At 61.2% G+C, this 56,208-nt stretch carries 54 protein-coding genes, 1 tRNA gene, 2 rRNA genes and 1 pseudogene (2 of these 58 cut by a window edge); 37 read left to right on the forward strand and 21 right to left on the reverse strand.

From position 1 onward, the window contains the following. From PYH37_RS11325 to PYH37_RS32730, 4 genes are all read left to right on the forward strand, one after another. Window positions 1-2,788, forward strand: a 23S ribosomal RNA gene (locus PYH37_RS11325) (it extends 7 nt beyond the left edge of the window). 369 nt (window positions 2,789-3,157) lie between these two features. Continuing rightward, window positions 3,158-3,272: ribosomal RNA gene (rrf, locus tag PYH37_RS11330) — 5S ribosomal RNA — on the forward strand. A 91-nt stretch (window positions 3,273-3,363) separates the two neighbouring features. Further along, a tRNA-Met gene (locus PYH37_RS11335) sits at window positions 3,364-3,440 on the forward strand. 63 nt (window positions 3,441-3,503) lie between these two features. Next, window positions 3,504-3,878, forward strand: a complete 375-nt coding sequence (locus tag PYH37_RS32730; RefSeq protein WP_483414597.1) for a hypothetical protein — start codon at window positions 3,504-3,506, stop codon at window positions 3,876-3,878. 216 nt (window positions 3,879-4,094) lie between these two features. Here the strand turns inward: PYH37_RS32730 and PYH37_RS11345 are convergent, their stop codons facing one another. The 5 genes from PYH37_RS11345 to PYH37_RS32230 all read right to left on the reverse strand — a co-directional run bounded on the left by PYH37_RS11345 (window position 4,095) and on the right by PYH37_RS32230 (window position 6,719). Next, window positions 4,095-5,324 (reverse strand): HlyD family secretion protein, encoded by a 1,230-nt coding sequence (locus PYH37_RS11345; protein WP_280735033.1) that lies wholly within the window; start codon window positions 5,322-5,324, stop codon window positions 4,095-4,097. A 3-nt stretch (window positions 5,325-5,327) separates the two neighbouring features. Beyond that, complete coding sequence (locus PYH37_RS11350; RefSeq protein ID WP_280735034.1) at window positions 5,328-5,810, reverse strand: hypothetical protein; 483 nt, start codon at window positions 5,808-5,810, stop codon at window positions 5,328-5,330. A gap of 68 nt (window positions 5,811-5,878) precedes the next feature. Beyond that, window positions 5,879-6,070: a hypothetical protein gene (locus PYH37_RS11355; RefSeq protein ID WP_280735035.1), complete on the reverse strand. Its 192-nt coding sequence runs from the start codon at window positions 6,068-6,070 to the stop codon at window positions 5,879-5,881. A 60-nt stretch (window positions 6,071-6,130) separates the two neighbouring features. After that, a complete protein-coding gene (locus PYH37_RS11360) occupies window positions 6,131-6,427 on the reverse strand; it encodes a hypothetical protein (protein WP_425336132.1) in 297 nt (98 codons plus the stop codon). A 112-nt stretch (window positions 6,428-6,539) separates the two neighbouring features. Next, entirely contained in the window at window positions 6,540-6,719 is a 180-nt protein-coding gene (locus PYH37_RS32230; protein WP_342394663.1) for a hypothetical protein, read from the reverse strand. Window positions 6,720-6,979: 260 nt separating this feature from the next. Between PYH37_RS32230 and PYH37_RS11370 the strand changes: the two genes are divergently transcribed. The 7 genes from PYH37_RS11370 (at window position 6,980) to PYH37_RS11400 (ending at window position 14,611) form a co-directional block, all read left to right on the forward strand. Continuing rightward, the gene (locus PYH37_RS11370) at window positions 6,980-8,752 is read left to right on the forward strand and encodes a hypothetical protein (RefSeq protein ID WP_280735037.1); all 1,773 of its coding nucleotides are present in this window, start codon (window positions 6,980-6,982) and stop codon (window positions 8,750-8,752) included. Between the two features lie 219 nt (window positions 8,753-8,971). Next, window positions 8,972-9,766, forward strand: a complete 795-nt coding sequence (locus PYH37_RS11375) for a DUF2092 domain-containing protein (protein WP_280735038.1) — start codon at window positions 8,972-8,974, stop codon at window positions 9,764-9,766. A 4-nt stretch (window positions 9,767-9,770) separates the two neighbouring features. Continuing rightward, the gene (locus PYH37_RS11380) at window positions 9,771-10,052 is read left to right on the forward strand and encodes a hypothetical protein (protein ID WP_280735039.1); all 282 of its coding nucleotides are present in this window, start codon (window positions 9,771-9,773) and stop codon (window positions 10,050-10,052) included. A 196-nt stretch (window positions 10,053-10,248) separates the two neighbouring features. Next, the gene (locus PYH37_RS11385; protein WP_425336149.1) at window positions 10,249-11,730 is read left to right on the forward strand and encodes a DUF1254 domain-containing protein; all 1,482 of its coding nucleotides are present in this window, start codon (window positions 10,249-10,251) and stop codon (window positions 11,728-11,730) included. Window positions 11,731-11,924: 194 nt separating this feature from the next. Continuing rightward, the gene (locus tag PYH37_RS11390; protein WP_280736011.1) at window positions 11,925-13,199 is read left to right on the forward strand and encodes an alpha/beta hydrolase; all 1,275 of its coding nucleotides are present in this window, start codon (window positions 11,925-11,927) and stop codon (window positions 13,197-13,199) included. Between the two features lie 116 nt (window positions 13,200-13,315). Further along, window positions 13,316-14,107 (forward strand): hypothetical protein, encoded by a 792-nt coding sequence (locus tag PYH37_RS11395; RefSeq protein WP_280735042.1) that lies wholly within the window; start codon window positions 13,316-13,318, stop codon window positions 14,105-14,107. Between the two features lie 51 nt (window positions 14,108-14,158). Continuing rightward, window positions 14,159-14,611, forward strand: coding sequence for a DUF2721 domain-containing protein (locus PYH37_RS11400; RefSeq protein WP_342394664.1), 453 nt, complete (start codon window positions 14,159-14,161; stop codon window positions 14,609-14,611). A 184-nt stretch (window positions 14,612-14,795) separates the two neighbouring features. On the opposite strand, the pseudogene PYH37_RS32420 reads toward PYH37_RS11400, so the two are convergent. Beyond that, window positions 14,796-15,051: pseudogene (locus tag PYH37_RS32420) on the reverse strand (transcriptional regulator); the annotation flags it as partial. Here PYH37_RS32420 and PYH37_RS32425 point away from each other — a divergent pair. From PYH37_RS32425 to PYH37_RS11420, 3 genes are all read left to right on the forward strand, one after another. Then, window positions 14,963-15,571: a hypothetical protein gene (locus PYH37_RS32425; RefSeq protein ID WP_425336133.1), complete on the forward strand. Its 609-nt coding sequence runs from the start codon at window positions 14,963-14,965 to the stop codon at window positions 15,569-15,571. The pseudogene PYH37_RS32420 and the gene PYH37_RS32425 overlap by 89 nt on opposite strands. 252 nt (window positions 15,572-15,823) lie before the next feature. Beyond that, window positions 15,824-16,888 carry a polysaccharide pyruvyl transferase family protein gene (locus PYH37_RS11415; RefSeq protein ID WP_280735044.1) on the forward strand — a complete coding sequence of 355 codons (1,065 nt, stop codon included), beginning with the start codon at window positions 15,824-15,826 and terminating at the stop codon, window positions 16,886-16,888. Beyond that, window positions 16,875-18,293: a Coenzyme F420 hydrogenase/dehydrogenase, beta subunit C-terminal domain gene (locus PYH37_RS11420; RefSeq protein WP_280735045.1), complete on the forward strand. Its 1,419-nt coding sequence runs from the start codon at window positions 16,875-16,877 to the stop codon at window positions 18,291-18,293. Before PYH37_RS11415 ends, PYH37_RS11420 begins: the two co-directional genes overlap by 14 nt. Here the strand turns inward: PYH37_RS11420 and PYH37_RS11425 are convergent. From PYH37_RS11425 to PYH37_RS11435, 3 genes are all read right to left on the reverse strand, one after another. Next, entirely contained in the window at window positions 18,227-19,213 is a 987-nt protein-coding gene (locus tag PYH37_RS11425; RefSeq protein WP_280735046.1) for a glycoside hydrolase 5 family protein, read from the reverse strand. The genes PYH37_RS11420 and PYH37_RS11425 overlap by 67 nt on opposite strands. Before the next feature lie 75 nt (window positions 19,214-19,288). Further along, window positions 19,289-19,888 carry a histidine phosphatase family protein gene (locus tag PYH37_RS11430; protein ID WP_280735047.1) on the reverse strand — a complete coding sequence of 200 codons (600 nt, stop codon included), beginning with the start codon at window positions 19,886-19,888 and terminating at the stop codon, window positions 19,289-19,291. Beyond that, a complete protein-coding gene (locus PYH37_RS11435) occupies window positions 19,885-20,988 on the reverse strand; it encodes an inositol-3-phosphate synthase (RefSeq protein WP_280735048.1) in 1,104 nt (367 codons plus the stop codon). Before PYH37_RS11435 ends, PYH37_RS11430 begins: the two co-directional genes overlap by 4 nt. Before the next feature lie 145 nt (window positions 20,989-21,133). On the opposite strand from PYH37_RS11435, the gene PYH37_RS11440 reads away from it, so the two are divergent. After that, window positions 21,134-22,891, forward strand: a complete 1,758-nt coding sequence (locus PYH37_RS11440) for a hypothetical protein (RefSeq protein ID WP_280735049.1) — start codon at window positions 21,134-21,136, stop codon at window positions 22,889-22,891. A 72-nt stretch (window positions 22,892-22,963) separates the two neighbouring features. Here the strand turns inward: PYH37_RS11440 and PYH37_RS11445 are convergent, their stop codons facing one another. Further along, window positions 22,964-23,989 carry a Gfo/Idh/MocA family protein gene (locus PYH37_RS11445; protein WP_280735050.1) on the reverse strand — a complete coding sequence of 342 codons (1,026 nt, stop codon included), beginning with the start codon at window positions 23,987-23,989 and terminating at the stop codon, window positions 22,964-22,966. Further along, window positions 23,982-24,974 (reverse strand): MDR/zinc-dependent alcohol dehydrogenase-like family protein, encoded by a 993-nt coding sequence (locus PYH37_RS11450; protein ID WP_280735052.1) that lies wholly within the window; start codon window positions 24,972-24,974, stop codon window positions 23,982-23,984. The genes PYH37_RS11445 and PYH37_RS11450 overlap by 8 nt, the downstream gene beginning before the upstream one ends. Window positions 24,975-25,312: 338 nt before the next feature. Here PYH37_RS11450 and PYH37_RS11455 point away from each other — a divergent pair, with 338 nt between their 5' ends. The 8 genes from PYH37_RS11455 (at window position 25,313) to PYH37_RS11490 (ending at window position 33,861) form a co-directional block, all read left to right on the forward strand. Then, a complete protein-coding gene (locus PYH37_RS11455; protein ID WP_280735054.1) occupies window positions 25,313-26,419 on the forward strand; it encodes an NAD-dependent epimerase/dehydratase family protein in 1,107 nt (368 codons plus the stop codon). Further along, window positions 26,416-27,537, forward strand: coding sequence for an NAD-dependent epimerase/dehydratase family protein (locus PYH37_RS11460; RefSeq protein ID WP_280735055.1), 1,122 nt, complete (start codon window positions 26,416-26,418; stop codon window positions 27,535-27,537). The genes PYH37_RS11455 and PYH37_RS11460 overlap by 4 nt, the downstream gene beginning before the upstream one ends. 80 nt (window positions 27,538-27,617) lie before the next feature. Then, window positions 27,618-28,691 (forward strand): glycosyltransferase family 4 protein, encoded by a 1,074-nt coding sequence (locus PYH37_RS11465; RefSeq protein WP_280736013.1) that lies wholly within the window; start codon window positions 27,618-27,620, stop codon window positions 28,689-28,691. Window positions 28,692-28,694: 3 nt separating this feature from the next. Beyond that, window positions 28,695-29,828, forward strand: a complete 1,134-nt coding sequence (locus tag PYH37_RS11470; protein WP_280735056.1) for a CgeB family protein — start codon at window positions 28,695-28,697, stop codon at window positions 29,826-29,828. After that, window positions 29,825-30,910: a CgeB family protein gene (locus PYH37_RS11475; RefSeq protein ID WP_280735057.1), complete on the forward strand. Its 1,086-nt coding sequence runs from the start codon at window positions 29,825-29,827 to the stop codon at window positions 30,908-30,910. The genes PYH37_RS11470 and PYH37_RS11475 overlap by 4 nt, the downstream gene beginning before the upstream one ends. Continuing rightward, window positions 30,907-32,022, forward strand: a complete 1,116-nt coding sequence (locus PYH37_RS11480) for a CgeB family protein (protein WP_280735059.1) — start codon at window positions 30,907-30,909, stop codon at window positions 32,020-32,022. Before PYH37_RS11475 ends, PYH37_RS11480 begins: the two co-directional genes overlap by 4 nt. A gap of 22 nt (window positions 32,023-32,044) precedes the next feature. Further along, window positions 32,045-33,085 (forward strand): UDP-glucuronic acid decarboxylase family protein, encoded by a 1,041-nt coding sequence (locus PYH37_RS11485; protein WP_280735060.1) that lies wholly within the window; start codon window positions 32,045-32,047, stop codon window positions 33,083-33,085. Between the two features lie 2 nt (window positions 33,086-33,087). Next, the gene (locus PYH37_RS11490; RefSeq protein WP_280735061.1) at window positions 33,088-33,861 is read left to right on the forward strand and encodes a TIGR04290 family methyltransferase; all 774 of its coding nucleotides are present in this window, start codon (window positions 33,088-33,090) and stop codon (window positions 33,859-33,861) included. A gap of 27 nt (window positions 33,862-33,888) precedes the next feature. On the opposite strand, the gene PYH37_RS11495 is transcribed toward PYH37_RS11490, so the two are convergent. Together PYH37_RS11495 and PYH37_RS11500 are read right to left on the reverse strand one after the other, a co-directional pair. After that, window positions 33,889-34,080: a hypothetical protein gene (locus PYH37_RS11495; RefSeq protein ID WP_280735062.1), complete on the reverse strand. Its 192-nt coding sequence runs from the start codon at window positions 34,078-34,080 to the stop codon at window positions 33,889-33,891. A gap of 119 nt (window positions 34,081-34,199) precedes the next feature. Next, window positions 34,200-34,544, reverse strand: a complete 345-nt coding sequence (locus PYH37_RS11500; RefSeq protein WP_280735063.1) for a hypothetical protein — start codon at window positions 34,542-34,544, stop codon at window positions 34,200-34,202. Window positions 34,545-34,804: 260 nt separating this feature from the next. On the opposite strand from PYH37_RS11500, the gene PYH37_RS11505 reads away from it, so the two are divergent. Continuing rightward, window positions 34,805-35,977: a cytochrome P450 gene (locus PYH37_RS11505; RefSeq protein ID WP_280735064.1), complete on the forward strand. Its 1,173-nt coding sequence runs from the start codon at window positions 34,805-34,807 to the stop codon at window positions 35,975-35,977. A 455-nt stretch (window positions 35,978-36,432) separates the two neighbouring features. Here PYH37_RS11505 and PYH37_RS11510 read toward each other — a convergent pair whose 3' ends face one another. Beyond that, a complete protein-coding gene (locus tag PYH37_RS11510) occupies window positions 36,433-36,606 on the reverse strand; it encodes a hypothetical protein (RefSeq protein WP_280735066.1) in 174 nt (57 codons plus the stop codon). A gap of 27 nt (window positions 36,607-36,633) precedes the next feature. Continuing rightward, window positions 36,634-37,140 carry a ferritin-like domain-containing protein gene (locus PYH37_RS11515; RefSeq protein WP_280735067.1) on the reverse strand — a complete coding sequence of 169 codons (507 nt, stop codon included), beginning with the start codon at window positions 37,138-37,140 and terminating at the stop codon, window positions 36,634-36,636. Between the two features lie 332 nt (window positions 37,141-37,472). Here PYH37_RS11515 and PYH37_RS11520 point away from each other — a divergent pair, with 332 nt between their 5' ends. Continuing rightward, entirely contained in the window at window positions 37,473-37,604 is a 132-nt protein-coding gene (locus tag PYH37_RS11520) for a hypothetical protein (protein ID WP_280735068.1), read from the forward strand. A 21-nt stretch (window positions 37,605-37,625) separates the two neighbouring features. Next, on the forward strand, window positions 37,626-37,949 hold the full coding sequence (locus tag PYH37_RS11525; protein ID WP_280735069.1) for a hypothetical protein: 324 nt from the start codon (window positions 37,626-37,628) through the stop codon (window positions 37,947-37,949). Between the two features lie 33 nt (window positions 37,950-37,982). On the opposite strand, the gene PYH37_RS11530 is transcribed toward PYH37_RS11525, so the two are convergent. Then, entirely contained in the window at window positions 37,983-38,546 is a 564-nt protein-coding gene (locus PYH37_RS11530; protein ID WP_280735070.1) for a hypothetical protein, read from the reverse strand. Between the two features lie 387 nt (window positions 38,547-38,933). Here PYH37_RS11530 and ku (PYH37_RS11535) point away from each other — a divergent pair, with 387 nt between their 5' ends. Together ku (PYH37_RS11535) and ligD are read left to right on the forward strand one after the other, a co-directional pair. Continuing rightward, a complete protein-coding gene (gene ku / locus PYH37_RS11535; protein WP_280735071.1) occupies window positions 38,934-39,794 on the forward strand; it encodes a non-homologous end joining protein Ku in 861 nt (286 codons plus the stop codon). Between the two features lie 3 nt (window positions 39,795-39,797). After that, entirely contained in the window at window positions 39,798-42,368 is a 2,571-nt protein-coding gene (gene ligD / locus PYH37_RS11540; protein ID WP_280735072.1) for a DNA ligase D, read from the forward strand. A 14-nt stretch (window positions 42,369-42,382) separates the two neighbouring features. On the opposite strand, the gene ku (PYH37_RS11545) is transcribed toward ligD, so the two are convergent. After that, window positions 42,383-43,195 (reverse strand): non-homologous end joining protein Ku, encoded by an 813-nt coding sequence (gene ku / locus PYH37_RS11545; protein WP_280735073.1) that lies wholly within the window; start codon window positions 43,193-43,195, stop codon window positions 42,383-42,385. 155 nt (window positions 43,196-43,350) lie between these two features. Here ku (PYH37_RS11545) and PYH37_RS11550 point away from each other — a divergent pair, with 155 nt between their 5' ends. Further along, the gene (locus tag PYH37_RS11550; protein ID WP_280735074.1) at window positions 43,351-44,334 is read left to right on the forward strand and encodes an SDR family oxidoreductase; all 984 of its coding nucleotides are present in this window, start codon (window positions 43,351-43,353) and stop codon (window positions 44,332-44,334) included. 250 nt (window positions 44,335-44,584) lie between these two features. Continuing rightward, complete coding sequence (locus PYH37_RS11555) at window positions 44,585-45,754, forward strand: zinc-dependent alcohol dehydrogenase (RefSeq protein ID WP_280735076.1); 1,170 nt, start codon at window positions 44,585-44,587, stop codon at window positions 45,752-45,754. Between the two features lie 46 nt (window positions 45,755-45,800). On the opposite strand, the gene PYH37_RS11560 is transcribed toward PYH37_RS11555, so the two are convergent. The 4 genes from PYH37_RS11560 to PYH37_RS11575 all read right to left on the reverse strand — a co-directional run bounded on the left by PYH37_RS11560 (window position 45,801) and on the right by PYH37_RS11575 (window position 48,492). Then, window positions 45,801-46,511: a metallophosphoesterase family protein gene (locus tag PYH37_RS11560; RefSeq protein ID WP_280735077.1), complete on the reverse strand. Its 711-nt coding sequence runs from the start codon at window positions 46,509-46,511 to the stop codon at window positions 45,801-45,803. Then, entirely contained in the window at window positions 46,508-47,326 is an 819-nt protein-coding gene (locus PYH37_RS11565) for a nucleotidyltransferase family protein (RefSeq protein ID WP_280735079.1), read from the reverse strand. The genes PYH37_RS11560 and PYH37_RS11565 overlap by 4 nt, the downstream gene beginning before the upstream one ends. A 209-nt stretch (window positions 47,327-47,535) precedes the next feature. Then, window positions 47,536-48,141: a general stress protein gene (locus tag PYH37_RS11570; protein WP_280735080.1), complete on the reverse strand. Its 606-nt coding sequence runs from the start codon at window positions 48,139-48,141 to the stop codon at window positions 47,536-47,538. Window positions 48,142-48,180: 39 nt separating this feature from the next. Beyond that, window positions 48,181-48,492: a PepSY domain-containing protein gene (locus tag PYH37_RS11575; protein WP_280735081.1), complete on the reverse strand. Its 312-nt coding sequence runs from the start codon at window positions 48,490-48,492 to the stop codon at window positions 48,181-48,183. Between the two features lie 199 nt (window positions 48,493-48,691). On the opposite strand from PYH37_RS11575, the gene PYH37_RS11580 reads away from it, so the two are divergent. The 7 genes from PYH37_RS11580 to PYH37_RS11610 all read left to right on the forward strand — a co-directional run. Next, window positions 48,692-48,841, forward strand: coding sequence for a hypothetical protein (locus tag PYH37_RS11580; protein WP_280735082.1), 150 nt, complete (start codon window positions 48,692-48,694; stop codon window positions 48,839-48,841). Between the two features lie 137 nt (window positions 48,842-48,978). Then, window positions 48,979-51,237: a heavy metal translocating P-type ATPase gene (locus tag PYH37_RS11585; RefSeq protein ID WP_280735083.1), complete on the forward strand. Its 2,259-nt coding sequence runs from the start codon at window positions 48,979-48,981 to the stop codon at window positions 51,235-51,237. 220 nt (window positions 51,238-51,457) lie between these two features. After that, window positions 51,458-52,993 (forward strand): ABC transporter ATP-binding protein, encoded by a 1,536-nt coding sequence (locus PYH37_RS11590; RefSeq protein WP_280735084.1) that lies wholly within the window; start codon window positions 51,458-51,460, stop codon window positions 52,991-52,993. After that, on the forward strand, window positions 52,990-54,123 hold the full coding sequence (locus PYH37_RS11595; protein WP_280735085.1) for an ABC transporter permease: 1,134 nt from the start codon (window positions 52,990-52,992) through the stop codon (window positions 54,121-54,123). Before PYH37_RS11590 ends, PYH37_RS11595 begins: the two co-directional genes overlap by 4 nt. A 3-nt stretch (window positions 54,124-54,126) precedes the next feature. Further along, the gene (locus PYH37_RS11600) at window positions 54,127-55,098 is read left to right on the forward strand and encodes an ABC transporter permease (RefSeq protein WP_280735086.1); all 972 of its coding nucleotides are present in this window, start codon (window positions 54,127-54,129) and stop codon (window positions 55,096-55,098) included. A 2-nt stretch (window positions 55,099-55,100) separates the two neighbouring features. Next, window positions 55,101-55,496: a cytidine deaminase gene (locus PYH37_RS11605; RefSeq protein WP_280735087.1), complete on the forward strand. Its 396-nt coding sequence runs from the start codon at window positions 55,101-55,103 to the stop codon at window positions 55,494-55,496. Beyond that, window positions 55,493-56,208 carry the 5' portion of a purine-nucleoside phosphorylase gene (locus PYH37_RS11610; RefSeq protein WP_280735088.1) on the forward strand. The gene runs 82 nt beyond the window's last position, so the window shows 716 of its 798 coding nt (coding positions 1-716); its start codon is at window positions 55,493-55,495; its stop codon lies off the right edge, out of view. Before PYH37_RS11605 ends, PYH37_RS11610 begins: the two co-directional genes overlap by 4 nt.

Raw genomic sequence — 56,208 nt, forward strand, 5'->3', positions numbered from 1 at the left:
TGAAAGAAGGGCATTTGGTGGATGCCTTGGCATGCACAGGCGATGAAGGACGTGATACGCTGCGAAAAGCCGTGGGGAGCTGCGAATGAGCTTTGATCCATGGATCTCCGAATGGGGCAACCCACCTTAGATGCTTGGAAAATTTAAGCCGTGCGAAAGCACGGCTTAGGTTTCCAAGCATTGTTGAAAGGTATCTTATTCTGAATACATAGGGATAAGAAGCGAACGCAGGGAACTGAAACATCTAAGTACCTGCAGGAAAGGACATCAACCGAGACTCCGCAAGTAGTGGCGAGCGAACGCGGACCAGGCCAGTGGCAATGAGGAATGAAGTGGAACCGTTTGGAAAGGCGGGCCGTAGAGGGTGATAGCCCCTTACACGTAGAACACTCATTGTCCTTGAGTAAGGCGGGACACGAGAAATCCTGTCTGAACATGGGGAGACCACTCTCCAAGCCTAAGTACTCGTGCATGACCGATAGCGAACAAGTACCGTGAGGGAAAGGTGAAAAGCACCCCGACAAGGGGAGTGAAATAGAACCTGAAACCGGATGCCTACAAACAGTCGGAGCCCGCAAGGGTGACGGCGTACCTTTTGTATAATGGGTCAACGACTTAGTGTGACATGCAAGCTTAAGCCGATAGGTGGAGGCGTAGCGAAAGCGAGTCTGAACAGGGCGCCTTAGTATGTCGCATTAGACCCGAAACCGAGTGATCTAGCCATGAGCAGGTTGAAGGTTGGGTAACACCAACTGGAGGACCGAACCCGCATCTGTTGCAATAGATTGGGATGACTTGTGGCTAGGGGTGAAAGGCCAATCAAACTCGGAAATAGCTGGTTCTCCGCGAAAACTATTTAGGTAGTGCGTCGACCGAATACCCTCGGGGGTAGAGCACTGGATGGGCTATGGGGACTCACCGTCTTACTGATCCTAACCAAACTCCGAATACCGAGGAGTACTAGTCGGCAGACACACGGCGGGTGCTAACGTCCGTCGTGAAAAGGGCAACAACCCTGACCTCCAGCTAAGGTCCCCAAGTCATGGCTAAGTGGGAAAGGATGTGAGGATCCCAAAACAACCAGGATGTTGGCTTAGAAGCAGCCATCATTTAAAGAAAGCGTAACAGCTCACTGGTCTAAATAAGGGTCTTTGCGCCGAAAATGTAACGGGGCTAAAGCCATGCACCGAAGCTGAGGATGTGCGCAAGCACGTGGTAGCGGAGCGTTCCGTAAGCCTGTGAAGGGATACCCGTGAGGGGTCCTGGAGGTATCGGAAGTGCGAATGTTGACATGAGTAACGATAAAGAGGGTGAGAGACCCTCTCGCCGAAAGACCAAGGGTTCCTGCTTAAAGTTAATCTGAGCAGGGTTAGCCGGCCCCTAAGACGAGGCGGACACGCGTAGTCGATGGGAACCACGTTAATATTCGTGGGCCTGGTGGTAGTGACGGATCGCTTGACCTGTCTGGACTTATTGGATTGTCCAGGCGGGGACGCGGTTCCAGGAAATAGCTCCACCATATAGACCGTACCCGAAACCGACACAGGTGGTCAGGTAGAGCATACCAAGGCGCTTGAGAGAACTGCGTTGAAGGAACTCGGCAAATTGCACGCGTAACTTCGGAAGAAGCGTGACCCTTTTCTACGCAAGTAGGATGGGGTGGCACAGACCAGGGGGTAGCGACTGTTTATCAAAAACACAGGGCTCTGCGAAGTCGCAAGACGACGTATAGGGTCTGACGCCTGCCCGGTGCTGGAAGGTTAAGAGGAGGGGTGCAAGCTCTGAATCGAAGCCCCAGTAAACGGCGGCCGTAACTATAACGGTCCTAAGGTAGCGAAATTCCTTGTCGGGTAAGTTCCGACCTGCACGAATGGCGTAACGACTTCCCCGCTGTCTCCAACGCAGACTCAGTGAAATTGAATTCCCCGTGAAGATGCGGGGTTCCTGCGGTCAGACGGAAAGACCCCGTGCACCTTTACTATAGCTTTACACTGGCATTCGTGTCGGCATGTGTAGGATAGGTGGTAGGCTTTGAAGCAGGGACGCCAGTTCCTGTGGAGCCGTCCTTGAAATACCACCCTTATCGACATGGATGTCTAACCGCGGTCCGTCATCCGGATCCGGGACAGTGTATGGTGGGTAGTTTGACTGGGGCGGTCGCCTCCGAAAGAGTAACGGAGGCGCGCGATGGTGGGCTCAGAGCGGTCGGAAATCGCTCGTCGAGTGCAATGGCATAAGCCCGCCTGACTGCGAGACTGACAAGTCGAGCAGAGACGAAAGTCGGTCATAGTGATCCGGTGGTCCCGCGTGGAAGGGCCATCGCTCAACGGATAAAAGGTACGCCGGGGATAACAGGCTGATGACCCCCAAGAGTCCATATCGACGGGGTTGTTTGGCACCTCGATGTCGGCTCATCGCATCCTGGGGCTGGAGCAGGTCCCAAGGGTTTGGCTGTTCGCCAATTAAAGCGGTACGTGAGCTGGGTTCAGAACGTCGTGAGACAGTTCGGTCCCTATCTGCCGTGGGTGTAGGAATATTGACAGGATCTGTCCCTAGTACGAGAGGACCGGGATGGACATATCTCTGGTGGACCTGTTGTCCTGCCAAGGGCATAGCAGGGTAGCTATATATGGAAGGGATAACCGCTGAAGGCATCTAAGCGGGAAACCCACCTGAAAACGAGTATTCCCTTGAGAACCGTGGAAGACGACCACGTTGATAGGCCGGGTGTGGAAGTGCGGCAACGCATGAAGCTTACCGGTACTAATCGTTCGATCGGCTTGATCGTTCTTGTTGCCTATGCTCATCAAACGAAGTTTGATGATGCTATTGTTCTGTCCTGACGCGCCAAACGCGCTCCGGACGGGCCGCGCCGAAAGGCGCGACGGCCGCTGGCCTTGCGGAGCCAAAGCTCCGGCAAGTGCCACAGGCGCCGTCAAAGACGTGTTCAAAAAGAGGTGCAAACCTCGCCAGCTTCTCAATATGGTTTTGCCATGCAACGCATGCGAAACTTGTTCTTGGGCCGACGGTGCATCCCCTCAAAAGGGTGACTGTATGGCCAGCGCGGCTGCCCTTCGAGCGACAAGCGAGAAGGACAAGCTAGCCGCGCCAGCAAAGAGCAAGATTGCGTTGCCGGCCAAATCTTGCGCTTTGCCGACCTGGTGGTTCTGGCGGGGTGGCTGCACCCGTTCCCATTCCGAACACGGCCGTGAAACGCCCCAGCGCCGATGGTACTTCGTCTTAAGACGCGGGAGAGTAGGTCGCTGCCAGGTCTGCAAAACGCAAGACAAACAAACCAACATCTTCTCTCACAGCACCGGCGCAAGGCCGGACAGACACGCCGCAACAAGCGACAACCGATAACGCGGGGTGGAGCAGCCCGGTAGCTCGTCAGGCTCATAACCTGAAGGCCGCAGGTTCAAATCCTGCCCCCGCAACCAACGAGACTTGCATCGCAAGTCGCTTCTATCGAGCTCCTCCGCACAAGCGCCGAGGAGCTCTTTTTGTTTGACCTCCGGGTCAAGCGCACCAGCCGCCAGGATATGACGCAACAGGAACTCGGCGCTGTAGCCGATGAGGAGCACGAGAGCGAAGCCCCTGAGGATGGGCATCGTGCCGTGACCCTGCATGTCCGCCGCAATGCGGTCCTTCGTCGCCACCCACTCCGGCACGATCCGCGGCACGGCATCGCGCATGCAGATGAGATGGTTCCTGATCGCGGCGACCCATCGCGAAGCGACGCCCGCGGGTGGAGCCGTAGCCGCACCGTCGGCGTGGCGGACTGCCTGGCAGCAAGCCGTTGCCGCACTTCCGGGTCATCCAGCAGCTCGATCAGTTGCTGGATCTTTGCAGGCGGCGCGACGGTCGCCGGTTCCTGAGCGGCCAGAGGTGCAGCAAGCACGAGCTGGAGAAACAGAAGGATCGAGGCGTAAAGGCTATCTCTGCAACCATGCCTGAAGACAGCGCTCATCCGTTACCCCTTCGCCCAGTATCCCGACGGCCGCGATTACCTGGCCAGCGGAGACATCGTTGTGCAGGGCGACCGTGAGAGAGGGCGGCCGCGGTATAATCAACAGCATCCGGCGACCCCCAGCTCAATGCCCGGCCAGAACCAGCGTCTGGACCGGCAGGAGCAAGGCCTGCAGCCTGAGGATCATGGCGTGCACCAGCCCCACGGTATCGACCAGATGCAGGAAGAGCCAGCGCCCAGTGCTTATGTCCGGCGAATGCAATTCGTCGTGGTTGCTGGTGTATGCGTTGGCGATGCAACTGCTTCCCGGCGGGATGCCGGCGAACTGGCCGTCGAAGAGCGGCTCGAGGAAGGTGGTCAGCGTTCCGGGCCGCGCCATCTGCTGCACATCGGCGAGCTGATCGGTCGGACGAACCTGCCCGGTGGCGATCACCTCCTGGACCTCGGTGACGACCATCGGTATGACGGCGAAAGGCTTGCCGACGCAGGTCGCTTCGGCGATCATGCCGGGCTTCATCACCTGTGCCTCGATCTGGCCGAAGCCGGCGACCAGACCTATCCGGCGATCATCCGGCACGAGGATGCCGGCCGTGCGGACCATCGGATTGACGATGTCGCCCGGCCGCAGCGTGAACTGCTGGACTATACCGGCGGTGCCGGCGCGCACTAGGGTCTTGTCGAGCTCGACCTGAGCCTGGGCAAGGGCGGCTTCGGCACTCGCCTTCTGCGCCGGCAGCAGCGAGGCGATCTTCGTCTCAAGTGTCCGCTTGTTCGAGACGGCGGCGTCGAGTGCGCCTCTGCGGCCGTCCGCTGCCACCTGGCGTCGTTCGATCTCCCGTCTTGCCACCACATCCGGATTGCGCCGATTGAGTTCCTGCTGTGCCTCGAGTTCGTCCTGCGCCTGCTGGTAGGCGCCTTGCGCCTGCGCGATCATGCCGTCAGCGGCCGCCAGTTCGGTTTGCGCGACTGCCATCTCGGCATCGATTTCGGCCACGCGCCGGCGGGCTGTCTCAAGTGCTGCCCGCTGCACCGCATTGTCCAGGCGGAAAAGCGGAGTGCCGGCGGCGACCTTCTCGTTCATGCCGACGAACACCTCGGCCACCCTCCCGTTTGACTCCGGCAAGATGGTGACCGTGCGGAAGGCTGCCGTGACGTTCTTCGTCGAGGGATGATAGTAGAAAATGAGCGTGATCAGCGAAAGCGTGAGAATGACGCAGGCGGTGATGCCCCAACGCAGCTCGAACCACATGGAATAGAGATTGATTTCCCGGCCGATCCTCTTGCCTTGGACGTAGCGGCGGAAGAGGAAGTCAGGCAGGATCGTCAGCAGGGAGCAGATCATGAATTCCAGCATCGCTCACCCCCTCCGCTCTGACAGACTGTCGCTGGCCGATGATTCCGGTGAGACCGGTGTCCATTGCGGTTCCGTCTCGATCGGTTGAGGCTTCGCCGGCGCCATGCGAAGTTCCGCCGGCACAGTTTCCAGCGGCCTGTCGTCTCGATCGGCAATTCTGCGGAGCGAGTCGGCCATCGAATTCACAGGGCTCGAAAAGTCCGGAAACTCGATCAGCGCCAGCAGCAGCGCCGCGATCCAGAACAGGTGGTTGTGCGTGAACAGCGCAATCAGCGACAGAACGGCCACGAGCTGCAACTGAACCTTGTTGGCGCCGTACGCCATGTGTTCCGGCAGCGCGTGCAGGCGCAGATACAGCACTCCAATAAGGAAGATGAGCAGCACCACGAAGACGGTCATGACGTTCATCAGAACGTCCGTCTCTCCCGGAGCCGTGATGAACGCCGGCAAATGCCCCAATGCCGCAGGATGCAACGTTTCTTCCATATCTGCGATCCCAGATAATACTTGTTATGAAGGCCCTTCGCGCCGCGCTGCTTGCACGGGCAGGCGTTTCAGCAGTCAAGAAGAAAGCGCTCGGCCCCGGCGATCTGCCGGGGAACGGGCGAGGCTGGCGAGACCAGTTCATCCTTGGTGAACGGCTCGGGCGCGGTTCGCTCCTGAATGGAGGAGGCGGATGCGGCCCCGGCAAGGTCGTCGGTTGCCCGGATATGAACTGCCAAATGCAATGATCTTGTCTGGATCATCTTTTCACTCCCATGGGTAGCCGAGCTCCGCCATCCCCTGCATTGCTGCCCGTCAGTTGATCAATCGATGTAAACGACGACATAGCGCCCGCCATACGGCTGGTAGTAGGTTCCGCCGCACCGCCAGATGACCGTGCCGTTGACGATTGTTTTCGCGCAGGCCGCTGGCAACGTGCTCACATAGACGGTGGACCGCCGGATCACCCGCCGCGTGGTGCGCCGTGCCACGCCTGCGACGCTGCCGGGCGTTGCGGGTCGGCCGACCACCGCCTGAGCGTCCGCGATGAAGGACAGTTCCGGCATCGCCACGCCGGCGATGTCGGCCAGCAGGAAAGCGAGGCGACTCCCAAGATCCACTTGCGGATGCCTCGTTTCATCGCAGGATCTCCTCGAAGAATTCGCCTCAGCTCGGCGGCGATTTCTGGGGCATTGGTAGCCGTCATTTGCATTCTGCCTTCCTGATCCCACGCTAGTGCTTCGGTGATCGCGGAATCAGGAAGACGTTCGCCCGCTGCAGCGCTTTGGCGATCTCCTTGGCGAGATCCGCGACAAGATCCTCGTATTCGCGGCGTCGCGCCGCGCGGAGGCTCTCCGGTAAGTGCTCGACGGTTGCGAGAGCCTCTTCGGCGGCGGCAAGATCGTCGCACATGCCACGAAAATTCTCGTCCCGCTCCAGCAGTTCCTCAATCTGAGGGCCTCGTGAAGGGAAATGCCGAGTCGCGACTTGCAACCTGGTTCCCCCACCACCGCTCTCCGAGTGCCGGCCCATTTTAGTGTAGCCTTTGCAACCTGAAATTATTCAAGTGCGATCATATTGCTTTAAATCAATGCAGGGATGTAATTTACGCGAGCAAACGGGAATATCCGGCGGGTATTGAACCTGCGGCGACCTGTTGGGGGCACAATGCAATGGTCCAGACCCGTTCAGTCGACGTCGACCCGGCGGCGGCAACCTCATCGCCGACGGAACGCGACATTCGCGCACAGTTGAAACGGATTCAGACGAGTCCGGAATTTGATGTGCCCGAGCGAGCGCACCGATTTCTTACCTATATCGTCGATGAAGTCGTGGCCGGACGAGGGGACCGGATAAAGGCTTTCTCCATTGCGGTGGAGGTCTTTGGCCGCGACTCGTCGTTCGATGCACAGAATGATCCCGTCGTTCGAATAGAAGCAGGGCGCATCAGAAGGGCGCTTGAACGCTATTACCTCGTTGCGGGCCAGAATGATCCGATCATTGTCAGCGTGCCGAAAGGCGGATACGTCCCGGTTTTCAGCCGGAACGATCGCGGCCCGGTCGCACAAGCGAACGCTGAAAATACGGAAGAGGCTGACAAGAATGGTGAGCGGCGGAAGCGTCGCTGGAGACCGGTCTTGCTGGCTGCTGCTGGCGTTCTCATCCTGGCGGTGATCGCCCTTGTTGCGCTCTGGCGTGCCGATCAGCCGGCGAATGGTCTGCTCGGCACGGCGAATGCGGTGCGCGCGAGACCGGATGTGCCGCGATTGATCGTAATGCCGTTCGAGGACCTGTCGGGAACCGACAGCTCGAAGATCGTCGCGCGAGGCTTGACCGACAAGGTCATCGAGCAGATTTCCAAGTTCAAGGAGATCGCCGTGATCGCCGGCAGCCCCTCGGGTTTGTCCGGCGAAACGCTTTCGGGCGCCACGTCGTCCGCGCGCTATGCCCTTTCGGGCGGCGTGCGGCTTGACGGCGACAAACTCTTGCTGACCAGCCGCCTCACCAATCGCGACGACGGTTCGGTTCTGTGGGCGGAAACCTATGGGGAGAGCCTGCAGGCCCGGAGCCTGCTCGATCTTGAAACCAACGTAGCGCGCGCGGTCGCTACCGCCCTGGCACAGCCCTATGGCGTCATTTTTCGCGCGGACGCGTCGAAGGCCGCAGACGCAGCGCCGGACGACTGGGAAGCCTATCGATGCACATTGGCGTATTATGGCTATCGCGCCGATCTCAATCCGCAGACGCATGCCTCGGTTCAGGGCTGCCTGAAACGGGCAGTGGAGAGATTTCCCGGTTATGCGACCGCCTGGGCGCTGCTCTCCCTCACCTACATCGATCAGTTCCGGTTCCGATACCGGCTCAACGCTCCCGCTTCGCCGCCGGTCGATCTCGCCATGGACGCGGCCAGACGCGCCGTCGAGCTGGATCCGCAGAATGTGCGCGGTCTGCAGGCCGAGATGCTGGTCTTCTTCCTCCGCGGCGACGTCGAGACAGCGTTGAAGATCGGCGCGCGGGCACTTGAGATCAACCCAAGCGACCCTGAACTGAGCGCAGAATACGGGCTTCGTTTGGCGCTATCGGGCGAATGGAAGCGCGGCTGTGAACTCGTCGCGGGAGCAGTCAGCAGAAATCCGGGACCGCTCGGCTACTTCGAGGCATCACTCGCCCTATGCTCCTACATGCAGGAAGACTATGTCGTCGCTGAGCAGTGGATCAGAGCGGCCGATGTCCGCGCCAACCCTCTTTATCATTTCATTGCCGCGGCCATCTTGGGACAACTGCAAAAGACGGCGGAGGCTACCAACGAACGGCAGTGGATCGAGACCAATGCGTTCGACCTTCTGAAGAATATCCGCCGCGAGGTTGCTTTGCGCATCCATCGGCCCGAGGACCAAGCCCATTTCATGGACGGGCTAGCAAAGGCAGGCCTTCCCATACGGTAGGCCGATCGGGCGTATCATGTTCCCTTGGAGGCGAGTTCCGCACCTGGAAGACGCCTGCCCACAGGACAAAATCCGGGCTTGCGAGCGCATGGGATCGGCAGAGCTTACGTGATGCTACATGTGCTCGATTAAACTTCATACTAGAAACCGCTGCCTAGGAGAGCGTTTGGGCTGCGGCCCGGATTTGCCAAGAGGAGGCAGCAGTGAACAGCTTGCCGAATGACCGACCATGCAACGCCTTTCGAAAGAACGGCACGACTTACGTCACTGACCTTTCTGCTCGTCGTAGCGGTTTGGTCGCCGACACGCGCTGACGATGCGGACGCGAAAAAGATCCTGAAAGCGATGTCGGACTATGTCACGGGCCGACAGCATATTTTGTTGCAGTATGACGTCGATATCGAGGTGATCACGCCGCAGTTGGAAAAGCTGCAGTTCGCCTCCTCGGGCGAGATGAGGCTGAGCCGCCCCGACAAATTGCGAGCGACGCGGACCGGGGGATACACGGATGTCGAACTTGTTTTCGACGGAAAGACCGCCAGCTTGCTCGGCAGGGACAGCAATACCTTCGCACAACTCGATACACCGGGGTCGATCGACCAGATGATCGATCGGCTGAGAGCCGAACACCATATCGAATTGCCAGGAGCGGACCTGCTTCTGCCCAACATCTATGACGAACTCGTCGCCGGTGTGATCGAGGCCAAGTACATCGGCCACAGCGTCGTGGATGGCGTCGAGTGCGAGCACCTGGCCTTCCGCAACCAGGAGACGGATTGGCAGCTCTGGGTGGAGCGCGGATCCACGCCGATTCCCAGGAAATACGTCATCACGAGCAAGACGCTGGCCGCGGCGCCGCAGTACACCTTGCGGATCACGGACTGGGATACGGATGCATCGCTTGACGCGAAGACGTTCGCCTTTAATCCGCCTGCGCGGGCGAAATCCGTCGAATTCACGGCATTGGCTGATGTCGGCGAACTGCCGGCTCCGGCAGAAGCGCTGAAGGAGTAGTGGGATGGCTATTCATCGAACTGCAACATTCGTACTCGCAATTGGTACAGGCACCTTCGCATTGTTCTGGAGCGGCGTGTTCCTTCCCGAACGGCCGGCGGACCTCGTATCGCAGGCGGAAGCCCGAATTGGGCGACCATTGACGCCCATCAGCTACGCCGGCGTCGCGCGCCGTACGACACGGCGAGCCGTTTACGCTGGCGCGGCTGCCGCGACCTACTATGCGCCTGCGTGCGTGCCGGTCAGGGATGCCTACGGCAACATCATCTCGTATCGATGCCCGTAGGCGGCTCGGGCCTGGCGCGACGAAAGCAGCCGCGAACGAGTCGGTTCTGTTCGATCAACGATGCGAGGCTGCTCCTCTTGGATCGCGGCGAGGCGTAGCCGGAAGCATGAAAGGGGTGGCCTCACTCCCCCCGCCCGAAGAGTACGCAACTAACAGGTCATATCCCAACAAACCATGGAGAGTTCAAATGCATTCGATGAGCTTGATCGAGGACTGGACCCTGTTCAGCAGACTCGGCGCGACAGTTGTCCTCGCGGCCGGTCTTACCGCCTGTCCCATTGCCGACGCATGGACTGCCGAAGCAATCACCGAGGAAGAGGCCCACGCGATCGGCGTGGACGCTTACGTTTATTTTTATCCGCTGATATCGATGGATATCACCCGCAAGCAGCTAACAAACGTCGAAGCTAAGGCGGGTGCGGTCGGCGGCCCGCCCAACAGTTTCAACAACGTCCTCGAGTTTCCGCCGGCGGACATGAAGGTGGTCGTCCGCCCGAATTTCGACACGCTATATTCAAGCGCCTGGCTCGATCTGACGAAGGAGCCTGTGGTGGTCGCGGCCCCGGACACCGGCGGGCGCTTCTATCTGCTGCCGATGCTCGATATGTGGACGAACGTCTTTGCGGCACCCGGCTGGCGGACGACTGGAACGGCGGCCGGCCACTTTCTCGTCGCCCCTGGCGGCTGGCGGCCGGACCTGCGGGACAAGTTCGACGAGTTCAAGCTGCCGCAGGGAACCCAGAGAATCGACGCGCCGACACCCTATGTCTGGATCATTGGTCGCACCAAGACCGATGGCCCGCAGGACTATGACGCCGTCCATAAAATCCAGGACGGCTACCAGATCACCCTGCTGTCGGAGTGGGGGAAGGAGGCCAAGCCGGCCGAGGTGAAGATCGATCGTTCCATCGACATGAAGACACCGCCGAAGATCCAGGTCGATACCAGTTCGGCTGGAGACTATTTCGCTTACGCTGCCGAACTCTTGAAGCTTCATCCTCCGCACATCACCGACCAGCCGATCCTTGCCCGGATGAAGCGCATCGGCATCGAACCCGGCAAGAGCTTCGATCTGTCAAAGGCTGATCCGATCGTGCAGAAGGCGCTCGCCACCGTGCCGCAGGACGCCCAGGCACTGATGGCCTGGAAGGTCAAGACACTCGCACGGGTCGATAATGGCTGGTCGATGAACACCGACACGATGGGCGTCTACGGCAACTACTACCTCAAGCGCGCCATCGTTGCGCAACAGGGCCTTGGCGCCAACCTGCCAGAGGACGCCATCTACCCGCTCAACCTCGCCGACAAAGACGGCCAGCCGCTCGACGGCAGGAACAAGTACACGATCCATTTCGAGAAGCACGAAATCCCGCCGGTCAATGGCTTCTGGTCGATTACGCTGTATGACGATCAGGGCTTCCAGGTCGCCAATCCCCTCAACCGTTTCGCGGTCAGCAGTTGGATGCCGTTCCAGTACAATGGCGACGGTTCGCTCGATCTCTATTTCCAGCACGAGAGTCCCGGGAAGGACAAGGAACAGAACTGGCTTCCGGCTCCGCAAGGGTCGTTCAACCTGACCATGCGACTTTACGGACCCAAGGCCGACGCGCTGATCGGGAAGTGGAACCCACCGCCGGTCGCCAAGGCCAGTGCTGTTCAAGCGCTGACCGCTCAGTGAGCGCGTGCCGAGAAGCGCGAGCGTCCGTTTTTCCGCTGGCGGTACAGGTTCCATCGTCAGCCGGAAAAAGCGGACTGCTCGCAACCAATCACCAAGAGCGTTGCCACGGCACCTTGTCGGCGCCGGCACTGGGAAAACCCGTGAGCAAAAGTCACCATCCGCCGGTCCGCACGAAGCCCGTTCCGTCTATCAAGATGGCTCAAGGCATTCTGGTGGCCGCGGCTCTGATAGGTTTTCTGCCTGGATGCGCGAGCCGCCCCACGGGCGTGCTGCAGCCGGTGGCGGCGGCACCGTCGGCCAACAAGGTGGAGATGCTGGTTGCGACGATGCGGGGCCGCTCGGAAAACCCCGGCGAAATGTTCAGCGGCGAGCGTGCGCTTCATCCGGCCTTTGCGGAGATCACCGTGTCGATCCCGCCCGACGAGGTTCGCAAGGAGGGCGAGGTCGCCTGGCCGCGCAGGCTTCCGCCGAATCCGGCCACGGATTTCGCAACGCTCAAGGCTGCGGAGGTCGACCGGCCGGCCGCCGAGAAGTGGCTGAGCAGTTCCGTGCGCAGGAGCCCGGACCGCAGCGTTCTCGTCTTCATCCATGGTTTCAACAACCATTTCGAGGATGCCGTCTTCCGTTTCGCCCAGATCGTCCACGATTCGGGTGCCCGGAGTGTCCCGGTGCTGGCGACATGGCCGTCGCGCGGCAGTCTTCTCGCTTATGGCTATGATCGCGAAAGCGCCAACTACACGCGCAATGCCGTCGAAAACCTGTTCCAGTATCTGGCGCGCGATCCGGAGGTCAAGGAAGTCTCAGTCCTGGCGCATTCGATGGGCAACTGGCTGGCGCTGGAGTCCTTGCGCCAGATGGCCATCCGCAATGACGGGCTGCCGGCCAAGTTCAAGAACGTCATGCTCGCAGCACCCGATGTCGATGTGGACGTCTTTCGCTCGCAGATCGCCGACATGGGCCGGCAGCGCCCGCGTTTCACGCTGTTCGTTTCGCGCGATGATCGTGCACTCGCTGTTTCCAGGCGGGTTTGGGGCAATGTCTCCCGCCTGGGAGCGATCGATCCGGAGCAGTCCCCGTACAAGGAGGAACTGGCAGCGAACAACATCGGGGTGATTGATCTCACCAAGGTCAAAGCCGGCGACAAACTGCACCACAGCAAGTTCGCGGAATCACCCGAGATCGTGCAACTGATCGGCACCCGCCTTTCAACCGGCCAGACATTGACCGACAGCCGGCTGGGGCTTGGCGATCACATCGTCGCGGCAACCGCCGGGGCGGCGCAGACGGTCGGAACCGCGACCGCCTTGGTCATTGCCGCTCCGGTTGCCGTTGTCGACCAGCACACCCGGCAGAACTATGCCCACCATGTCGAGGCGCTGGTCGCGCCTTCCGGCCAGGCGGCGCAAAGCACGACGGGTGCCGCGTGCAGCGACAGAAGCCAGATGGGGACTGGAAGTTGCAGCCGGTAATGACGCCTAACGAAACGTGTCAAAAATTGTTTGGCCGAATCACGGCGCGCGATCATGATCACGCCGGAGAGTTGAATTCGCGCCTCACAGCGGAACGAACTTTTGTCGGGGGAATAATGACATCTTGCCTCATTCGAACTCTGGCGTCCGTCGGAAGCCTTCTGTGCGCCGGCAGCGCTATCGCCGCGGACATCCATTCGCCAATGACGCCGCAGGTTCAACAGACCACGACCGAGAACGGCTGGACGTTCTCCTTTGCACCCTATTTCTGGGCGGCGGGGCTCTCGGGCGACGTCGCACAGTTCGGATTGCCGAAAGCCCATGTCGACGCCAGCTTCAGCGACATCTTCGATCATCTCGATTTCGGCGCGATGGCGATCGGTGAGGCCCGTTACGGCCCCTACAGCATTTTCGGCGACGTGATGTACACGAAAATCTCCGGCCAAGCTGGTACCCCGAGGGGGATTCTTGCAACCGACGTCGAGCTCTCGTCCGAGACTTTCGCGGGATTGCTTGGGGCGGGCTATGCGATCTTTGAAGACGGTTCCGCGCGGCTGGATGTCGTCGGTGGCCTGCGCGTCTGGTCCGTCGAAAGCGAGCTCTCCTTCAGGGGCGGTATTCTCGACGGGCGTTCCAGAACGGACGACGCGACCTGGGTGGACGGGTTGGCCGGCTTTCGCGGCACCTATGCGCTCACGCCCGAGATTTACCTAACCGGATGGGGGCTTGTCGGCGCCGGCGGTGCGGATCTGGACTGGGACGTCGCGGCGGCGATCGGCTACCGGTTCAGCGACACCGTTTCGGCCGTGGCCGGCTACCGCGCCCTGGGGGTCGACTACAGCAATGACGGATTCGTCTTCGACGTCGTGCAGCAGGGCCCGATCCTCGGGCTTGTGGTGCGATTCTAGGGCCGCCCCTGTTGACCCGTCGTAGACGCGCCAAAAATCTGAAGGGCACGCATGGAGCCGCCACCAATCGTGGATGATTTTGCGTCGATCATCCAAACATCCCTCGCACCTGTCTTTCTCCTTGCCGGGACGGCCGGGTTCGTGAGCGTCTACGCGACTAGGCTCGGCCGGGTATCGGATCGCGTGAATGAGGTGGGGGACAAGGACGAGCAGAGCGAGGCGCGGCGCACGCAACTCGCTTATCTGCGGCGACGGACGCTCGCCCTGGAGATAGCGGTCGGCTTAGGGACACTGGCTGCGATCTGTACCGGCTGTGCGATCCTGAATCTGCTGGCTGGTGCGCTCGCGTTCGGTTTCCGCGAGGAAAATCTCTTCTGGTTCTTCGGCGGGGCGATAGTCTCGCTCATCGGCTCGCTCGTGGCGTTCCTGTTTGAAATGCTCGCCGCCGGACGGAACATGCTGCGCCAGATGCGCAGCGACAAGCCAACCCTCGAGGGAGATTGACTGTCTCGCTACGAGGGCAGCCGGCGGGCACCCGCGGCGATCTCCGCACGCAGCGCTAGATCAATGGCGCTTCCGGTGCCCACAGCCGGGACGCGTTCGGCAGATGTAAGCGATGTTGCAGGCCTAGAGCCGCGGCTGAATGGCGTCATTCCGATCCAGCCTGCGGACGTTCTGCAAGGCATCCCTGAGCCGCGATGCGTACTCTGTTTCCCGCCCTGCGCACGCTGCCTTCCAGCAATAGCCTACGCCGAGCTCCCGTCCCACCTGCATCACGTCTATCGCGCGTCCCTTGTAAACGAAGCTCGAATCTGGGCGACGACGCTAAGCGCTGACACTTTCGAGAGGTCGGTGATGATGTCTTCAGTGATGCCGTCGCTGAAGTATTCCTGCTCCGCATCGCCGCTCATGTTGGTGAACGGCAGGACTGCGATCGACGCGCCTTCGCCATTTGTGGAGGTTGCCGCCGCAGCAGGCCATGTCCGGGGCGTGTCGCGCCATGGAATGTCCGAGGCGCGCCATGTGGACCCGTATCGGCCGCTCGATGTTCTTCACGGTATGTTCACCGAAATCCTCGAACTCGGCCGCAAACTTGCTGCCGATGTGCTCGCATACGATACCGGAGATCGCGACGCCGCCGGGATCGGCGAGCGATTGCAGGCGCGCCGCGACATTGACCCCGTCACCATAGATGTCCTCACCGTCAACGATGATGTAACCGAGATTGATACCGATACGATAGACAAGGCGGCTGTTCTCGGCCTCCTGAGTTCTCGAGCAAACGCTTCACAACGACGGAAATCCGCCAGCCGGCCCCCAGAAAACCGCCGCCGAACAAACCCGCCGCACAGCGGCAACCTAAAAGTCGCCCGGAAAAGCAGCGTAGAAGCAAAAGCTCGAAGGCCGCCATCGCCGCGATGCTGGAGTCAATGCAGTTTGAACCGGCGTCATCAGTGGGCGTAGGTGCAGGCGCTTTCATGACTTCCACTCTCGTGCCCCGCTTTGAAGCTCCCGAAACAGGCGCCGTTTCTACGGCATCATCACTGGCCTTTAGCCGCGAAGCTCGTCTCTCCAAGCAATCGCCAGAATATGCCAGACGGCGAGCACCCCATGGCGTGCGCGCCGCACACAAAAACGCCCGTCCGTCCCTCGTGGCGGAACCTGCTTTGACGCAACTCGTTAGGTGCCTGAGTCGTCCGCGAAGAGGTACGTCTGTTGCATCAACTGGGTGTGCTGACCTTTCATCAATGCATCAATTACGGATCGTTCTGGCAGACGCGCTGCCTGGTCGATGGTCTTCGTGCGTACGGAGCGGATCCTGTCATTCTCAATCATCACTCCGATCGCATTCGCCGCGCCGAGTGGCGCTGCGCGCTGCAACCGCTCCTGCCGGTGGGGACGAAGCGTGAGGATTTTCCGCTGTATGCGTCGAAGATCAGGAAGTTTGTCGAGGCCTTTGCGTCGCTTCCGCTTACCCCTCCGTTCGCGCTCGACAATCCGGCCGATCTTGAAGACTTCGATCTCGTCATCGTCGGCAGCGACGAAGTGTGGAATCTCCGTCATCCCTGGTATGGAGGATATCCGCTGTTCTATGGCGAAGGGCTCGCGGCGCGCCGGCTGGCATCTTACGCTGCAACATTCGGCAGCTATCCTGCGTCCAAGGGGCTCGAGAGTTACTGGGCGGACAGCCTGCGGAAATTCGACGACATTTCCGTTCGTGACGAGAATTCACGAAGTATCATAAAGGACGCGCTCGGGCTCGAACCCACACTTGTCCTCGATCCTTGCCTCCAGTTTCCCGAAACCATCCCGCGCAGTCAGGACGACAGCTGCGTCTCGTCCTATCTCGCCGTCTATGGGCACTCGTTTCCATACTGGTTTCAGCAGGCGGTTCGCCGCTCTGCGGCATCGCATTCCGTCTCCGTCGTCAGCATAGGATACCGCAACGATTGGGCAGATGCCCAATGGATCGACGCAGGGCCCGATGATTTCGCCCGGTTCATTGCGGGCGCCCGTGCGATCGCCACGAACTTCTTTCACGGCTGCGTGTTTTCGCTCGTCAACACCAAGCCTTTCGTCTGCGTCCTCTCCGATTATCGTTGCCACAAGATCCACGATCTGGCGCAGATGGTACGGGCGGAGCGACACGTGGTCTCGGAGGAGACGCCGCAGGCGGACTATGACGCGCTCCTTGGCGGGGCTCCGGATCCGGTCACCGCAGACCAGCTGGCGAGCCTTCGCCTGCGTTCGAGGACGTATTTGAACAATGTCCTCAATTGATCCGCCGTCAGATGCCGTTCCGCTCGGTCCAAAGGAGATCGTGAAGTCCGGCCTGTGTATCGGCTGCGGCGCCTGTGCCGCGCAGATACCGGGTAACGCAGCCCGAATGCGGCTCGACCGCTATGGCGAGTTCAAGCCGGCCGCACCCAGCAGGCGGGCCGAAAGCGAGATGCCGGGTTTCGCGCATATCTGCCCGTTCTCGCCACGTTCCCATGATGAAGACGAACTTGCCGCCGAGCGTTTTCCCTCGGCCAAACACCGTGACCCGCTGATCGGCCGGTTCGAGGCCGCCTATGTCGGCTATGTGCGCGAGCAAGACTTTCGGGCCGTCGGCAGTTCCGGAGGTATGGCAAGCTGGATGGCGGCTGAGCTTCTTGACCGGAAGCTGGTCGATGGCGTCGCTCATGTGGTCCCCGTAGCTGTCTCGGATGACCGCGGCGACCTCTTCCGCTACCAGATATCGCGCACGACCGGGGACGTGCGCGGAGGCGCAAAGTCGCGTTATCACCCCGTGGAACTCTCGGCAGTTCTTGCCGAGATCAAAGCCTGGCCGGGACGCTATGCGATCGTCGGAATCCCGTGCTTCATCAAGGCGGTGCATCTCCTTCGCATGCAGGATTCCCTGCTTCGCGAGCGCATTGTCTTTACGCTCGGCCTCTTCTGCGGACACATGAAGAGCGCGCGCTTCGTCGAGAGCTTCGCATGGCAGATGGGTGCGACGATGGAAGCGGTGGAGAGCGCGGATTATAGGCTTAAAGACCCACGCAGACCGGCAAATTGGTACACCGCGCAATTGCGCCTCAAAGATGGGCGTACTCGCAGCAAGGATTGGTGGCATCTCGCCGATGGCGACTGGGGTGCCGGCTTTTTCCAGAATTCAGCCTGCAACTTCTGCGACGATGTCACGGCGGAAACCGCGGACATTTCGTTCGGGGACGCTTGGGTGGAACCTTACTCGTCCGACGGTCGCGGCACGAATGTCGTCGTCGTTCGCTCTCCTCTGCTGCACGGCGTCATCAGTGGTGCCATCGCTGAGGGCCGGCTGGAGCTCACGGAGGTTGACAGCGAATTCGTCGTCCGAACGCAGGCCGCCGGCTTCAGGCAACGGCGGGAGGGCCTCTCCTTTCGCTTGAGCTGGCCACGTTTGGGAGTGCAGCCGAAGAAACGCGTCGCGCCTCGATGCCGGGGCCTGCCCGCCAGACGCATGCTGATCTACTGGATGCGCGCTCGGATCAGCGCCTGGAGCCATCGCATGTTCTGGCTTTCCCGGCTGCTTGGCACGCCGAGGCTCTACATTCGCTGGGCCCGAGCTGTGCTCGCCCTTTACCAAGCTATCACCTATTCGCGAGGGTGGCTCGGAGCGATGGTCGGCGCGGGACGTCGCGACGAGGATGAGAACGGTTGACGGTTTCCGGCTCGATCAATCGATGTCGCTGAGGCCGGTGCATAGCGGGCGGTCATCTCGGCACAGAATTCGGCAAATTCCTCCGGCACGATCGGCGCGCTGGTGTGGTGCGGCGCCAAGCCCCTATGCTCCGGCGTGAAACAGAAGGTGATGGTGACCTCGAAATCTTCGAGAGCTTTCATCTGGCGATCGAACCATTCAAGCGCATTTGGACGGAACCGGTCGGCCCAGGAGAGGCCGGTGCGGAGATAGGTCACGCCCAACCGCTTCATCCACGAAACCGCCTCGTCGAGCCGAGGGTCCTCGAAATGGAACCATTGCACCAGACCGACGTCCGGTGTCTGCCGGGCAAATTCGTCAAGAGCAAGCTTCGGCGAGCCGTCCTCGCGCAACAAGCCCATATAGAAATGCCGATAGTAGGACGAGCCTTCCGCTTCTTTGTGGCGGGTCGTCACTTCCCAGGTGTGCGGCAGATCATAGAGGCTGTACCATTGAATCCGCTCCGCCGTGCCCTTCAGCAGTTCCGCCGTTCGTTTTAGCCCCCAGAGCTGCACCTCTTCGGCGCCGAAGCTCGATACGCCGACCTCGCTCACCCAGATCGGCAGATCCGTGACGGCTCGTAGTTCATCGAGCTTCTGCGGCCATTCATGTATCTGCCAAAGATTCCAGTCGAGCGGAAAACCGTGAGCGGCCACGGCATCGACATGGTCGAGCACACCATAATCCTTCATAAGGGTCATGAAGGCGGGATCAATCGGGGAAATGCCGCCGAGCACCCTGCTGAGACGAGGATTGATGGTGCGGATCGCGTCCGCAGCCAATTTTGCCATATGCGCAAAGCGGCTCCAGTCGGGGTCGATCTCAGGATCCCAATGGGATTTGTTGTTCGGCTCGTTCCAGATCATCGCGGCTTCGATCATAAGTGGTCTCCGATATACCGCCTCATTTGTCTTCGGTTGCGTCTCTCGGGATATGCTGGTGCCTCACCCGCTCTTTCAAGGTACGATTTCATTCAGCGTCAGAACCTTGGCGCCCCAGTCCCCCGTCGCGACGATCGAGATTGAGGCCGGCGCGATATCGAAGCGCTGCCATGCATCCGTCGGCAGTCCGAGGATGTGGCAGACGGCGGTTTTGATGACGTCAGCGTGGCTGACAAGGACGACTTTTCTGTCTTCGGCGCGTTCTGCGAGCGTTGCGATCAGATCCATTATGCGCGACTGTACGTCCAGCATAGTTTCGCCGCCCGGAGCGCGCATCAGGCTGCGCATGCTGTTCCATCGACCCCAGAGCGGATCGGCATTGAGCACCTCGAAAGTCTTGCCGGACCAGGCGCCGAAGTCCACCTCATCCAGAGCATCGGTCGTTTCTACGCGAGCTATCCCGGAGGCGGCGGCGATAGCGGCCGCCGTTTCCTCGCTGCGCTTGCGCGGGCTTGCGTAAATCGAAGCGATATTCTCGCGCGCCATACGCGTCGCCAGGCGCTCGGCTTGATCGCGGCCTTGGCTCCCCAGCGAAACATCGCTGGTTCGACCGGCGAGGAAATTGCCGAGATTGTCATGAGCGGCGTGACGCACCAGAAAGAACGTGGTCGTCACTCTGCCGCCCCCAACAAAGCGCCCGTGTCGCCGGCGATGAAATCCTCCAGATGCCTGCGCGCTTCGGCGTCAGTGAATTGGCGGGGCGGAGACTTCATGAAGTAGCTCGACGGCGCGATCAACGGGCCGCCGATATCGCGGTCGATCGCCAGCTTCGCGCAGCGAACCGCGTCGATGACGACGCCGGCGGAGTTCGGCGAATCCCAGACTTCGAGCTTGAGTTCGACGTTGAGCGGCACGCTGCCGAATGTCGTGCCTTCGACGCGGATATAGGCGAACTTGCGATCGGCAAGCCATGGCACATGGTCGCTCGGCCCGACATGAATATCACCGGGCGAAAGCGTTACGTCCATCTGGCTGATGACGGACTGCGTCTTGGAAACCTTCTTCGATTCCAGCCGCTCGCGCTCCAGCATGTTGAGGAAGTCGGTATTACCGCCGAAATTGAGCTGGTAGGTCCTGTCGATGCGCACGCCGCGATCGCGAAACAGATTGGCGAGCAGGCGATGGACGATGGTTGCGCCGACCTGGCTCTTGATGTCGTCGCCAATCAGCGGCAGGCGACGCTCGGTGAATTTCCTTTGCCACGACTTGTCCGAGGCAATGAAGACCGGAATGCAGTTGATAAAGCCGCAGCCGGCGGCAAGCGCCTGCTCCGCATACCAGCGCGTCGCCACCTCAGAGCCGACCGGCAGATAGGAGACCACAACATCCGTTTCGCTCTGCCGCAGGATATGCGAGACGTCGACGGCGGGTTCGTCCGATTCTTCGATTTCCTCCCGGAGATATCGTCCGATACCGTCGAGCGTCCGGCCGCGCTGGACGAAAACGCCGGTCGGAGCGACCTCTGCGAAACGATAGGTATTGTTCAGCGGGGCATAAATCGCTTCCGCTACATCGCGGCCGACCTTTGATGCGGCAACGTCGAAAGCCGCGGAAACTTCGATGTCGCGAATGCGACACCCGCCGAGATTCGCATGCATCAGCCCGGGAACCGGCTCGTCCTCGCTGGCATCTCGATAGAAAGTCAGGCCCTGGACGAGGGAAGACGCGCAGTTCCCGATCCCGACCAGCCCGATACGAATGGATTTCGATCGCATATCTGCCGCTCCCGCTAGCATCTACAATGCTTGCCAAACCCGCTCCGCGCGGATTGGTTCCTTGATGGCCACCGGAGGTTGGCGACGGATCGAAACCGCTCGTCCATGCGTTCAGCATTTTTTCGAGCCGATGAGGATGAGGAGCATGCTGATCTACGGCGATGCGAAGCGCTTCGAGCGCGCAGACGCCATAGGCGCCGCGATTGCGTCCGAGTTGCAAGCCCTTGCGCGCCAGCCACCCGGCGTCGACCGCCACGCTGCGCTCGTCCGCATCCTGATCAGGGTCGGTGAATTGGTTCAGGGCCTATGCGATGCCGAGTTCGACAGCGTCGGGGCCGACGACTTTTCCGCCGCGCAAGATTGCGGCGGGCGCCTCCTTCTCGATTTGGCGCAGCTCGTCGCCCACTCGTGGCGGCAAGGTTTTAGAGGGCCGCTGCTCGTGCCGTCCCATGTACCGACACTGCTCCGCAGCCTTAAATCTCCCTTGCCCCTCTGCGTCAAGGAGGCGGAGGGCTATGCCTTTTATGCGCTTTATCCGGAAAGTTACATCGAGGCCGCCGCCTGCTCCGGTCTTGCGGCGGATACCGTCGTCATCGGCATTCGCAGCATAGGGACCAGCCTGTCCGCCGCGGTCGCAGCAGCGATCGGCGCCCGTGCGCCCGTTTCGGTGCGGCCGATCGGCCATCCGTTTCAACGGCGCATCGGGGTCGGTCCGGGACTGACGGAGCGGATACTTGCCGACCGGACGGCGAATTTTGCCATTGTCGATGAGGGACCGGGTCTCTCCGGCAGTTCCTTCGGAGGCGTCGCCGATTGGCTGGAAGAGCATGGCGTCAGCGAGAAACGCATCCATTTCTTTCCCGGTCACGGAGGAGCGCTCGGGCCGCAAGCGAGCGATCGCCATCGTAAACGCTGGGAGGCAAGGCCGCGTCACTTCGTCGACCTGGACGATCTCGTCCTCCGACCCTCCTTGCCGGCCCACCGCCTCGAGTCCTGGATCCGCGAGCTGGTCGGTCCGCTGGTCCGGCCGCTTGAGGATCTCTCCGGCGGAGCCTGGCGGCGGATGCTTCCCGTCGAGGAGAGCGGCTGGCCCCCGGCCGACCGACGGTTCGAGCGGAGGAAATTCCTTGCACATACCGCCGACGGGCCGTGGCTGGTCAAGTTTGCGGGGCTTGGCGAAACAGGCCCGCGCAAGCTCGCCAAGGCGCGTCTCCTTGCCGAAGCCGACCTCGCGCCGCCGGTCGTCGGACTATGCCATGGGTTCCTGGTTCAGAAATGGATCTCAGCCGGGAGGATCGAAGGGGCGAAGTTCGATCGCGCAAAGCTCATTGGGCATGTAGGCCGGTATCTGGCCTTTCGGGCACGTCATCTGCCGGCGGCGGTGAAAGGAGCTTCTCTTTCCGAATTATGTGCGATGGCCGTGTTCAACACCGAGGCAGTGCTGGGTGCCGAGGCCGCATCCAGACTGAAGGAAAGAATTTCCGACGCCGGGCACTTCGATGCCGTTGTGATGCCGGTCGATACGGACAATCGGCTTCATCGCTGGGAATGGCTCGTCGATGGGCACGGAATACTCATGAAGACGGATTCGATCGACCACAGCGCGGCCCATGATCTTGTCGGGTGTCAGGACATCGCATGGGATATCGCGGGCGCGAGCATCGAGTTCGAACTTTCGGCGGAAGAACGCAGCGATCTTCGCGCCGCCGTCTCCGAAGGCTGCGCTCGCGCCGTGAGCAGGGAGCTGCAGGCAATTCTCGAAATCTGTTACCTGGCCTTTCAACTTGGCTTGTGGACTTCCGCCAAAGCGGCGTCGGACGAAGAGGAAGTCCCGCGGCTGGAGGCGACCGCAACACGCTATGCGCAAAGCCTGATGCGGATCATCGACGGCCAGGCCGAATAACGCATGCTGCGCTTATGCATTGCTCCAGACCGGGATCACGATCGCGGAAACCACTTGCCTGTTCCGCCTCGTTCATCGCCCGTAGATCATGTCGAGCACGTCAGCCACGGCGATCAGCCCCTCATTGTCTGGATCGAATCCTTCCCCGGCGGCAAGGCGCCTCGCCCAGGCCGCCGCTGCGCGTCCACCCCATCGATCCGGAGGAGATACCAACAATTCCCTCTGTGTCCCGCGGTGTCGTTCGGCAATGAAATCGAGAAATGATCCATCAACGTTTCTGAAGCTGGCGCCGCCTTCGGTGCCATAAAAATCCGCGCCGATGACGGCATCACATCCGGCCTGCAGACGCCAGGAGCAGGCGAGCCGAGCGACGACGCCGGAGGCAAGCTCAATCGTCGCCACGGCATAGTCCTCGACCTCGTCGCTGTCTCGGCGAATGGGTGACCCATGCGAAAAAAGTCTACTGTCCACCCGGGCGACTTCCGGAAAATCCAGCATCCAAAAAAGGAGATCGACGAGGTGCACGCCGAGATCGATGACGCAGCCTCCGCCCGACAGTGCCTTGTCATAGAACCAAGACTTGCCGGGGCCATAGGCGTTGTGGAAGACAAGATCGACGGCGAAGACGGTGCCGAGCTCTCCCGAGACGATCAGATCGCGGATCCGTCGGATGCCGCTGGTGTGGCGATAGGACAGGTCGACGGCCAACAGCTTGCCGGCGCGCCGGGCCGCTTCAACGACAGCCGCCGTTTCGTCCCTCGTTCGACCGAGCGGTTTTTGGCAAAAGACCGCCACGCCCCGCTCCAGAGCCGCGATCGATTGGGCGGCATGCAGGGCGCTCGGCGTGGCGATGACGACGCCATCCAGCTTCTGGTCGAGCAGCGCTTCGAATGAGCTGACGATTTCGGCTTCGGGCGCAAGCTCGCGCGCCGCTGCGGCCATTTCCGGCGAGGGATCGAGAATGGCGGCCGCTTCGATGGCACGGGTTTCGACGATGGCTTTCATCCGGTCGCGGCCGATCCACCCGACGCCGAGAAAGCCGATCCGGGGCCGTTCCGTGCCTTGTGCGAGCGATTCGACCGGCTGGGTGTCACTCATGGCAGATCACCAGCGCTTTGACGAAGCCTTCGGGTCGATCGCGGGTCATGTCCAAGGCCTCCCCCAAGCGTTCGAGCGGGAACTTGTGCGTATAAAGCGGGAACGGAGAAAGATGGCCTGCGACCACGGCCTCGATCGCTTCGCGAATGCCATGCATGTAGACGGACGGAGCGCGCTCGTGCGCATTGATCACGTCAAGGCCGCGCCAGTTCCAGAGCTGCATGTTCACCTGCCGCGGCCCATCCTGGTGATAACCGGCAATGACGAGACGTCCACGCTCCTTCGTCAGTTCGGCGGAAAGATCGAGCGGCCACTGCTTGCCGACCGCCTCGATGACGCAGTCGCAGAAGCGGCCGGAGGTCAGTTGCTTCACCTTCTCGATGATCTGCCAATGATCGTCCATGGCAATCGCCTCGCTCGCGCCCGCGCGCCTCGCGAGAGCGAGCGAGAACGGCCGGCGTGAAACCGCGATCACACGCGCACCGGCGGCACTTGCCATCTCCGTCAGAAGAGTGCCGAGGAAACCTATGCCGACGATTGCCACGGTCTCCCCCGCTTTGATGGCGCTGCGCCGAAAGATATTGAAGGCGCAACCGAGCGGCTCGGCCGGAAAAGCTTCACCGGCGAGTGCGGCGGGCAGGCGAGCGACCGCGCTCTGATCCGCGATGTCGTGCGTCGCATAGGCGTGATAGGAAAGCGCGGCAACCCGGTCGCCCGGTGCGAGATCGCGCACGTCCTCGCCAACCGCATCAATGGTCCCCCATCCTTCATGGCCGAGCGCTCCGGGCTCCGTCGGAAACTGCATCCAATCCGGCCCCGCCCAGGGCACCAGGTTGGAGGCGCAGACGCCGCAGCCTTCAAGCCTGATCCTGACTTGTCCGGGTCCGGGCTCCGGCAGCGGAAGCGTTTCGATCTGCACCCTGCCCGGGCCGGTAATGATTGCCGCCGACATCGTCTCGGTTCTTGGCTGCGCCGCAATATCCATGTCCTTCCTCCCGGCTCTGGAGACCAACTTTTTGGGCGGGCCGACGCGATATCCAGGCTCTCGCCAGCCCAAGACGGAAACGCACGCCCCTCGCAGCGGAATTGAAGGAATCGCGATCGGCTGCCCTCGCGGCGTTAACTTCATGTTCTGGCTTTTGTTCCTGGCAGATACCCGTCCGCATGGAACCATGACGGCGGAGTGAGGTTTGTACCTCAAGGGACGCGGGCGGGGATTAGCTTCGTAGATGTCATAGAAGAAGTCATAGAAGAAGGAACATTTGCGTCGCACGTTTGTTGGAGCTTTGTCTCTATCTCTGATTGATGATGGTCAGGTGCATTATGACAACGGTTCTCGTTACCGGCGGTTGCGGTTTCATTGGCCGACATGTGGTCGAGGAACTTCTTTCCGGAAATTATGAATTGCGCGTCCTGGACGTGCTGAATGAACAGGTCCATGCGGACGCGAAAGTCACCATGCCCTCTCGAGTGGAGGTGCTCCGCGCCGATGTGCGGGATGCCGACGCGGTGCGCAGCGCGCTGACCGGCGTCGACTCCGTCGTCCACCTCGCGGCCGAAGTCGGAGTCGGCCAGTCTATGTACGAGATAGCTCGCTACGTCGGCGTCAACGATCTTGGAACAGCCGTCCTGTTGGAAGCGATGATCGGGTTGCCGATCAGGCGGATCGTGGTCGCTTCATCGATGAGCGTTTATGGCGAAGGTCTCTATGAGGCAGAGACGGGCGAGCATTTCGCGCATGTCCGGCGCTTGCCGGCGCGAGTAAAGGCCGGTCAATGGGATCCGGTCGGACCAAGCGGCGAGCGCCTGAGACCGATCGCGACCGACGAGCATAAACCTGTCGACCTGGCATCGATCTATGCGCTGACGAAATATGTTCAGGAACGTCAGGTGCTGATCTTCGGCGAGGCATATGGCGTCGAAGCTGTCGCGCTTCGTCTCTTCAACGTCTTCGGGGCGGGCCAGGCGCTTTCCAATCCCTACACGGGCGTTCTCGCCAATTTTGCCTCGCGTCTCGCGAACCGACAGCCACCGATGATCTTCGAGGACGGCGAGCAGCGGCGCGATTTCGTTCATGTTCGCGACGTGGCGCGTGCCTTCCGCCTGGCGCTTGAGCAGCCGCAGGCGGCCGGTCACGTCATCAACATCGGCAGCGGTCAGGCCTACACGATCGCCGAGGTCGCCTCGCTCATCGCAGAAGCGATGGGCGTGCCGGAGATTCAGCCTGATATCATGAACAAGGCTCGCTCCGGTGACATTCGCAACTGCTTCGCCGACATATCCAAGGCGCGGGAACTCCTTGGTTTCGAACCTGCCTTCAGGCTCGAAAGCTCGCTCGGGCCTTTCGCGGATTGGGTCCGCAACGTCGGCGCCATCGACCGCGGCGCTGAGATGAAGCGACAATTGGAAGCGCGGGGGCTGGTATCATGAGCGCCGGGGCTCTCAGCGCCGGCAAGAGGCTGGCAACGCCGTCGGTCTCGAAGAGGGTGGCCCCGATCGTTGTGGTGGGCGGCAGCGGCTTTCTCGGCTGCAATCTCGCTGACAGCTTTCTGCGCGACGGCGAGGACGTCATCATCCTCGACAATCTCAGCCGCGCCGGCGTGGAGCGAAACCTCGAATGGCTTGCGGGCAACCACGGCGCTTCGGTCCACGCCGCCCTGATCGATATCCGCGACTTCGCCGCGATCGAGCCCGTCTTCAGGGAGGCGAAGGCCGTCTTCCATTTCGCCGCCCAAACAGCGGTGACAACGAGCCTCCTGCAGCCGATCGACGATTTCGAGACGAATGCGCGCGGCACGATAAACGTGCTGGAGGCGACGCGTCGCGCCGGGCGTAACGCACCCGTCATCTTGGCAAGCACCAACAAAGTCTATGGCGCACTGGCCGACATGGAGATGATGGAGCTCGACGGGCGCTATATGCCGACGGACGAGACAACAAGGCGGTTCGGCGTCAGCGAGAAGCGGCCGCTCGATTTCTGCACCCCTTACGGTTGCTCGAAGGGCGTCGCGGACCAATACGTGCTGGACTATGCGAAGTCCTATGGCTTGCCGACTGCCGTTTTGCGAATGAGCTGCGTCTACGGTCCGAGGCAGTTCGGCACGGAGGATCAGGGCTGGGTCGCCCATTTTCTCCTCTCCGCGCTCGCGGGTGAGCGAATTTCCATCTACGGCGACGGCAAACAGGTCCGAGATATCCTCCATGTCAGCGACGCGGTCGCCGCCTACCGTGCGGTACTCGGATCGATCGACCGATTCAAGGGCCGTGCCTTCAATCTCGGGGGTGGCCCCGCCAACGCTGTCAGCGTCGCCGAGGTTTTGCGCGAGATCGAACTGCTCCTGGGGCGGCCGCTCGCCACGATGAAAAGTGAGTGGCGAGCGGGAGACCAGTTTTTCTTCGTTGCCGACACGCGCGCCCTGCGGGAGGCACTCGGCTGGAAAGCGCGTATGGCTTGGCGTAGGGGCCTCCGCGATCTCCACGCATGGCTCGTAGAGCATCGCGTGCACGCCCGCGCAGCCCTGCGCCAGCCGAGGAGGATCATCGCATGAGCGATCATGGCGCAGCCGCTCCTCAACCTACCGGCCTGACAGCTGATCCGGCTCGCACCCCGCTGCCGCAGCGCATCATCATGAGCGTGGATGCGATCGGCGGTGTCTGGCGCTATGCCATGGATCTTGCCGGGGCTGTTCGCACCGCCGGCGTGGAAACTGTCTTCGTCGGTTTCGGGCCTGCGCCATCCGAGCAGCAACGACGTGAAGCCGAGCGCATCGGCATGCTTGAATGGACGAATGCGCCGCTCGATTGGACAGTCGCCGATGAAGAGGAACTCGACATCGTCCCCGATCGGCTGGCGGAGCTGTCGATCAAGCATTCCGCCGAGCTGCTGCAGCTCAACTTGCCGTCTCAGGCCGCGAGCTGCGGGAATGGGCTACCGGTCGTCGCGGTTTCGCACTCATGCGTCGTCACCTGGTTCGAGGCGGTACGCGCCAGCGCTTTGCCGCCGGAATGGCTCTGGCAGAAGCGACGCAACCGGCAAGGCCTTGACCGCGCCGACGTGGTTCTGGCGCCAAGCCGAAGCCATGCCGCTGCTTTGGCTCGCTGCTACGGACCGATCGGCAATCTCTCGGTCGTTTACAATGCGAGTCGGCAATCCGGCTATGTCGAGGCCAGGGAAAACTTCGTTTTTGCAGCGGGCCGCTGGTGGGACGAGGGCAAGAACGGTGCCGTACTGGACCGGGCTGCCGCGGCGATCCACTGGCCCGTCGTCATCGCAGGATCCTGCGACGGCCCCAGCGGTCAGCGGTTGACGATCGAGCATGCCGACCATCGCGGCGAACTCGCCCACGACGATACGATGGCGCTGATGTCCCGGGCCGCGATCGTCGTCTCGCCTTCGATCTACGAGCCGTTCGGTCTCGCCGCGCTCGAGGCTGCGCGATCGGGTACGGCGCTTGTGCTCGCCGACATCCCGACCTATCGCGAGCTCTGGGACGGTGCTGCACTTTTCGCCGACCCGGCCGACCCCGGTGCACTCGCTGCGGCCGTCAACCGGCTCGTGGATGACGCGCGCCTCAGGGCCGAACTCGGCCGGCGAGCGCGATTGCGTTCACGCAGATTCACGATCGAAGCGCAGCGCAATGCGATGCTCGACGTCTACCGCCAGGCGGTGCGTGAGCCTCGCCGAATGACTGCAGCGGAGTGACCGATGAGATTCCTCTTCTACACCCATTCCCTTGTCTCCGACTGGAACCACGGCAACGCCCATTTCCTGCGCGGCGTCATGCGTGAGCTGTTGCGGGCCGGCCATGAGGCGACAGCACTCGAGCCGAGCGACTCGTGGAGCCGTCTCAATTTGCTGGAAGACCAGGGAGTTGGGCCGATCGTAGGCTTTCGCAAACACTTTCCCGAGCTGCGGTTCGAAGTCTACGACGCGGACTTCGACCATGAGGCGGCGGTGAACGACACGGATGTTGTCATCCTGCATGAATGGACGGAGCCGGCGCTGGTTGCGCGCCTCGGGCGGGCACGCCGCGACGGCGGCCGTTTCACGCTGGCCTTTCATGACACTCATCATCGAGCCATCACCGCCGAGGCCGAAATCGCCCGCCTTGATCTTTCCCATTACGATTTTGTCCTGGCTTTCGGCGAGGCGCTCCGTCAGCGCTATCTTCGCTCCGGCTGGGGCAGACATGTTTATACCTGGCACGAAGCGGCCGACGCCGCTCTGTTCCATCCAATGCCGGAGGTGGAGAAAACGGGCGATCTCGTCTGGATCGGAAATTGGGGCGACGATGAGCGGAGCGCCGAGATCGCATCCTTCCTGATCGAGCCGGCACGAAAACTGAAGCTGAAGACGACGGTGCGCGGAGTGCGATATCCTGTTGCGGCCCTTGCGGCGTTGCGGAAGGCGGGCATCGTCTACGGCGGCTGGCTCGCAAATGCCGCCGTTCCACGCGTCTTCGCCGAATGTCGCGCGACCGTCCACATCCCTCGACGCCCCTATGTCGAGGCACTGCCCGGCATACCGACCATACGCGTGTTCGAGGCGCTTGCCTGCGGCATTCCGCTGATCTCGGCGCCGTGGACCGACGCGGAAGGTCTGTTCCGCCCCGGCAAGGACTTCCTTTTTGCTCGCGACGGCGAAGAGATGACCCGCCTCCTGCGGAAGGTTCTCTCCGACGCGGCTTTCGCCGAAGAAATGGTGGCATCTGGATTGGAGACGATCCGAGCACGCCATACCTGCCGCCATCGCGTCGACGAGCTTCTCGACATAGTCGCTGCCTATCGCCCTGGAGGGGCCAAGCGCAAACCAACCATTTTGAAGGAGGCTGCGGTATGAGGATTGCCTTCTATGGATCGAGCCTGGTTTCGGCCTACTGGAATGGCGCGGCGACCTATTATCGCGGATTGCTCCGGGCGCTCGCTGCGCGGGGATACGAGATCACCTTCTATGAACCCGACGTCTACGATCGGCAAAAGCACCGCGATATCGATGCGCCCGACTGGTGCAGGGTCGTGGTCTATGAGGGAAGCATACCGGCTCTCAAAGCTGCCGCGAAGCAGGCAGCTCAGGCCGATATAGTCGTCAAGGCAAGCGGCGTCGGCTTCGAGGATGATCTGCTGTTGCACGAAGTCCTGTCCGCCGCCCGCCCCACGGCATTGAAGATTTTCTGGGACGTCGACGCGCCTGCTACCCTCGCCATGCTTCGCGCCGATCCAGACCATCCTTTGCGGCTTGCGCTTTCCTCCATAGACCTGGTGTTGACCTATGGCGGCGGCGACCCGGTGGTGGAGGCCTATCGCGCTATCGGCGCCCGTGAATGCATTCCCATCTATAATGCCGTCGATCCACGGACACACTATCCGGTTCCTGCGGATCCGCGTTTTGCCGCCGATCTGGCTTTCCTTGGAAATCGGTTGCCGGACCGGGAGGCGCGCGTTGAGGCTTTCTTTCTCGATCCTGCGGCTCGTCTCATGGGTCGACGGTTCCTGCTGGGTGGTGCCGGATGGCAGGACAAGCCGATGTCGGAGAACGTCGCTTATATCGGCCATGTCCCGACCGGCGATCACAACGCCTTCAATGCGACACCAAAAGCCGTGCTGAACATCTCGCGGACGAGCATGGCCGAGAACGGCTTTTCCCCGGCGACTCGCGTTTTCGAGGCGGCAGGGGCTGGTGCCTGCCTGATTACGGATGCCTGGGAAGGCATCGAGCTTTTCCTCAAGCCGGGCGAAGAAGTGCTTGTGGCGAGAGATGGGCGGGACGTTGCCGATCTCATGGCGATCCCCGATGAGCGCGCGAAGGAGATTGGAAAGCGAGCCCTCGCCCGTGTCTTGACAGTGCACACCTACGATCACCGCGCGGCAGAGGCTGACCGTATTTTCCGCGCAAGGATGCGCCCGAGGGAGGCTGCCGAATGAGCCGCCCTCTCGACATCGTCGTCCTCGGTCTCTCGCTGTCCTCGTCTTGGGGAAACGGCCATGCAACGACGTTCCGCGCTCTTCTCCACGGCGTCCACGCCGCCGGGCACAAGCTCATCTTCTATGAACGCGACGTGCCCTGGTACGCGAGCCACCGGGATCTCGCGGAACCGGACTTCTGCAATATCGTCTTTTATACGAGCGTCGACGAGCTTCTCACGCGCCACGCGCGCACGATACGAGAAGCGGATGCCGTTGTGATCGGCTCCTATGTTCCGGACGGAGTCACCATCATAGATGCTGTCGCGAATCTCGCACCCAAACGGCTTTGCTTCTACGATATCGACACGCCGGTGACGCTCGCAAAGCTTGAACGGGGTGACGAGGAATATCTTGCGCGGCGGCAGGTCCCCATCTTCGACGTCTATTTTACCTTTTCCGGCGGAAAGGCGCTCGATCGCTTGCGAGATGATTTTGGCGCGGAGCGCCCGCAGCCCCTCTATTGTTCGGTCGATCTCGACCTCTACCGCAATACCGGCGAGGAGCTCACATGGGATCTCGGATATCTCGGCACCTTCAGCCCCGACCGCCAGCCGACGCTCGAACGCCTGCTGTTCGAGCCTGCGCGAAAATTACCGGAGATGCGATTTGTCGTCGCCGGGCCGCAATATCCCGACAACACCGATTGGCCTGCAAATGTCCAGCACATCGAACATCTGCCGCCTTCCGAACATGCCTCGTTTTACAGCCGCCAGCGTTTCACGCTGAATGTGACACGCGCCGACATGATCGCCGCTGGCTGGTCGCCGAGTGTGCGCCTGTTTGAGGCGGCAGCCTGCCGGACTGCGATCATCAGCGATCATTGGCCGGGCATCGAGACTTTTTTCCCGCCCGGACGAGCGGCCGTCGTCGCATACGGTACCAACGACGTGATCTCGGCGCTGACGAATCCCGACGATTCCCGCCGCAGCAGGCTTGCCGAAGAAGCCTATGCCCGGATCGCGACCACGCACAGCGGTTCGGCGCGGGCCAAGACCTTCCTCGCAGCGATCGAGAGCGTCGCTCCGCACGACGTTTGGAATGAAGCATTCCGAACAGCACAATCTGGCTGAGCACCGAAAGGAGAAACGGCCGATGGCAGAAAGAAAGAAAGCAAATCGCAGCAAGGTGATTCTCGTTGCCGGCGGTGCCGGGTTTGTCGGGTCGCATCTTTGTACTGTGCTTGTCCGGGCTGGCCACCGCGTCATCTGCGTCGATAGCTATCTTACCGGTTCGCCTGCCAACGTGACGCACCTGTGCAGCAATCCGTATTTCACCGCTATAGAGCAGGACATCTGCGACGAGGTCGAAATCGACGAACCACTCGACCAGATCTACAATCTGGCATGCCCTGCATCGCCACCGTTTTATCAGGCCGATCCGATCCACACGATGATGACCAGCGTTTCCGGTACTCGCAATCTGCTGCGTCTGGCGGAGCGGAACGGGGCGCTGTTTCTGCAGGCGTCGACAAGCGAAGTCTACGGGGATCCGGAAGAGCATCCGCAGCAGGAAGACTATTGGGGTCACGTCAACTGCACCGGACCGCGGGCCTGTTATGACGAAGGCAAGCGCGCGGCAGAGGCTCTGTGTTTCGATAGCCTCCGCACCGGCAGCGTCGACGCACGGGTCGCCCGCATCTTCAATACATACGGGCCCTGCATGCGGCCGAACGACGGTCGCATCGTCTCGAACTTCATCGTGCAGGCACTGCGAAACGAGCCTTTGACGATCTACGGCAGCGGTGAGCAGACGCGCTCCTTCTGCTACGTGTCCGACCTTGTAGACGGCCTGATCAAGCTGATGAACCGGAGGCCGAATCCGGGCGCTCCCATCAATCTCGGCAATCCCGGTGAATTTACCGTCATGGAGCTCGCGGATTTGGTGCTTTCAACGGTCGAGACGAGCTCGCGCGTTGTTCACGCGCCCCCGGCTCCGGACGATCCGCAGCGGCGTCGGCCGGACATCTCCCGCGCCAAAACGTTCCTCAAGTGGGAACCGAAGGTGCCACTGGCGGAGGGGCTGTCACGGACGATTCTCTGGTTCCAGAAGTCGCTCGCTATGGAGCGGCCGGTGCATCGAGTGCGCCGTCCTGCGCGCCAGCCGCAGCCCTCCATCCTTTCTCAGGACCTCTGACCATGATTGAGGAAACGAAGGACCGAGCGATTATCGAGAGCCAGATCGCCGCTCTCGGCCCCTGGTTCCACAACATGCGGATCGCAGGTGTAGAAACTTCACCCGACCATTTCCTCGGGGATTATCCCGCGGTGAAATGGGCGGCCTTCAAACATATCGTCCCGGAAGATCTCGACGGCAGAAGCGTTCTCGACATCGGCTGCAATGCCGGCTTCTACGCGCAGGAAATGAAGCGGCGCCATGCAGGCCGCGTGCTTGGGATCGACTCCGACCAGCGTTATTTGCGGCAAGCAAGGTTCGCGGCCGAACATGTTGGAATAGACATCGAGTTCAGGCAGATGTCGGTCTACGACGTGGGCCAGCTCAATGAAAAATTCGACCTCGTCCTTTTCATGGGCGTTCTCTATCACCTGCGCCATCCTCTGCTGGCACTCGATCTGCTCTATGAACACGTCGTGTCGGACAAAATGCTCTTCCAGTGCATGCAGCGCGGGGAGGAAACGGTCGCGCCTTTGGAGACCAATTATGATTTTCCAGATTGGAAGATCTTCGATCGTCCGGATTTTCCCAAGCTGTTCTTCGTGGAACACCGCTATGCCGACGATCCGACCAACTGGTTCATCCCGAACCGGGCTGCCGTCGAGGCGTTGCTTCGCAGCTCCGGCTTTGTCATAGAGGCCAACCCCGAGCGGGAAGTTTACCTCGTTCGTCGCGGAGAGCGCCCTTACTTGACCGAGCCGCCGCCGCGCGTTCTCGGCACGTTCGACAACGTTTAACGGGGCGGCGAGATCGAGTACTACGGATCAGGAATAACGCCGAAGCTGCTCCGCCTCCGCCTCCAGTACCTGTGCCACCTCATCAATCGGCATGTGGGTGGCGCAAAGGTGGATGGCGCATTCGAGGAACCGCATGGACGACCTGCGCAAGTAGGCGGCCTTCTCCCGTTCCGTCAGTTCGGTAAGCGGATCCCTTTTCCGGGGGTGATGATCAGACATTCGAACACTCCATTCAGTTGCGGCTCAAATGCGGTTTGCGCCATGCCGGACAGCGGGCGGACCGGCGACGGGGCCACTCCTCTTTAAACACTATGTCGGACGGGATGTTCCCTCGCGGGTCACTGCCAGGAGACGGCGATGGCGTAGACAAGTATGGCGGCCGCAACAATGGCGCCGAGAACAAGCAGCGTTCGTGATCGGTGCGCCGTTGTCTTACGCCCCATGAGATCCGCAAACGGTCGCATCGCATCGCCGTATTCGAGCGAACGGTCGGCGGGCCTGTTGCGTAGCTGTTCGGCTCTGTCGATTTGCGCCTCTTCCGCAGTAAGCGGCGCGCCTCCAGCCTCGCTGTCGGTTTCCAAGGGTGCGGCGGCCGGGTCGAAGCCGCGCTTCTTATCTCCGGTCAATCCGCGCTGGATATCGCCGCGCACCTGGGCGGGGTTGTTTTCCCTTTCAGACGGCATTGGCGCTCCTTTCTGCCGCGTCAGCAGAACCGGCCCGGTTCGTTTTTGTTCCCCTCCTGCCTGCCCGGCTTCGCGGACGCCGCAGGGAACATCCCGGGCGGGGGAAAGTTGGGCACCTGCACAAGCGAGCCTGACCTCTGATGAAGTCGATACCCCGCACATCGTCGTTCGATAGTAGCTTGGCGCTGCTTCGAGAGGGCTACGCCTTCATATCGAGGCGCTGTGATGAACTCGGGACCGATATCTTTCGAACCCGGCTGATGCTTCGGCCCATCCTCTGCATGCGCGGGGAGGAGGCAGCGCAGCTCTTTTACGGCGGTGACGATGTCACGCGTGTCGGATCGATACCGTGGACCGTGCTGCGCCTGCTTCAGGACAAGAACAGCGTTCAGCAGCTCGAGGGCGAGATGCACCGGCAGAGGAAAGCGATGTTAGTACACCTGGCGATGAACGATGGCGCGGTCGCCGCGCTCGTCGAACGCTTTCGCCAGCGCTGGCTTGCTCACTTCGGCGATCGCGAGACGGGTCATTCCGATCTCCGCGAAGTCGCCAATCTCATCCTGACGAAAGCTTCGGCGGATTGGATCGGCATTCCTGAGCGCTGCCGTGATGACCGCAGGCTCGCGGAAAGCCTCGCACGAATGATCGACAACACCGGCCGTCCTGGCCCATCGGCATGTCTGGCGCTGATTTCCCGCCGGCGAACCGAGCGGTGGCTCGTATCGATCGTGGAGGCGGTGCGCGACGACTCACTCGACTTAGGCGAGGACCGTGTGCTGAAGACGATTTGCTTGCTTTACAGGGACGCCGACGGACGAGCTCTTTCGACGGAAGCCGCAGCGGTCGAACTTCTCAACCTGCTGCGTCCGATCGCGGCAATCAGCCGCTGGATCGTTTTCCTGGGCCTGGCGCTTGCCCGCAGTTCCGACTGGCACGAACGGTTCCGCGACGGGCACGAAGAGGAGATCGAAGGATTCGTCGAGGAGGGGCGGCGTCTCTATCCGTTCTTTCCGTTCGTTGGCGCGCGGCTGAGAAAGGATCTCGTCTGGCGGGAGCACGCGCTCGGCAAAGACGATTGGCTGCTGCTCGATCTCTATGGAACGACCCACGACCCTCGTCTTTTTCCTCAGCCTGCAACCTTCAATCCCGAACGTGGATTGTCGTGGCGAAACGGAGACTTCCGCTTCGTTCCGCAGGGCGGCGGCCGGCCCGAAACAAGCCATCGCTGTCCGGGCGAAAAGATCACGGTCGAAATTCTCAAAGAGACCGTGAAGCTTGTTTGCCGAAGCCGCCCCGCTCGAATAACGCCTGCAGATGCGGACATTCCCCTCGGCTCAATCCCAGCTTCGCCAGTGCCGCCGATTTCGATAACGCCCGCGGATGCAGCGGCTTATGGCCAGCCGGACGTCATTGCAGCGAGGCCTCGGAAATGAGCGGTGATGTGGCGAACGACAGAAAGGCGTTCTACGAAGAATGCTCGCGAATACTCGGAACGCCGCATGCATACAGGAACCCGCCCGGCAAGATCACGCGGTGGAATAATCGAGCCCCGGGCAACGGGCGTTTCCCGGGTCGCGGCTTGATTCGGATGTTCGGATCTCACCACATACAGATCGCGCTTCGACGGCCCGTGGAGCTCAATCTTCTGTGCCACTCCGAGGCGGAAGCGCTCACGGCTCTGCGGGCAGCGTGCCAAGGCACCAAGTCGTAACAAAAGCGCCGACGAAGAGCATTCCCCGACCAAAGCGACTTAGATCACGATGATTTTAGGTCGGATCGACCTAAAATCATGAACGTGATCGATTCTAATAAGTTAGCGCGGGATGCGGGCGGAAAACCGCGCACATTTTTCATCATCCCGCGCTAGCTCGCGCCGAGTTACGTCCGTTCAGCGGGTTCCGTCCTCGGACGAACGGCCGTATTCCTTTTTTATCTTGCGCTCTTGCGCCTCCTTGAGGGCCGGTGGAAGCGGTTTCTGCTTCGTGACCGCGTACATAAGGGCACATCCGAGGAGGAAGGCACCACCCGCCGTCGCGAAAAGCCATAGATAATCCGTAAGCATGTCGCGTCTCCTTTCAGGGCGCTCGCATCAATGTTTTGCCGTGACATCGCGCTGATCCCGATCGAGAAAGGTCCGCGTGATATCCGTCACATGCTGTTCGAGCCATTCGGCCATTGCGATTTCCTGCTGCAGAATGGTTTCGCAGACCTGCTTTGCTTCTTGGTCGCCGGCATAGTTGGCGGCAGCGATCAGTACTCTATAGCTGACGATTTCCATGTGCTCGAACGTATAGTTGGCGAGCGTCCCCTTAACGACTTCGTCGCTGACGAAGAGACCGCTCAGGCCTTGTCCGACAGCGACGATCTTGCCGCTGATATCCTTGAGGGCCGAGGTGCCGCCGCCGCCGCGCTCCAGGCATTGCTCCAGCATTGCCGCCTGATCGCGCGTTTCCTGGAGATGCTTGTCGATCCTGGCCTTGAGCTCTGGATAGTTTTCCAGCCGCCTGGATTGGCTGGTGAGCATTGTGATCGCCTGTTCTTCCATCGCATGCGCATCCCTGAGCCATGCCTGCAAATGTTCAGCCGCGGCACCCATGGCCCGTTCCTCCCTTCCGACAGTCCGCGCGTTCGGAACGAACGCGCTAAGATGCTCTAGTCCTTTGAATCTGGAGCATCTTTTCCGCTTGATGGTTCCGTTCTGAAGCGGATGACTAGCCGTGCTCCAACCGAAGACTTGGGGAATTGTTCCGCAGCGGCACGCCCTTGGATATCAAGCAGGCAAGGCTTTGCCGCCGGAACAATTTTGGCCTTGGGCGATTGGGGCCACACTCGCCAGGATTCGACTCTGGCTCCGAAAAGAGAAGCCGATGTCTAGGTTTTCAGGCGGCGCCGGTGACGGGACGCCATCAACTGATCGCCGGAGGTGAGATGCCGAATTCCGTAGTAGCAGCGGTGATTTTTGTCCTGGTGCTGATTGCAGTGATCTGGGTGGTTTTTCCACTCGAGCAGCCACCCGCCGAAGGACAGCCTTCGCCGCATGCGATCGACCAATCGAAGTGAGAGGGGCTTTCGAGGAGCGCCATGCAGGAAGAACTCAAGATATACCGCTTGTCGCCGCTCGCGGCACCTGACGACCCCAACTGGCAGAACGCCACGTATCAAGGCGAAGTGACTGTGGTGGCGAGATCCCCAGGCGATGCTCGCATCGTCGCCTCGCAGGCTGAACTGGATTTCCTGGAGATCGACGCAAAGCCCGCGGAAGGCGTTACGACCGATATGGCGAGCGCCTTTCGCAACGAGAAGCTCTATACCGTCACCGAAGAAGGGCCTGCCCCTGCAGGCGCCAAACGAGAAGTGATCGGCGGCACCGTCAGGGTCGACAACATCATCTCTACTCAGAAGTGAGATTATTCCCACTGGGACAGGAGCGACTCAAGGTCAGCCGCGCTGCTCGCCTTCGCGCTTGGCCTCGGCGAGATCCTCGTCCGTTAGCACGCGAACGTCGAGGTCGGCCCCGCCTCGCTCCGCTGGCGTGAAGCGCAGCTTCTCCATGTATGGAGTCGGCTTTTTGCGTCGGTAGTTCGCGAACTCCTTGGCATAGTAGGAACGAGCCTGCTCGACATTCTTTGCACCGGTTACGATGTCATGCATCAGGTTGAGCGCTAGAAAATTTGCCTGCTCGTCATGGCAGCGCGCGGATACTTCGCCGGCGGTGCGTTCCACGATTACGCTGCCGTCGAACTCTGCGAGTTCGGAAAACTTTTGCGGAGGAACTCGATAGTCGATTACCGATTCCACCGAGTCGTTGTGAGGCGCGGGGAAGTTGTGCTCGTAGAATGTCTTCGACGCCACGATCCGCTTCCATGGCCCCGGCTTGTGCCAAATCAATTGGCTTGCCGTTACCTCGTCGGGCTCGCCGTACTGGTTGATCACCAGTTGCGCGGCGTCGCGGGACTCGTTCGGCCAATTCTCGACATGTTTCGATATCTTCTGTCCAGGCATGACACATCTCCACGATCGACATGCGACCAACCGCTGCTGGCCGGGAGAGTTCCGCGGAAGCGGCTCTCCCGCGGCGCTCGGAAGGAGAACGCGCTTACTGCATGTTTCCTTAAAACGGAGCCGATTTAAGGATGCAGCAATTCGAGGTGCTACAGCGACCTTTGTGCGTCTGAAAAGACGCGCCACGCTATAGGTGATCGGAACATTTCGTCCGGCCGTCGGGTTACATCGAAAACTGCCGCGCAAAGGCGAAGGAAGGAACCTTGGAGCCTTCGCGGAAGATGCGGTCACGTGGTCAGGTGCAGGTGCCATGCAGGGGCTCACGAACCATCGAGCCTAGACGTGGCAGACCAATGTCGGTCGCGAAGAACAAGGAGAGATATGCCCGTGGCACCAAGGGCTAACTGGAAAGGTTTCATCAAGATCGGCGAGGTGAGTTGCCCCGTGGCTCTCTACACCGCCGCATCGACCTCGGAACGCATTGCGTTCCATACCGTGAACCGCGCGACGGGTCATCGGGTCCGTCGCCAGTTTGTCGACAGCGAGACCGGCAAGCCGGTCGAGCGTGATGACCAGGTCAAGGGGTATGAAACGGCGTCCGAAGAATTCATCGTGCTTGAGCCCGAAGAGATAGAGGCTGCTGTCCCCGAGAGCGACAAGACACTTTCGGTTTCCGCCTTCATCGCTTGCGATGACATCGACGACGTCTACTTCGACAAGCCGTATTATCTTGCGCCGGCTGACCGTCACGCGGAGGAGGCCTATGTTCTGATCCGCGAAGGAATGCGCTCGAAACAGGTGGCCGCGCTTGCGCGCACCGTGCTGTTCCGGCGGGTTCGCACCCTGTTGATTCGCACCCACGGACCGGGCCTGATCGCAACGACGCTGAACTTCGACTACGAGGTCCGCTCCGCCAAGAACGCTTTCGCGGATGTGCCCGATCTTAAGATCGAGGGCGAGATGCTGGACCTGGCCGAGCACATCATCAAGACAAAAAAAGGCAAGTTCGATCCAAAGGAATACGATGACAGGTACGAGGAGGCGCTTGCCGAGCTGGTCAAGGCGAAGCTCGAGGGCAAGAAGATTGCCGCCCGGAAGGAGCCGAAGCGCGAGAAGGTCGTCGACCTGATATCGGCGCTGCGCGAAAGCGCCGGGCTGATGCACAAGCCTGCAGCGGCATCCAAGACGAAACCCAAAAGGGCCAGCAAAGCCAGCAAGGAAAGTGCTTCACGGCGAAAGGCGAGCTGATCGATGGCGACGCTCAAGACCTATCGCCAAAAACGCGACTTCGGGACAACGCCGGAGCCGAAGGGCAGACGGGCGCGCAAATCCGGAAACAGCTTCGTTGTCCAGAAGCACGACGCCACCCGGCTGCATTACGACTTCCGGCTGGAGTTGGACGGCGTCTTGAAGAGCTGGGCGGTCACGAAAGGGCCGAGCCTCGTTCCCGGGGAAAAGCGCCTGGCGGTCCATGTCGAGGATCATCCGCTCGAATACGGGGATTTCGAGGGCACCATCCCGAAAGGCGAATATGGCGGCGGCACAGTCATCGTCTGGGACCGCGGAACCTGGACGCCGGTTCACGACGCGGCCAAAGGCTATGCCAAGGGCCATATGGAATTCGAATTGAAGGGAGAGAAGCTTGGCGGCCGCTGGCATCTCGTCAGGATGCACCACAGGCCCGGTGAGAAGCGCGAGAACTGGCTGCTGATCAAGGGCGAGGACGATGCAGCGCGATCGGAAGGCGCGCCGGATATATTGGAGGAGCGGCCGGAATCGGTGAAGACCGGCCGGGATATAAAGGAGGTGGCCGGCGAAGAGCCCGGATGGTCGTCGAAGACCGGCAAGATCAGCAGGAAGGGCAGGTCGCAGGCGAAGAGCAAGCGCCCGGCCGCGACGGATGAGCGAGAGGCGCCGGTTCTTCCGGATCTGTCGCGGATCAAAGGGGCGAAGAAAGCGCCGCTTCCCGCGTTCGTAGAGCCGACATTGGCGACGTTGATGAAGGCGCCTCCCACCGGTCCCCGCTGGATTCATGAGATCAAGTTCGATGGCTATCGGCTGCTCGCCCGGATCGAGGCGGGCCGCGTGAAGCTTCTGACCCGCAGCGGTCTGGACTGGACCGAAAAATTCGGCAAGGCCATCGTTGCTGCCTTGCAGGCAATGCCGATCGGCAGCGCGTTCATCGACGGTGAGCTCGTTGTCGAGCGCGCTTCGGGCGCATCCGATTTTTCGGCGCTTCAGGCTGACCTCAGCGAGGGCCGGTCCGACCGCTTCGTCTTCTACGTCTTCGATCTGCTCTATCTCGACGGTTTCGACCTGAGATCCTTGCCGCTCATCGAGCGCAAGCAATTGCTCAGCAAGCTCGCTGGTTCGGGGTTGGGGCTCATTCGTTACAGCGACCATTTTGACGAGCACGGCGCGCTGGTGCTGCGGCATGCCTGCCGCCTTGGCCTCGAAGGCGTGGTCTCCAAGCTCCGGGACGCAAGCCATCGTCCCGGTCGTGGCAAGGCGTGGATCAAATCGAAGTGCTCGGCCCGGCAGGAGTTCGTCGTCGCCGGCTACGTACCCTCCACCGTTTCGCGCCGGGCGATCGGTTCGCTCATTCTCGGCGTCTATGACGGTGATAGGCTCGAACATGTCGGCCGCGTCGGCACTGGGTTTACGGGTGCGGTAGCCGAAGAACTCTTCCGCCGCCTCGATGGCATGCGGATTCGGGAAAGCCCGTTCTCTGAGCGCTTGACGGCGGACGAGGCACGGCAGGCGCGTTTCGTTCGGCCCGAGCTTGTCGCCGAGGTGGAATTCGGCGCATGGACCGCCGATGGCAACCTGCGGCACGCCTCCTTCCGGGGTTTGAGGGAGGACAAGGCCCCCAGTGATGTAATGCGCGAAGGCTCGAAAGCTGCGGCCAAACTGCCGAAGCCGCCTCGCCGCAGGGTGACGCTCACGCATCCCGATCGCCTTTACTGGCCGGATGAAGGTGTGACGAAGGAGGGGCTTGCGGATTACTATACCGAAGTCTGGCGCTACATCGCTCCCTATGTCGTCGGCCGGCCGCTGGCGCTCGTGCGCTGTCCGAGCGGCATAACGGGCGAGAAGTTTTTCCAGAAGCATGCCTGGAAGGGCCTCAATCCCAATATTGTGCTGGTCAAGGACCCGAAGGAAAAATCCGAGGAGCCGCTGATTGCGATCGACGATCTCGATGGTCTGATCGGCCTGGTGCAGTCCGCCGTTCTGGAGATTCACCCATGGGGATCGACCGCTGCCGACTGGGAGCGCCCGGACACGATCATCATGGATCTGGATCCCGGCGAAGGCGTGCCGTGGAATGCCGTCATCGCGGCCGCGAGCGAAACGAGGGAGCGCCTTGCCGGCGAAGGACTGGCATCCTTCGTTAAGACATCCGGCGGCAAGGGTTTGCATGTGGTGGCGCCGCTGAAGCCAAAGGCCGAATGGCCGGAGGTGAAGGCGTTCACGAAAGCAATCGCCGATGCCATGGCGTTGGACAGTCCGGATCGGTTCGTTTCGACCATCACCAAATCGAAGCGGCGCGGCAAGATCCTGGTCGATTATCTGCGCAATCAACGCGGCATGACCGCGGTTGCCCCTTATTCCACCCGGGCGCGGCCGGGCGCTGCGGTATCCATGCCGCTTGCCTGGGATGAATTGAACGAGGGCATAGGCCCGCCCTATTTTACCGTTTCCAACACACCTACGCGGCTGGTAGCACTGGCAGCCGATCCGTGGGAGGAGTTTCGCGCGGCGGCCGCGCCGCTAGAAGCGAAGAAGAAAGGCAGAAGCGGCAGAGCCTTTGCGGAACATTGAAGGGTACCCCTGGCTTAGCGGCGCTTGGGCGACTTTCCCTCCGACGATATGCTCTTTCGCAGCGCATCCATGATGTTGATGACGTTGCTGGGCGGCTCGGTCTCTGCTTCTGTCTTCGCTTTGCCCGCGCGTTTCTTGCCCTTCTTTTTCGAAGCGATGATATCGAGCAAACGATCCTGTACCGGATCGCTGACCATGGCAGGATTCCAGGACTTGGTCCGCTCGTCGATCAGCTTTTCCACCAGCGTCATGAGCTTCGCGTCCGGTTTGCTCTCTTTGATATGGCCAAAATAATCCTTTTCACTGCGAACCTCGTCGCCATAACGAAGCGTCCAGAGGACTATGCCCTTATCGCGAGGCTCCAACATGACTGCGCGCTCGCGCCGGTACATCACCAGCCGTGAAATCCCGACCATTTTGGTCGAAGCCATGGCGTCGCGGATCACCGAAAACGCCTCTTCGCCGACGGGGTCATCGGGCGTCAGGTAGTGCGGCTTGTCATACCAGATCCATTCGATGCCATCGCGCGGAACGAACATGCTGATATCGATCGTGCGGGTGCTCTCAAGCGCCACTGCCTCGATCTCTTCGTCCTCGAGAATCACGTAGTCGTCTTCGCCACGCTGGTAGCCCTTGACCTCGTCGTCCTCGTCGACCGGCTTTCCGGTCACCGCGTCGACATACTGGCTGGCGAGACGATTGCCGGTTTTCCGGTTGAGAGTGTGAAATCTCACTTTCTCATTTTCGGAGGTGGCCGGTGTCATCGCCACCGGGCAGGTCACCAGCGACAGCTTCAGATATCCTTTCCAGAACGAACGCGGTGCCATGCGCAACGCCTCCCGCCCCAAAACGGCTCCTCCCGGCGTTTGTTCCGGTTTTTATGGGATGCGAGCGATGTTCTTGCTGGTAGGGCGATCGCCGGCGGAACATCTTCAGCCGCTCGCGGTTCCATCGAGACGCGCGTTCGAGATGGAGAGACGCCATGAAGAAACCCTTGAGAGACGCAGTGGTCGTTATCACAGGTGCTTCGTCCGGCGTCGGACAAGCCGCTGCCGAGGTATTCGCGCGGCGGGGGTCGAAACTCGTGCTTGCGGCGCGCGATGCCGCAGCGCTTCAACGCGTGGCGAAGACCTGTCGTGATCTGGGCGCCGAGGTCCTGGTTCAGCCGACCGACGTGACGGACGCAGACGCGGTCAAGGAACTGGCCAATAAGGCGATGAGTTTCGGCAAGATCGATGTCTGGTTCAGCAATGTCGGCGTCGGTGCGGTCGGCCGATTCGAGGAAACCCCCATCGAGGCTCATGAGCAGGTTATCCGCACCAACCTGATCGGCCATTTCAACGATGCGCACGCGGCAATCCCGATCTTTCTCAAGCAGCGCCACGGCACCTTCATCAACATGATCTCGCTCGGAGGTTTCGCCGCCACCCCCTTCGCGGCGGCCTACGGCGCCAGCAAATTCGGTCTGAGAGGCTTTTCCGAAGCTCTCCGCGCCGAGCTTGCCGATGAGCCCGATATCCATATCTGCGACGTCTATCCCACCTTCATGGACACGCCCGGGGTCGCCCATGGTGCGAATTACACGGGCCGCAAACTCAGCGTTCCTCCGCCCGTCTATGATCCGCGCCGTGCCGCGCGCGCCATCGTCCATCTCGCAGAACACCCACGCCCGTCGGTCACCGTCGGTCTGGTGGCCAATCTGGCGCGTTTCGCGCATTTCCTCGCGCCCAACACGACGACTTGGCTGACGGCGCGCCTGACGTCGCATTATCTGAGGCAGGCGCCGCCGGTCGCGAAAAGCAACGGCAACTTATTCAGAGCTCCGGCCGTGCCGGGCGGCATCGAAGGGGGCCTGCGTTCGAAGCGCAGATTTCCGATCGCGACAGTCGCGGCTGTTGCCGTCGTCGGTCTCGCGATCGCTGCTGTGATCGGTGGCATGCCCCGCACACGACCCTATCGCAGCTAGCGCGGGATGAGGAAAAGTGTGCGCGGTTTTGCGCCCCGCATCCCGCGCTAACTCATTAGAATCGATCACGTTCATGATTTTAGGTCGATCCGACCTAAAATCATCGTGATCTAGAGGGGCTGAGGAAAAGTGTGCGCGGTTTTGCGCCCCGCATCCGCTCTCGTGATCTGGACCGCAACGCGGGCGCTGCGCCTGCCTCGACGGACGCGGAAATCCTGCATTTGGGCGACATTCGACAAAGGAGGCCCAAGTGAAAGCCCTGACTTGGCACGGCAAAGGCGATATCCGATGCGAGAGCGTCCCTGATCCGAAGATCGAGGACGATCGGGACGCCATCATCAAGGTCACCGCCTGTGCGATCTGCGGCTCGGACGTCCACATTTTCAACGGCCTTATTCCTGCCATGGAGCGCGGCGACGTCCTGGGCCACGAGACCATGGGCGAGGTCGTCGAGGTGGGCAAAGGGACGACCAAGCTGACGGTCGGAGACCGCGTCGTCGTGCCTTTTACCATAGGATGCGGTGAGTGCTTCTTCTGCCGGCGGGGCTTCTATTCCGGCTGCGAGCGTAGCAATCCCAATCGCGAAAAGGCCGCAAAGTTGTGGGGCAACTCGCCGTCGGGTCTGTTCGGTTACTCACATCTTCTCGGTGGCTACAGCGGAGGACAGGCGGAATATCTGCGCGTGCCCTATGCGGATGTGGGGCCGATCAAGGTTCCGGACGAACTGGCGGACGAGCAGGTGCTGTTCCTCTCCGACATCTTCCCGACCGGCTACATGGCCGCCGAGTTCTGCAACATCCAGCCGGGCGACACGATCGCCATTTGGGGCTGCGGTCCGGTCGGTCAGATGGCGATCCGCTCGGCATTTCTGCTCGGCGCTGAACGGGTCATTGCGGTTGATACGGTTCCGGAGCGGATGAGGCTCGCCGAGTCGGCCGGCGCGATGACCCTCGATTACATGCAGGAGGGTATTTACGAGCGGATCATGGAGATCACTCGCGGTCGGGGAGCCGATGCCTGCATCGACGCGGTCGGGACGGAGGCAGACAGCAGGGCAAGCCTCGATTCCTTTGTCGACCGCGTGAAGGTCGCGACCTTCATGGGAACGGATCGCCCGCACGTGCTGCGGCAGGCAATACATTGCTGCCGGAATTTCGGAACGGTTTCCATCGTCGGCGTCTATGGCGGATATCTGGACAAGATCCCGATGGGGTCGGCGATCAACCGCGGGCTGACTTTCCGCATGGCGCAGACGCCGGTGCAGCGTTATCTGCCTTCGCTTCTCGAGCGCATCCGCAACGGCGAGATCGACCCTTCTTTCATTATCACCCACAGGGGCCGCCTCGATGATGGTCCCACACTCTACAAGACCTTCGGCGATAAGAAAGACGGCTGCGTAAAGGTCGTGCTGCGGCCATGAGCAGCTTCGTCCGTCCGATCAACGTTGTCGCCGCGATCAGGCAGACTTAAAGTTCAAGTATGGCATAGGGGCGGCCGGTGGGCTTTTCCACATGCGTGGCGACATTGAAAACGGGGGCACCGCCCGGCGTCTGCCCCTCATAGACGCCCTTGTGCGCATGGCCGTGAACGACGGCACTGACCTCAAAACGGTCGATTGTCTCCGCAAGGCGGGATGAGCCGAGAAACGGGTAGATTTCCTTGGGTTCTCCGGCGACCGTTTCGGCAATCGGCGCGTAGTGCAGAACCACCAGCGCACGCGGCGTCTTGGCCGTTCTCAAGGCATTTTCGAGCCGCATCGCCTCGTCGACGCTCTCCGAAACCATCGTCTTTATCGCGGCCTCGCCGAACGCCCCCAACATATGACGCCCAAAGCCGCCGATGAAGCCCTTCGTCCCGGCGAATTCCACGCCCGCAATTTCGACGGTCTGGCCGTCGAGAAGATGAACGCCGGCCTTCACGAGAATTGACGAGATTTCCTCGACCGCATTGCATTGGTGATCATGGTTTCCGAGAACGGCGACAACGGGGATGGTGCAGGACTTCAAGTCGGAGACCAGAAGCTCGGCTTCCGCGGGTTTGCCGAGATCCGTCAGGTCGCCGGCTATGACGAGCACGTCCGCGACGCGCGATATCTCTGAAAACAGCTCTGTGTAGGAGACCGACCGGTCCTCTTTCACGTGGAGGTCCGCCACGGCGGCGATCTTCACTTTGCTCATGATACCTGTTCCTCTATTCCGTCGCGCATCTCGCCGTCGCCGCCGACATCACCGAATCCCCATTCCTTGACGTCGATTTCGTAGTCGATATGGGAATACATCCTTCCACGGCAGATTTTCGTCTGCGGCAGCGGCAGGTCGCGTTGCGCCGCCAGCCTGCTCAGGAGCTCGTCCATCAGCCAGAGCGGAACCTTGTTGCGCTCCGAAGGGTATATCCATCGGAAATTGAGAAGATGGATCAACAGGACTTCCCAGTGAGCTTCCATGTATTCGAGCAATCTTGTCCAATCGATCCGGTCGTGCGCCTTGAGGATGACGTGCGCCACGTCGGCGCCGTCGTACCGGTCGCGAAACTGGATGAAGGATTTCGACCAGACCAATTCCGTCGGCGAAACGATCGAAACCGGGCAGGCGTTGAGTTCTACCGGCACCGCATGCGTAAACCAGGCATCGGTCACCAGCATGGTTCCGTTCGGCGAGGCGAAGATCACATCGAAGAAGAACCTTCCCTTGAACACTTTCCCGAGCCATCGGTCGTCTTCGATCTCGACGGCGTATCCAAGGGATTTGAAGTGCTGGAGGATGCGGGCGCAGTCGCCCGCCTTGCAGAACACGTCGAGATCTTTCGTCGGCCTCGATATGCCGGTATAGGCACTCACCGCGAAAGTGCCCGCGATCAGAAACGGAATTTTCGACCGCACAAGCTCCGCGATCGCTTCGGCAACAAAGGCTTCGGCTTCTTCATTGACGAGTTGCGGCAGGGCGAGGGGCTCGGCCGTGTTGGCATCCGGCTGCGGCGGCATGGCTGACGTCATGCTTTTCTCCCGAACGAACGAGATTTCTACGACAACACCTCAGCCTTGCGGAAGTTCCTCTATGGGCTCGGGGCCTGCCCCGATTGATATCGTCAGGAGGAACATGCATCATGATGCATTCGCGCAGCGCCCCGCGAGCGTTTGCGCCGGCATTGAAGAGCGGCCGCCGCTCGGTCCATGGTGGCCGCTCCTGAACTGCGTGGTAGTCCTTATGGCATCATGCTGCGATAGCGTTCCCGTTCGCGCCGCACCTGATCGAGCGTGTACGGATCCAGCCGCTCGTCGAACCGTGTCCACCCTTCTTCGGTGTAGACGCGCCGGCGCAGCGATGGGTCCACTCTGTTCCATTTCCTCATGATCGCGTCCGCTTCAGCGACCATCATATCATCCACCTTTGCGGTAACAAGCGTTCCGCCGCGGCGCACGCCTTCCGCGTAGAGCTGGGCGTCCTCTTCCCTGACGCCGGAATCGGTGAGCGCGCCGACAATGCCGCCAGCGGCTGCGCCGGCGACGGCACCCGCCGCAGCGCCTGCTGCCGTCGACGCCAGCCATCCTGCGGCGACAACCGGGCCGACCCCCGGAATTGCCATCAGGCCGAGCCCCGTCAACAGACCGATGGCACCGCCGCCGGCAGCGCCGAGGCCGGCGCCCGCTCCCGCCCCTGTCGCGGCTCCGGAGCTAACGTCGGAATAGCGATCGCCGGCATTGTTGGCGACGATACTGATGTTATCCGAGGGAATCCCGACGCCTTCCAATTCGCTGACGACCTTCCGGGCATCGTCGTAGTCGTCAAAGAGTCCTGAAATGGTTCTCATTCTTTTTCCTCCTCTGGACCCAGATGGGCGCTTCGCCGCCTAGAGGGCGGTAATGTTGCCCTGGAAGTCGAGCGCGACCGAGACGGACTCTCCGTCCTTCATTGCCGTCGCCCGCCAAACGCCCTGGTGGTCGAGCTTCAGCCCTTTGACATCGGTGTAGCCGGCCTCTTCGATACGCTTCTTCGCCTGGTCCTCTGTGAAGCTGTTCTCGCCGGCGACCGGCGCCGCCGGGTTTTGCGTCCCGGGCGTGGCGATGGCCGGTGTGTTTCCGGAGGGAGATGCTGTCTGTGCAAGGGCCGGCATTGCAGCTGCGCTTACCAGCACTGCAACGCCAAAGATGGTATTTTTCATGGCCTTACCTCTTTTCGGGAATCGCGTTGGCTTCCCGCCATCCAAACTGGCCGCTCATGGTTTGGTTCCGTGGCGCTCGCCCGTGCGAAGGAGTGTCAACGCAGATGGCTCTCGTTCGCTGCAGACCGAAGCACGCGGAACTTTATTGACGTTCTTCGGTTGCGCTCCTCGTAAATCCAACTCTCTGAGGAGGGCGAAAATGGCCACCAATCTGAAGGACGGAAAGACCGCGAAAAGTTCCAAGGGAACGCACGGCGGAAACCGCGCAGGCGATCAAGCGAAAAAAGACGACGCAACGAAGAAGAGCAGTCAGGCTGCGGGCAAGGACCCGCACCGGGGCAGTAAATGACGAGCGGCGCTGCTGACGGCAGCCGCATCCGTCTACCGCCAGCGGAAGACAGGGAATCCGTGCAGCGACATCTTTCCGCCTTGCACCTCTAGTCGCTAGAGGTCGTAGCCTGCTTCGGGAGTCGCATGGAGCAGGCAATGGAAAGCAATGTTCGGGAAACGAGATACCGCGTCGAGGGGATGGATTGCGCCTCCTGTGCGGCAAAGATCGACACCGCGGTGCGGCGCGTCGCCGGTGTCGAAGACGTCAAGATTTCTGCGGCCATGGGGACGATGACGGTCCGGCATACAGGCGCTGTCGGTCCCGTCATTATCCGAAAGGTCGGCGGGCTCGGCTACGGGCTTTCTCCCATGGACGGCCTAACGCAATCGGAACTGCCGCACGCAGACGATCATGATTGCTGCGGCCATGCGCATGAACACGCCGGGTGCGCACATCGGCACGGCCACGAGCATCCGAAGGGCGGGGCATCCGCGTTTTTGAACGGTGTTTCTGTGAAATCGTCCGCCGGTCCTCGCGGACATGCCGCCGATCGCTGGTGGAGAACGGGGAAAGGCCGTCTCGCGGTCGCCTGCGGCATCGCACTTGCCGTCGCTTACGCAGCCGGAAAATTCGTTCCTGCGAGTGGTCCCTGGGTCTTCACGCTCGCCATGCTCGTCGGGCTGCTGCCGATCGCCAGAAGAGCGGTGATGGCAGCCTTTGCCGGCACGCCTTTTTCGATCGAGATGCTGATGACCATCGCGGCACTCGGCGCCGTCGTCATTGGTGCAGGCGAAGAAGCGGCAATGGTCGTGTTTCTCTTTCTCATCGGCGAGCTGCTCGAGGGAGTTGCGGCCAGCAAGGCGCGAGCGAGCATCGAGGCCCTGACAGCGCTCGTGCCGAAATCGGCGCTCATGGAGACCGATGGAGCGACGAGGGAAGTTCCTGCGGAAAGCTTGCCGGTCGGAGCTATCATCCTCGTTCGGCCGGGCGACAGAGTTTCCGCCGACGGTGTGATCGTCGCCGGCGAAAGCAGCATCGACGAAGCTCCGGTGACCGGGGAGAGCACGCCCGTCTCCAAGGAAACCGGTGACAGCGTTTTCGCCGGCACCGTCAACGGCGCCGGCGCCCTGCGGATACGCGTTACGGCCGCTTCCGCGGACAACACCATCGCCCGCGTCGTCAAGCTGGTCGAGGCGGCACAGGAAAGCAAGGCGCCGACGGAGCGTTTCATCGATCGCTTTTCGCGCTACTACACGCCTGCCGTGGTCCTCGTTTCAGTCCTGGTTGCGATCGTTCCGCCGCTTTTCTGGGATGGCATCTGGCAGGACTGGATTTACAAGGGGCTCGCCCTTCTGCTGATCGGTTGTCCCTGCGCGCTGGTGATCTCGACGCCGGCGGCAATTGCCGCGAGCCTCTCTGAGGCTGCGCGGCGCGGCCTTCTGATCAAGGGCGGAGCCGTTCTCGAGGATCTCGGACGGATCACGGCTGCTGCCTTCGACAAGACCGGAACGCTCACGCAAGGTAAGCCGGTCATGACCGATGTCGTCGGTTTCGACATGGCCGAAGCTGAGGTCGTCCGACATGCTGCCGCACTCGAACAGGGCTCCGGGCACCCGCTTGCGGGGGCGGTTCTTTCGCGCGCCGAGTCCGACGGGCTGACGCTGCCGCGGGTCGAGGATGCAAAGGCGATCGGCGGCAAGGGAATTTCCGGTTCGGTGGCCGGTGCGGCGCTTTTCCTCGGTTCATCGCAGGCCGCCGATCAGCGCGTCCCGCTGACCGCGGGACAGAAGGAACTGATCGCCGCCCTCCATGACCAGGGCAAGACCGTCTCCGTACTGCTTGCCGACGGCAGGGCGGCAGGGATTCTCGCGATGCGTGATGAACCGCGCGCGGATGCCGCGAAAGGCGTGAAGGCGCTGACGAATCTCGGCATTCGCGTGGTGATGCTGACCGGCGACAACCGGCGCACCGCGGAAACGATCGGCGGCCGGCTTGGCATCGAGGTGCGGTCTGAACTCCTGCCGGAAGACAAGCAGCGGATCATCCGCGAACTGCAGGCCGAAGGGTTTGCGGTTGCCAAGATCGGCGACGGCATCAACGACGCTCCGGCGCTGGCGGCGGCCGATGTCGGGATCGCCATGGGTGGCGGTACCGACGTCGCGCTCGAAACCGCCGACGCCGCCAGCCTGCACGCGCGCGTTTCGGATATCGCCGCGATGGTCGGTCTCTCGCGCGCGACGATGCGCAACATTTACCAGAACATCGGCATGGCGCTTGGCCTCAAGGCGGTTTTCCTCGCAACCACCGTGGCCGGCGTCACCGGTCTCTGGCCGGCGATCCTGGCCGATACCGGCGCCACCGTTCTGGTGACGGCGAATGCGCTGCGGCTCTTGCGGCCCATCGACAGGGTCTGAGAATTCCAGGCTGTTGCCGCCTTGGCGACCGGCAACAGCCTGATCTGCCTGTGTATATTCGCGCTGGACTCTCATCAGCGATCCGGGGAGAGTATAAGGAGATCACGATTGCGGGCTTTCGCACCCGGAAATCGATGATAAACTTATACCAAATGGTAAAAAATTGCCGGCACGGTTTAGGAAGGCCGAAGCGGGCAAGAATTGGGGATCGCGGGCCGATATGGACGATATTGCCATCGAATTACGTGGGATTGACAAGAGCTTCGGGCTTGTCCACGCCAACAAGAACATCAATCTCAAGGTTCGCAAAGGCACGATCCACGGCATCATCGGCGAGAATGGCGCGGGAAAATCGACGCTGATGTCGATTCTCTATGGTTTCTATCAGGCCGATAGCGGTGAAATTCTCGTGGATGACAAGCCTGTCTCCATGCGGGATCCCAATGCCGCGATCGCCGCCGGCATCGGCATGGTGCACCAGCATTTCATGCTGGTCGAGAACTTTACCGTGCTCGAGAACGTCATGCTGGGCGCCGAAGACAGTCAGATTCTCAACAAGGGGATCACCAAGGCGCGGGTCGAACTGAAGCGGCTCGAAAAGGAATATGCTCTCGAGGTCAATCCCGACGCGCTGATCGAGGAACTGCCGGTCGGGCTTCAGCAACGGGTGGAGATCCTGAAGGCTCTCTACAGGAAGGCCGATATCCTCATCCTCGACGAGCCGACGGGTGTGCTGACACCGCCGGAAGCGAACCATCTTTTTCGCATCCTCGGGCAGCTCAAGGCCCAGGGCAAGACGATCATCCTCATCACCCATAAGCTTCGCGAGATCATGGCGATCACGGACGAGGTTTCGGTGATGCGCCGCGGCGAGATGGTTGCAACCCGCAACACCCGCGAGACCTCGGTCGAGGAGCTTGCCGAACTGATGGTCGGTCGCCGGGTGCTGCTTCGGGTCGAAAAGGGCGAGGCAAGCCCCGGTGACGTGAAACTCGCCGTTCAAGGCTTGACGGTCAAAGACAGCCGCGGCGTCACCATGGTCGACGACGTCTCCTTCGACGTACGGGCCGGCGAAATCGTCGGCATCGCCGGCGTCGCCGGCAACGGCCAGTCGGAGCTGCTCGAAGCGATTGCCGGCATCCGCAAGGCGACCTCCGGGACGGTGTTTTTGAACGGAAAGCCTGTCGACGTGACGGGTCATGCCGATCCGGCCGCGCTTCGGGGTCGCGGCCTCGCCCATGTCCCGGAAGACCGGCATCATGTCGGGCTCGTCTTGAAATTCGAGGAGAGTGAGAATGCGATCCTCGGCTACCACCATGATGCGCGTTATTCGAACGGCGTGTTCCTCGACATCGATGCGATCCGCGAGGATGCCGAGGAAAAGATCGGCAAATACGACATCCGTCCGCCGAATGCCCGGCTGAAGACCGCCAATTTCTCCGGCGGCAATCAGCAGAAGATCGTTCTCGCGCGCGAAATGGAACGCGGGCCCGACGTTTTGATCATCGGTCAGCCGACCCGCGGCGTCGACGTCGGCGCCATCGAATTCATCCACAAGCGCATCATCGAGATGCGCGACCAGGGCAAAGCCGTCCTGCTCGTCTCGGTCGAACTCGACGAGATCCGCTCGCTTTCCGACCGCATTCTCGTGATGTTTGCCGGACGCGTTGTCGGAGAGCGCAGCCCGGAAGCGACGGAGGGCGAGCTCGGCCTGCTGATGGCCGGCGTCGAAGGCCGCAAGGAGGCCGCGGAATGAGCACCCCTTATGCGAAGCTTCCGGGATGGGTCGAATATGGCCTGATCCCGGTGATCAATCTCGCCGTCGCCTTCCTTGTGGCAGGCCTTGTCGTTTTGCTCGTCGGTGAAAATCCGCTTGAGGCCGCCTACCACCTGATCAACGGCGCTTTCGGTCGCGGCGAATATATCGGCTTCACGCTTTATTATGCGACGACCTTCATCTTCACGGGTCTTGCCGTTGCCGTCGCGTTTCATTGCGGCCTCTTCAACATCGGAGGTGAAGGGCAGGCTTACGTCGGCGGCATCGGCGTAGCGCTCGCCTGCCTATGGCTCGACAAGACCATGCCTTGGTACGTGGTTTTCCCGCTCGCCATCGTTGGCTCGGCATTCTTCGGAGCGCTCTGGGCTTTCCTGCCGGGTTGGCTTCAGGCGAAGCGCGGCAGCCATATCGTCATCACCACCATCATGTTCAACTTCATTGCATCGAGCCTGATGGTCTATCTGCTCACGCGTGTGCTGAAGCCGCTCGGCTCGATGGCTCCGCAGACGCGGACTTTCGCCGAGGGCGGACAACTGCCGAAGCTCGACTGGTTGCTGTCGATCTTCGGACTGAACGTCGGCACGGCGCCCTTCAACATTTCCTTTCTCCTGGCACTCGCGGCGGCTTTCGGCGTCTGGGTGCTGATCTGGCGCACCAAGCTCGGCTACGAGATGCGCACGATGGGGCATAGCCCGTCAGCCGCTCGCTACGCCGGCATTCGCGAGAGCCGTATCACGGTCATTACAATGATGATCTCGGGCGGACTTGCCGGGATGATGGCGCTGAACCCGATCATGGGCGAGCAGTTCCGCATGCAGCTCGATTTCGTCCAGGGCGCCGGCTTCGTCGGCATCGCCGTAGCGCTAATGGGGCGTTCGCATCCGGGCGGCATCATTCCCGCCGCGGTCCTTTTCGGCGTGCTTTACCAGGGCGGCGCGGAAATCGCATTCGAAATGCCGTCGATCTCGCGCGACATGATCGTCATTATCCAGGGCCTCGTCATTCTTTTTGCCGGCGCGCTCGAAAACATGTTCCGGCCGGCGATCACCCGTGCCTTCGCGATGCGAGGCCAGCGCGCGGCTGCCGTAGCGCAGACCAAGGGAGCTTGAAGCATGGATTTCTTCCACGTCCTCACCGTGCTTCTGGAATCGACGATCCGCGTCTCCGTGCCATTGGTCTTTGCGGCGCTTGCGGGGCTGTTTACCGAGCGGGCCGGCGTATTCGATATTGGCCTCGAGGGCAAGATGCTCGGTGCAGCCTTTGCGGCCGGCGCCGTCGCCGCGGTGACCCAATCGGTCTGGATGGGCCTCTTGGCGGCGATCCTCGTTTCGATCCTTCTGTCCCTGGTTCACGGCTACGCCTCGATCACCCAACGCGGCAACCAGATCGTTTCGGGCGTGGCGATCAATTTCATCGTCGCCGGCTCCACCGTGATCCTGGGCGAGGCCTGGTTCCGGCAAGGCGGGCGCACGCCGGCGCTGGCGGAAGGTGCGCGCTTTCAGACGATCAACTTTCCCTTCGCCGACGCGGTCCGCGAGCTCCCGATCCTCGGCCCGGTCTATGCGGACCTCTTTTCCGGTCATTTCCTGCTGACCTATGTGGCTTTCGCCATGGTGCCCGCCAGTTGGTGGATCCTCTACCGCACCCGTTTTGGGCTCAGGCTGCGTGCTGTCGGCGAGAATCCCGGTGCCGTCGATACCGCAGGTATTTCGGTGATCTGGCTGCGCTATCGCGCGGTCATCTGCTGCGGCATTCTCTGCGGCTTTGCCGGCGCCTATTTGTCGTTGGCGATGACGGCCGGTTTCGTCAAAGGCATGACGGCGGGCAAGGGCTATATCGCGCTTGCCGCCCTGATCTTCGCCAAGTGGCGGCCATTTAACGTGATGCTTGCCTGCCTTCTCTTCGGCTTTCTCGATGCCTTCGCCATACGCCTGCAGGGCATGCCCTTGCCGCTCATTGGCCAGGTTCCGGTGCAATTGATGCAGGCTCTGCCCTATATCCTCACTGTCATCCTGCTTGCCGGTTTTATCGGCAAGGCCATACCGCCCAAGGCGGGCGGCGTACCCTACGTGAAGGAGCGCTAGCCATGTCGAAGAACGAGCTCTTCGTTGCTGCGCGCGAAGCCATGGCAAAGGCGCATGCGCCCTATTCGAAGTTTCCGGTGGGCGCCGCCATTCGCGCCGAGGACGGCAAGATCTATACGGGCGCGAACATCGAAAACCTGTCGTTTCCGGAAGGATGGTGCGCCGAGACGACGGCGATCAGCCACATGGTCATGGCCGGCCAGCGCAAGATCATGGAAGTCGCCGTGGTTGCCGAGAAGCTTGCCCTTTGCCCGCCCTGCGGCGGCTGCCGGCAGCGCCTCGCGGAATTCTCCGGCGCGAGCACGCGCATCTATCTCTGCGACGAGACAGGCATCAAGAAGAGCCTCGCACTTTCCGACCTGCTGCCGCACAGCTTCGAGACAGAGATCCTCGGATGACGGAAGCAGCCGAATTCCTGAAAGGGAAATTGGGAGGGCTATCGCCGCGCTACGGTATCGTGCTCGGCTCCGGTCTCGGTTCGCTGGTGGAGGCGATGGCTGAACCGATCCGCATCTCCTACGCGGAAATACCGGGTTTTCCCGTGAGCAGCGTTTCTGGCCATGCCGGTGAGGTTGTGGCGGGCAAGCTCGGCGATGTCCCCGTCGCAATGCTCTCAGGCCGGGTTCACTACTATGAATGCGGCGACGCCAGGGGGATGCGGGTGCCGATCGATACGCTGAAACGGATTGGCGTCGAAAATCTCATTCTCACCAATTCGGCGGGATCTCTGCGGGAAGACATGCCGCCCGGATCGGTCATGCGCATCGCCGACCATATCGGTTTCTCCGGCGCCAATCCGCTGATCGGACTTGAGGGCGACGAGCGTTTCGTCGGCATGACGAGTGCCTATGACGCCGTGCTTGCTGAACGGATGCAAGGAGCAGCCGCGCGGCTCGGCATTCCGCTGCAGAGCGGCGTCTACATGTGGTTCTCGGGCCCGAGTTTCGAAACGCCGGCGGAAATCAGGATGGCCCGCATTCTCGGAGCGGACGCCGTCGGCATGTCCACGGTACCTGAAGTCATTCTGGCTCGCTTTTTCGGGTTGAGGGTTGCAGCGGCCTCCGTCATTACCAATTTCGGCGCGGGCATGACCGGGGCGGAACTCAGCCA

The sequence above is a fragment of the Sinorhizobium numidicum genome (genome assembly GCF_029892045.1).
Lineage (GTDB): Bacteria > Pseudomonadota > Alphaproteobacteria > Rhizobiales > Rhizobiaceae > Sinorhizobium > Sinorhizobium numidicum.

Bases quoted from the DNA above. Each gene is read 5' to 3' on its own strand.
- PYH37_RS11345 (WP_280735033.1), bottom strand. From the start codon at position 5,324: ATGCTGGAATTCATGATCTGCTCCCTGCTGACGATCCTGCCTGACTTC.
- PYH37_RS11350 (WP_280735034.1), bottom strand. From the start codon at position 5,810: ATGGAAGAAACGTTGCATCCTGCGGCATTGGGGCATTTGCCGGCGTTC.
- PYH37_RS11355 (WP_280735035.1), bottom strand. From the start codon at position 6,070: ATGATCCAGACAAGATCATTGCATTTGGCAGTTCATATCCGGGCAACC.
- PYH37_RS32230 (WP_342394663.1), bottom strand. From the start codon at position 6,719: ATGTGCGACGATCTTGCCGCCGCCGAAGAGGCTCTCGCAACCGTCGAG.
- PYH37_RS11370 (WP_280735037.1), top strand. From the start codon at position 6,980: ATGGTCCAGACCCGTTCAGTCGACGTCGACCCGGCGGCGGCAACCTCA.
- PYH37_RS11375 (WP_280735038.1), top strand. From the start codon at position 8,972: ATGACCGACCATGCAACGCCTTTCGAAAGAACGGCACGACTTACGTCA.
- PYH37_RS11380 (WP_280735039.1), top strand. From the start codon at position 9,771: ATGGCTATTCATCGAACTGCAACATTCGTACTCGCAATTGGTACAGGC.
- PYH37_RS11385 (WP_425336149.1), top strand. From the start codon at position 10,249: ATGAGCTTGATCGAGGACTGGACCCTGTTCAGCAGACTCGGCGCGACA.
- PYH37_RS11390 (WP_280736011.1), top strand. From the start codon at position 11,925: ATGGCTCAAGGCATTCTGGTGGCCGCGGCTCTGATAGGTTTTCTGCCT.
- PYH37_RS11395 (WP_280735042.1), top strand. From the start codon at position 13,316: ATGACATCTTGCCTCATTCGAACTCTGGCGTCCGTCGGAAGCCTTCTG.
- PYH37_RS11400 (WP_342394664.1), top strand. From the start codon at position 14,159: ATGGAGCCGCCACCAATCGTGGATGATTTTGCGTCGATCATCCAAACA.
- PYH37_RS32425 (WP_425336133.1), top strand. From the start codon at position 14,963: ATGATGTCTTCAGTGATGCCGTCGCTGAAGTATTCCTGCTCCGCATCG.
- PYH37_RS11420 (WP_280735045.1), top strand. From the start codon at position 16,875: ATGTCCTCAATTGATCCGCCGTCAGATGCCGTTCCGCTCGGTCCAAAG.
- PYH37_RS11425 (WP_280735046.1), bottom strand. From the start codon at position 19,213: ATGATCGAAGCCGCGATGATCTGGAACGAGCCGAACAACAAATCCCAT.
- PYH37_RS11435 (WP_280735048.1), bottom strand. From the start codon at position 20,988: ATGCGATCGAAATCCATTCGTATCGGGCTGGTCGGGATCGGGAACTGC.
- PYH37_RS11440 (WP_280735049.1), top strand. From the start codon at position 21,134: ATGCTGATCTACGGCGATGCGAAGCGCTTCGAGCGCGCAGACGCCATA.
- PYH37_RS11445 (WP_280735050.1), bottom strand. From the start codon at position 23,989: ATGAGTGACACCCAGCCGGTCGAATCGCTCGCACAAGGCACGGAACGG.
- PYH37_RS11450 (WP_280735052.1), bottom strand. From the start codon at position 24,974: ATGGATATTGCGGCGCAGCCAAGAACCGAGACGATGTCGGCGGCAATC.
- PYH37_RS11455 (WP_280735054.1), top strand. From the start codon at position 25,313: ATGACAACGGTTCTCGTTACCGGCGGTTGCGGTTTCATTGGCCGACAT.
- PYH37_RS11460 (WP_280735055.1), top strand. From the start codon at position 26,416: ATGAGCGCCGGGGCTCTCAGCGCCGGCAAGAGGCTGGCAACGCCGTCG.
- PYH37_RS11465 (WP_280736013.1), top strand. From the start codon at position 27,618: ATGAGCGTGGATGCGATCGGCGGTGTCTGGCGCTATGCCATGGATCTT.
- PYH37_RS11470 (WP_280735056.1), top strand. From the start codon at position 28,695: ATGAGATTCCTCTTCTACACCCATTCCCTTGTCTCCGACTGGAACCAC.
- PYH37_RS11475 (WP_280735057.1), top strand. From the start codon at position 29,825: ATGAGGATTGCCTTCTATGGATCGAGCCTGGTTTCGGCCTACTGGAAT.
- PYH37_RS11480 (WP_280735059.1), top strand. From the start codon at position 30,907: ATGAGCCGCCCTCTCGACATCGTCGTCCTCGGTCTCTCGCTGTCCTCG.
- PYH37_RS11485 (WP_280735060.1), top strand. From the start codon at position 32,045: ATGGCAGAAAGAAAGAAAGCAAATCGCAGCAAGGTGATTCTCGTTGCC.
- PYH37_RS11490 (WP_280735061.1), top strand. From the start codon at position 33,088: ATGATTGAGGAAACGAAGGACCGAGCGATTATCGAGAGCCAGATCGCC.
- PYH37_RS11495 (WP_280735062.1), bottom strand. From the start codon at position 34,080: ATGTCTGATCATCACCCCCGGAAAAGGGATCCGCTTACCGAACTGACG.
- PYH37_RS11500 (WP_280735063.1), bottom strand. From the start codon at position 34,544: ATGCCGTCTGAAAGGGAAAACAACCCCGCCCAGGTGCGCGGCGATATC.
- PYH37_RS11505 (WP_280735064.1), top strand. From the start codon at position 34,805: ATGCTTCGGCCCATCCTCTGCATGCGCGGGGAGGAGGCAGCGCAGCTC.
- PYH37_RS11510 (WP_280735066.1), bottom strand. From the start codon at position 36,606: ATGCTTACGGATTATCTATGGCTTTTCGCGACGGCGGGTGGTGCCTTC.
- PYH37_RS11515 (WP_280735067.1), bottom strand. From the start codon at position 37,140: ATGGGTGCCGCGGCTGAACATTTGCAGGCATGGCTCAGGGATGCGCAT.
- PYH37_RS11520 (WP_280735068.1), top strand. From the start codon at position 37,473: ATGCCGAATTCCGTAGTAGCAGCGGTGATTTTTGTCCTGGTGCTGATT.
- PYH37_RS11525 (WP_280735069.1), top strand. From the start codon at position 37,626: ATGCAGGAAGAACTCAAGATATACCGCTTGTCGCCGCTCGCGGCACCT.
- PYH37_RS11530 (WP_280735070.1), bottom strand. From the start codon at position 38,546: ATGCCTGGACAGAAGATATCGAAACATGTCGAGAATTGGCCGAACGAG.
- ligD (WP_280735072.1), top strand. From the start codon at position 39,798: ATGGCGACGCTCAAGACCTATCGCCAAAAACGCGACTTCGGGACAACG.
- ku (WP_280735073.1), bottom strand. From the start codon at position 43,195: ATGGCACCGCGTTCGTTCTGGAAAGGATATCTGAAGCTGTCGCTGGTG.
- PYH37_RS11550 (WP_280735074.1), top strand. From the start codon at position 43,351: ATGAAGAAACCCTTGAGAGACGCAGTGGTCGTTATCACAGGTGCTTCG.
- PYH37_RS11560 (WP_280735077.1), bottom strand. From the start codon at position 46,511: ATGAGCAAAGTGAAGATCGCCGCCGTGGCGGACCTCCACGTGAAAGAG.
- PYH37_RS11565 (WP_280735079.1), bottom strand. From the start codon at position 47,326: ATGACGTCAGCCATGCCGCCGCAGCCGGATGCCAACACGGCCGAGCCC.
- PYH37_RS11570 (WP_280735080.1), bottom strand. From the start codon at position 48,141: ATGAGAACCATTTCAGGACTCTTTGACGACTACGACGATGCCCGGAAG.
- PYH37_RS11575 (WP_280735081.1), bottom strand. From the start codon at position 48,492: ATGAAAAATACCATCTTTGGCGTTGCAGTGCTGGTAAGCGCAGCTGCA.
- PYH37_RS11580 (WP_280735082.1), top strand. From the start codon at position 48,692: ATGGCCACCAATCTGAAGGACGGAAAGACCGCGAAAAGTTCCAAGGGA.
- PYH37_RS11585 (WP_280735083.1), top strand. From the start codon at position 48,979: ATGGAAAGCAATGTTCGGGAAACGAGATACCGCGTCGAGGGGATGGAT.
- PYH37_RS11590 (WP_280735084.1), top strand. From the start codon at position 51,458: ATGGACGATATTGCCATCGAATTACGTGGGATTGACAAGAGCTTCGGG.
- PYH37_RS11595 (WP_280735085.1), top strand. From the start codon at position 52,990: ATGAGCACCCCTTATGCGAAGCTTCCGGGATGGGTCGAATATGGCCTG.
- PYH37_RS11600 (WP_280735086.1), top strand. From the start codon at position 54,127: ATGGATTTCTTCCACGTCCTCACCGTGCTTCTGGAATCGACGATCCGC.
- PYH37_RS11605 (WP_280735087.1), top strand. From the start codon at position 55,101: ATGTCGAAGAACGAGCTCTTCGTTGCTGCGCGCGAAGCCATGGCAAAG.